A 57671-nucleotide genomic window follows, 5' to 3' on the forward strand; every position below is an offset into this window, starting at 1 on the left:
CATTTATGCCGTCATATTAGATGGGCTAAAGCCCAACCTACATAAGACAGAATACAGGTGCTTAGTTTTAGAAAAAACTAAAACGGTAATTACTGAGTAAAGACATAAAGCAAAAACCACCAGAGTCACAATAGTAGGTCGGCATTTATGCCGTCATATTAGTGGGGCAAAGCCAAACCTGTTTTAATTAAACCACTGATTAATATAATTTAGGTCACCCAATGAGTCAGCCAGTTCAACCAACTAAAGCACAGTTTTTAGCCGCAACACTTAATAGCGATCTGCAAGCGACATTGACGCTATTTGAACAAGCGGGTAACTGGCAGGAACGTTATCGTCAAATCATGTTACTGGGTAAAAGCTTAGCTAAACTTGATGATGACTTACGTGTTGATAGCGCGCAGGTACGCGGCTGTGAGAGCAATGCTTGGTTGTACCACAGTGAAATTGATGGCCTGCATTATTTTGTCGCCGATAGTGACGCCCGCATAGTAAAAGGCCTAGTCGCACTATTGCTGATTGCCTGTAACGGTAAAAACAGTGCCGAAATTAGAACCTTTGATCCTAATAGCTATTTCAGTCAATTAGGTTTGCAAGGTCAGCTGAGCCCATCGCGTACTAATGGTCTGCTAGCACTGGCTAAAGCAATAAAAGACACAGCATAAGTCTGACTAAGGTTAATGGTGCCGTCAACTCGATAACGGCACCATTTATTCGATTAGAATTTCCAATCCATTTTTAATTCAAAATTGTTCTCGCCTTGTAGCTCACCATCTAGCTGATGATTTGCCCAAAACTCGAACTCTAAACCTTGATTTGGTAGCTCGAACGTCGCCATAAACGTGGCAAGCATGACATCGTCATTTTCTGATACCCAATATCTTGTTCTGACTTATGTTCATATACCCACTCTGGACCAAGTGATAAGGTTAACGGCAACGCACTAGGTACGATATAGGTCATCAATAAGCGGGCTTCAACGCCATGTTCACGCTCACTAATTTGTAAATCATCGGCGACAGTGTCGTTATGCCATTCATCTTGGAATGCGTAAGAATAGTCGATACGTGGCTCTACAATCCACTGCAGCCAAGGTGTTGCATAAACGGCTTCGATCTTGAATTTAGCTTCATAACCGTCAAAGTTACCCGCTAAATCGCTAGCATCTTGCCCAAGATGATGGCGCTCTACATCGACATCAAACCAACGCTCAAAGCGCCAATCAAATTTAATCTGCTCTGCGCCTAGAATTTGCTTAGCTTTGTATTTTACCCCAACGCCAATAAACTGATTAACGTGCTTCTCATGGTAAGACTTATCTAAACTACCGCTTGTATGCTCGACCGTTTTATCTTCCCACTCATAACCTAAGTGGAAGTATGGGTTCAATCCATAAAAATCAGGATCAAAACTAAATAGCAGCTTTGCCTGATAAGAGGTACGTTCTTTCTTTTTAGCGCTTTGAGTTAATGAACCATCATCAGCAAAACTAGAGGAACGTACATTGACACTGTCTCTTAATTTTACTTTTTGTTTTAGTTCAATATCAACGGCTGATGCTGTCTGGCTCAATAATAGACCCGCAGCCAAAATTAAATAACGATTCACTGATAAACCTAGTTGTTAATACAAATAAAATTTGGGACACCTTTTAATACCAAGCACCAAAAAAATCAACTTATTTCAAAAGAAATAAACAAATAACAGAACAAAAACACATAATACAAACAGAAAAATCGAGATATTAATTTTACAGACACCAGTTATTTAAAATAGAAATATCTTTTACCAAATCAAATAAACGATAAAAGAACAACAAACACTCATTCATTAAAGAAATATTAACTATGAATTAACTTATAGACATTGTATATTCGCGCGAGAGTTGATTTTGATTTTGATTTTGATTTTGATTTTGATTTTTTTCACAAAGGATTTGGCATGTTGTCATTTAACAATTTATCTTTTAGAACCAAGCTAACTATACCCATTTCAATTATTGCTTGTTTATTCACCATCATGTCGGTATCAACCATTGCAATGTTAGCTGCCATCGAGGCTGACAGCGAACATATTGCCCAAGCTTACATACCAACTCAAACGGTATTGTTAAAAGCAGATACGGACTTACATCAAGCCATGCTTGCAGAAAAAAGCCTTATTGCAGTATCAGCCAGCTCTCAGACTGAATATAAAGAGCTATTTGACAACTATATAAAGAACATAGACCAAGCGGCAGAACGAGTACCAAGTTATCATAATTTAAGTAAGCTTAAATTAGCGCCTATACATGATCGCGAAGTTCGCCAATACCTAAATCTTAGTCAAAAATGGCAGCAATCAACCACCCAGTATTTTAGCAACACTAATAAGTATGATGTCGACACGCTAATTCAAGTATCCTTAAATAACGAAGTTATTTTTGAGCAGATGCGAGATATCGTTGATGTGTTACTTAATGCTACTTTAGCCGCTTCTGAAAAGTCAGTTACCAGCGCAAGTAATGAAATCAACTACAACCAAAATATTTCCTATTTTGGTTTAGTGCTCGGACTATCACTTTGTCTATTAATTATTATTTTCTTCCCAGGACTTATTACTTCAAGATTAAACCTACTATTAAGTCAGATTCAAAATATAGCTAAAGGCAATGGCGACCTAACCGCTCGTTTAGGTATCGACTCAAAAGATGAAATTGGTCAAATTGCAATTGAATTTGATCACTTCATCGAAAAGCTACAAACGTTATTAGGTAACGTCATCAAAATTGCAGAGCAATTGTCCCACGCGCAAGTGCAAATGTCTGAGCATGCTCAAGACGCTAGTCACGCAATGATAGAACAACAAAATGAAGTTACCGCCATTTCTCAATCCATTAATGAAATGGCGCAAGCAGCTAATGAAATTGCCAGCAGCGCAGAACGTGCAGCAAGCAACGCCAATGACTCCAATGAAGCCACACAGCAAGGGTTAGCGGTTGTGGATACCACAAAAGCTAGCATTCATGAGCTTTCTACACAGATGGGTCGCGCGAGTGAAGTGATTAAGACGCTACAAGAGAACTGTCTGGAAATTGGCTCTGTGGTAGATGTAATTAATAACATTGCTGAGCAAACAAACTTGTTAGCGCTTAACGCAGCAATCGAAGCTGCCAGAGCCGGCGAGCAAGGTCGCGGCTTTGCCGTTGTCGCAGATGAAGTGCGCACACTTGCCGGCCGCACTCAGCAATCAACAACAGAAATTCATGCCATGGTGCAAAGGCTACAACAGATCTCTGGCGAAGCTGTACAAGCATTTGTCGATTCTGGTCAGCAAACAGATAATGCGGTTAATCATACCGATAATACCGGCGTTGCCTTACATCAAATCGCCACATCAGTTTCGCAGATCAGTGATATCAATACCTCGGTGGCTTTTGCTTCACACCAACAAACCGATGTCACAGCTGCGCTGAGTGAAAACATGAATCGTATTAACTTACAAATTAATACGGTAGCGCACAGCACACAGTTAACAAGCCAATGCTGCCAAGATATCGATTCAATGAATCAAGCATTACAACAGCAATTAGCTAACTTTAAAGTGTAATAAGACAAGCCGTGATCGCTAAGATCACGGCGGTTTAGTTTAGTAGCAAGCGACCATAAATTCAGCAATCACTAACACTACCAACTCTAACGCCACTTTTTATCTGATAGGTTAGACTTACCTTTATTACAATCTTCGCAAAGGATTTGTAAATTAGTGAGTTCGAGTTCTAACTCTGGATATTTAGATCGAGGTTTAATGTGGTCTACATGCATTATGGCGCCTTGCGCTGGTGTAATACCACAACAAGCACAGCGAGAGCCGTACAACTCAAACGCTTGCATCCGTAACCTTAACCACTTTCCTGATTGATAAAAATCTGGCTTTGACTCATCGGTAAAAGATAACGCCTGCCAATCATCATAACGCTCAGGAGCTTGATCGGGCGCAATCAAGATCGCATGGCCTTCAATTCCTTGCTCTTCATTGGCTTTTAGCCACTTGCATATCGCTTTAAGCGCCCCCTTCTCCGTCTTATAAGGCTTACTTCGTCGACTCTCACTCTGGAATGTTACCGACCACATACTCAACTCCTTTTGCTATTTGCCACTTTCCAATTTAAAGCCTTTATCGAAAGGTATAAGGTAACATTAACTAGAGGTTAAGCCACATAAGGAAAGATTAGCGCATGAATGGATTTAGCGTTACCACCGATAAAACCCAGTTTGATTTCGATGTGATATACAACTTTATCAGCCAAAGCTATTGGGCAAGGGGGATCCCAAGGGATACCTTAGAAAAGGCAATTAATCATTCACTCTGTTTCGCGGTATTAAACAGTGAACATCAACAAGTAGGTTTTGCCCGCCTGATAACTGATAAGTCCACCTTTGCTTATTTGGCCGATGTGTTTATTCTTGAGCCATATAGAGGTCTTGGGTTAAGTAAGTTACTGATGTCGACCATTAGCGAACACTCTGAGCTACAAGGTTTACGGCGTATAATGCTAGCAACCAGAGATGCTCACGATCTTTATACTCAGTTTGGCTTTAAGCCCATAGAAAACCCGCATTCTCTAATGCAAAATTGGCAGCCTGATATTTATCAAGTACAGGATTAAGCGCTGACTTTAGCCAATGCCCAGAGATCGCATTAAGTAATAAGCACCACAAAAGGTAATTGAACCACTATGCTGACCACCTTAGCCATTCAGAATTATCGTTCTCTACGAGATGTGGTGATCCCTTTATCGCAGCTAAACTTGGTGACGGGCGCTAATGGCTCCGGCAAATCTAACCTTTATAAAGCGTTGCGATTACTTGCGCAAACCGCACAAGGCGGCGTAGTAAATTCGCTTGCTCAAGAAGGCGGGCTTGATTCAAGTTTTTGGGCTGGACCTGAAAATATTTCCAAACGTATGTTAGCGGGTGAAGTGGATATAGAGCCTACTGTGCGCCAACAAGTAAAACGCTTGAAGCTTGGTTTTGCCAGTGATGAGTTTAGTTATCTGATTGAGCTAGGTTTACCAAAGCCCGACTCCACCACCTTGTTTGGCTTAGATCCACAAATTAAACGCGAAGCGATTTGGGTCGGTAATCAATATCGCCCTGCTAGCGTACTATTAGAGCGCCGTGGCGCATTAATAAAAACCCGTGCTGAGCGTAAAGTTGAGCAAAAACTGCAAGCCGGTTGGCAAACCCTCAATGTGCAAATGCAGCATAGCGACAGTATTTTTACTGAGCTTGCCGATCCGCAGCGCACACCAGAGGTAATTCGCCTACGGGACAATATTCGCGCATGGCGCTTCTACGATCATTTCAGAAGTGACTGCGATGCACCAGCAAGAAAGTCTCACCTTGGCACCCAAACCCCAGTGTTACATCATGATGGCAGAGACTTGGCCTCTGCGATTCAAACCATCTTTGAAATTGGTGACAAACAAGCTTTTGATGATGCAGTTAGCGACGCCTTTCCCGGCGCACATGTGGTGATTAGCTATGAGTCTAATGGCAGCTTAAGTATTCAGTTTCATCAACACGGGCTACTAAGACCGTTGTCGGCATCTGAACTATCTGACGGAACTTTAAGGTATTTACTATTGGTTGCAGCACTGCTCACCCCGAGACCGCCTGAGCTAATGGTACTTAATGAACCTGAGACCAGCTTACACCCAGACTTACTGCCAGCATTATCGCGATTGATAGCCAAAGCGTCAGAGCATTGTCAGTTATGGGTTGTATCTCACGCCAATAGGTTAATTAACGCTTTAAATCAGTTTGAAGATTGTAATTTAATAGAGCTAGATAAGCAGTTAGGGCAAACTGAAATCGTTGGGCAGGATAATTTAACTAAGCCAAGCTGGCAATGGCAAAATCGCAGCTAATACATTTATCGATTAATCGCTGCGATTGGCATTTGCTTACTTTGAGAAGCTATAGCGACATGTTGGCAATGGTCTTTTGAATACCGACCACGTCAGTGCCACGCTTAAGCTCTTTCACTAGCGGATCTTTTTGACCAGAGATCCAAATCTTTAACTCGGCGTCCATGTCAAAGGTGCCGGCGGTTTCCACTTCAAAATGGGTAATCGACTTATATGGCACCGAATGGTAGCTCACCTTTTTACCGGTAACGCCCTGCTTATCAATTAAGATCAGGCGCTTGTTGGTAAACACAAACATGTCGCGAATAACCTTATAAGCCAAGGTTAACGACTCATTGTCAGCCATAATAGCTCTTAACTCTTGGGTTAACTCATCCAGGTTAACCTCAGATGCATTGCCCATCAGCGAATCTAATAATCCCATGTCTATTTTCCTTAATAGTGTGAGTAAATTGGATCCGCCGACGTGCGAGGGATCTAATCAGGTGTGCGAACTTGTCTGTTCTCGCCAACCACCATCATTTCACATTTCGGGCAGTCAAACACTAGCTTAAGCACATCTTTACCAATTTCTAAAACCATAGGATCGGCCTTGATCCCCGGCACTTCTTTTGGACAAAGGTTAAAGTTAAAACGTAGGCAATGCTTAGTGACCATAAGAGGCACATCTTCGCTAATACCATTTTTCTCATAGGTATCTTGAATTTCAATCACACCATGGCGCTGATAAAACGCTTTAGCTTGCTCGTTAGCTACGTTGCCTAAATAGCTTAAGTGCTTAACTGGATACACGGCGTCTTGATTATATTTCCACGCTTTCGGGCGCACATAATCATTGACTCGTGCTTGCTCTAACGCAGCAACCGTATCACGGCGCAGGCCGTTCAATATCGAGGTTGGAATAAACCAAGTCTCAGCAGTTTCGATTAAAATGTTATGCGCGGTAAAGTCGGTACTACCCAATTTTGCCAGCTGTTTACGTAGGCCTTGCTGGGCTTTTTCAATATCAGTTGCCGCAGTTTTGACCATGGCTAATGACTGAGTGGCACTGTGACCATAAATGTCGGTCATGGTCAGTGATACGCCGTCAGCGGTATCGGCTAATACTAGATCAACGCCAATAATACGCTTTGATGACTCTTTAGCCAGTACAGACTCAAAGGCTTGGTTGTGGTTACGATAGATCGTCATGCCCACTTTAAGCTCTTTTGGCATACGCAGTACAAATAGTTTTAAGCCTTCGGCGCGGTTAACACGCAGGCCTTTTAACTTATCATCTGACTGCTTGGCTTCTGCATAATCGCTTGGGAAAAAGCACAAACCGTCACCATTGTTAAAGGTTTCAGTTGAGGTGACTTCAATAAAGTCTTTACCAATATGCTTAACGGTTGCCACTTCTTCACCAATGTATTTTGGCGAGCGGAAGTCACTCACGCCCTGGCTACGCTCGTTAACAAAGTAATCGGTGCGGCCGCGGTTAAATGTCTTTTCAGGATCTGGGGTAAAGGTATGCTCACAGCGACCATGAGAGGAAGCGACAAACTCAGAGCGGCGCGCCATGATTTTATCTAGCTCTTGGCGATAATGAGCTGTGACGTTTTTAACGTAGCTTAAATCTTTTAGGCGGCCCTCAATCTTAAACGAGCGTACGCCCGCATCAATCAAAGCTTCTAAATTATCAGTTTGGTTATTATCTTTAAGTGATAATAAGTGCTCGTTTTGCGCCAGTACGTCACCTTGACGGGTTTTAAGCTCGCCCGGTAAACGACACATCTGCGAGCATTCACCGCGGTTAGCGCTACGATTACTAAACGAGTGGCTTAAGTTACATAGACCGCTATAAGCAACGCACAATGCACCATGAATAAAGAACTCAATTTGCATGTTGGTCTTTGCGGCAACATCGCGAATTTGGCTTAAGCCGAGTTCACGGGCAAGTACCACTTGCGAGAAACCCACCTGCTCTAAGAACGCCACTTTTTCTGGGCTACGGTTATCCATTTGCGTACTAGCGTGCAGCGCAATAGGCGGTAAATCAAGTTGTAAAATACCCATGTCTTGTACGATAAGCGCATCCGCGCCCGCTTCGTAGACTTCCCAGATGAGCTTTTGCGCCGCATCTAATTCGTCGTCCATCAAAATAGTATTGATAGCAACAAACACTTGGGCGTGATATTGATGAGCAAACGTACATAGACGAGCAATGTCTTCAACACTGTTACCCGCAGTTGCGCGAGCACCAAAAGCCGGACCACCAATGTATACAGCGTCGGCACCATGGCGAATCGCTTCGATACCATAGTCGGCATTTTTAGCCGGAGCCAACAGCTCTAAACGGTTATTTTGCATCTCCAGTGGAGTATGCACCGCGTCATTAGCCGTGTCGTCAGGCTTATCGCTAGGAGTATAGATGCCAACATTGCTCATAAAAATCACTCAAAAAGGGTTAACACAAATATTTTGGGCGAAGATTATAGCAAAAATCGCCAGCTTTGGCGTTAGCTAATATAAAATCAATTTTTGAACAATTTGCTGTTAACTTCTGCGCATAAATAACAGGATAGTTTTAGCCGCCATTAATACCAATCGGTATAAGCCAACAGCCATATCTTGTTATGTAAACAGGTCAAAGGCATTACCCAGCGCTGATGACTTGCCTTTATAAAACTCGGTGTAACTGCAATTTGAGCAGGTTACCGCGTAGTAACGCTTGTTTTGCATATCAAAAATACGTGACCAAAAACCACCTGACACGCGAATCTCACCGGTTTCAAACTCGCGTTGATTACACTTGGGGCACGCCCATTTATCATGTTGCATATTGGCTCCTATCGCTGGGTTTAAGTTAGTATTTTATATTTAGTCAGCGTTTAATAATGCACCGCTAACCAAATAGTCTCTACCTCTTCACTTGTCCAAGCAACCCGATGCTTCACATTAGCGCCAATATTAATGTGCTCCCCCGCAGTTAACTCCACTTGCTCGCCATCGACAAATTCAAGTGTGGCAGCGCCTTGCATCACCATCACCCATTCACTGTGAGCTTGATCGTACCATTGGCCTTTAGGTGTCACATGGGCTTTAGAAATGATTCTTTCAATCAACACAGTATCGGTTTTAACGATTGGCTCGAAGACTTCTTGTGATAAATCATCTGGTAAATCGCTTAAAATATTGTGCTTTTGCATCTGCGTTCCCTGTTTAATAATCAATGCGATGCTGAATATCCTCAGCTTTACTCCGGCTTAACCTCAATACGCTTGCTGACTCGAATACCTAAACGCTTAGCGAGCCGATTTAAGTTCGCGCGGTCCACCTGCAATCGTGCAGCGGTAGCAGACCAATTACCATTTTGCTCTGATAGGTATTGCAAAATAAGTTGCCGCTGAAAATCATCAGTTTGCTGTTTAAGGTTGATAGCAGTTTGCGCGGCATCCTTATATACATTATCCGCCTGCAATGGTTCACCACCGTTAAGTACTTTATCTTTCGGTAACATCAATGCCAAATGAGTCAAACCAATACGCACTATTGGCGAGTGACTGTCGCTTCTGGCTCTTAACGCCGCACGGCTAATCACATGCTCTAGTTCACGCACATTGCCAGGCCAATCGTAATCACTTAGCACCTTAATAGCATTTTTAGCCAGAGTCAGTTGCGTCATGCCCAGCTTTCGGCGGGTAGATTCAATAAAGTAGCCGCATAACAGACTAATATCGCCCTCACGCTGCCTAAGCGGCGGAACGGCAACGGGGTAAACGCTTAATCTATGGTATAGATCGGCGCGAAAACGCCCCTGTTCGACCTCGTCACGTAATTGCCTGTTAGTCGCAGCGACAATACGCACATCCACATACTCAACATCATCTTTACCGACCACTTGGATCTCTTGGTTTTGTAGTACTCTGAGCAGTTTGCTTTGCGCCGCTAGCGGTAACTCACCAATTTCATCTAAGAAAATCGTGCCGCCGCTGGCTAAATGAAACTTACCTGTACGGGTGCGTTCTGCCCCCGTAAATGCCCCTTTCACGTGCCCAAACAGTTCACTCTCTATTAAGTTTTCAGGCAAGGCTGCACAGTTAACATAAACAAGCGGCCCGTCACGCCGGCTTGATTGTCGGTGCAATGTACGGGCGACTAACTCTTTACCTACACCGGTCTCGCCTTCAATCAAAATTGAAAAGTTCGATGCCGCTACCATCTCAATTTCTTGTTTGAGTTTACGCATACTGGCGCTCTCGCCAATCAGTTCGCCGCCATCTTTAATCAGTGCTTCGTGAGTAAGCTCTGCCACCACTTGTTGATTGTGCTTTGAGTGTTGCTCTAGTTGTTGCAGCATCATGGCGGTCTTTAGCGTGGCAGCAGACATAGCGGCAATAATATCTAAGGTGCGGTTGGGGATGTCATCAAAAACATTAGGCACCATGCTGTCGAGTGTAAGCACGCCTATAAGCTTATTATCAGATAACAAAGGTAGCCCCATACAAGCATGTACCGGTAAATCACCTTCATGAGCTAATAGCAGACCGTCATAGGGATCAGCTAACGGGCTGTCGGCAGCAAATCGTAGTGGCGTGGTTGATTTGCAGATCTGCTCAAAACGGCCATGGGCAGCTATCTCAAAGCGTCGGCCCAAGGTTTCTTTGGTCAAGCCTTGTAATGCTAGCGGCTTGAGGTAGTCGCCTTGCACATGCAGTAAAACGACCGCGTCACATGGCACAGCCTGACGCACTGTACTGAGTAAGCGCTCGAACCTGTCGTTGGCTGTCAGACTATTAGTTAGATTTAATGCTAGCTCTATTAAAGCGGTAGAAGATATTTCACTCACTGACGATAACCTTATTTGTGCATGCTGAACCACTCGCTTGCTCAAGCTTAGCATGCGGCCCCTAAAAAGCACAAAACCGACCATTCAAGTCAAAAAGACTACAAAACTCAAGAGTCATTTAGACTACAAAAACAAGGTTAACGCCCTAAAAAGCCTCCATAAAGGCCTTTTTATAACTTGGCATAGTTCTCGCTATACAAGGCTTAAGACCTACGCGTTCGCACTCGGGACGTTAAATAATCAATAAAGGATATTTAGATGTTATCTGCAAAACATATCAGCACAGTCAAAAGCACTATTCCATTACTTGAGTCAGCTGGCACTGCAATTACCGAACATTTTTACCAGCGCATGTTTGCCCATAACCCAGAGCTAAAGCATATCTTTAACTTGAGCCATCAACATTCTGGCGGCCAACCCGCGGCGCTTTTTAATGCTGTCGCGGCCTATGCTAAAAATATCGATAACTTAGGCGCACTAAGCGGCGCAGTAGAGCGTATTGCCCACAAACACACTAGCTTTAATATTCAACCAGAGCATTACCCAATTGTGGGTCATCACTTATTAGAAACCTTACGCGAATTAGCGCCTGATGCCTTTACGCCAGATGTAGAAGAAGCGTGGGCAGCCGCTTATGGCGTGTTAGCGGGCATATTTATCGATAGAGAAGCCACTCTCTACCACAGAAATGAAACCGAAGCCGGCGGCTGGAAAGGGGCGCGTGAGTTTAAGGTTATCGCTAAAACCAAAGAGTCTGAGCTAGTGACTAGCTTTGTGCTTGCTCCTGTGGACGACAAAGCAGTGATTGATTTTGAATCAGGACAATATTTAGGTGTTAGCGTTGCACCAATTAACCATGACTACCAAGAAATTCGTCAGTATTCTTTGTCCGATAAACCTAACGGTAAGCAATATCGTATTTCAGTGAAAAAAGAAGCCATGGGCGTACCTGGAGTGGTATCTAACTATTTGCATGATCACGTTAATGTTGGCGACACGATTGACGTTTACCCTCCAGCGGGGGATTTTCATTACGAAGAACGCGAAGCACCAGTGGTGTTGATCTCGGCTGGCGTTGGTGTCACTCCCATGCAATCAATGCTAGAAATGCTAGCGTCTAAATCTTTTGCCAAACCTGTGTTCTACCTGCACGCCTGTGAAGGTGTTGAGCAACATTCATTTAATCAAAGAGTCGAATCACTGGGACTACAACTTAAGCTTGAACACCATACTTGGTATCGTGATATCGGTAACGCCAATGACGTAATAAATACCGCTAACATCCATCAAGGGTTTATGAACCTTGCCGCGCTTAAAGACTCGCTACCACTAACTGATGGCGATTATTACCTATGTGGACCGGTGGCCTTTATGCAGTTTGCCAAACAACAATTATTAGCGCTTGGGGTTAGCGATGATCGTATTCACTATGAAGTGTTTGGCCCTCATTCTGATCTCTAAAACCGCTAAGGGCGTTTAAACAAGTCATACAGAAGCGGACGCCTAATTGGCGTCCTTTTTTGTCATCTATCAACTATCAACTATCAACTATCGCATTTTCTCTAAAGTGTATTTAGATAAAGTCACAGATCTCAGCAAGCGACTTTTTCTGCAGTGCATGTTCTGGCACGGTGGCATCGTCACCTGGGTAACCTGCAATAATCAGCATATACGGCCGCTCATTGGCATTATCGCGACCGCAAACCTTACTTAAAAAAGACATGGGTTTGGGTGTGTGGGTCAAGGTACCTAAGCCTGCGTTATGCAGCGCCTGAATTAAAAAGCCTGTCGCAATGCCAACTGATTCATGCACGTAATAATTAGTTTTCTGCTCACCCTCTTCTTCAGAGCGTTTTTTACTAAAAATGGCGATTAACCAAGGAGCATGCTCAAGGTAAGGTTTATCGGCATTAGTGCCTAATGGTTTAAGCGCATCAAGCCACTCTTCCCCTGCTCGGCCAGCATAAAAAGCTTGCTCTAGCGCTTCAGCCTCATGGCGAATTTGCGCTTTTATTTCAGGGCTATTAATGGCAACAAAATGCCACGGCTGATGGTTAGCACCATTGGGCGCGGTGCCTGCTGCTAGAATACACTTCTCGATAATTTCTTTTGGTACTGCGCGGTCTGAAAATTTGCGGATAGAATGACGACGCTGCACCTGTTGATAGTTTTGCTCAGCGCGCTCAAGCATCTCTGCTTGCGGGTATTCAATAAAGTCATTCAGTGGATGGTGTGCTTGCGTCATATCGAATCCTTGATTATTGCATTTTGGTTATTATTGAGTCTCAACAACTGACTTAAGCTGATCTAACCCTTGGCTTAAATCTTTACCTATCATGCCTTCAAAATCCATAAACAGAAACATCAAATTCATAGGGTAATCTAAGTGCCCATCAAAACCCCAAGTAACCTGCGTTTGATTCGGTGACAAAGCTTTTGCTTCCATAAAGGCTAAATCTGTTGATTCAAAAGGCCTAAAGACCCTCAACTCATAATCAATACGTCTACCCTCATCTATACGCAAAATTTCTTGCTCACCAGCACCGACATCTTCTTTATCACTTTGCCAGCCAGCAACAAACCCTTCCATGCCATCTGTACCTCGATAACTCTTTTGCATATCAGGATCCATCTGCGCCCACACACTATAGTTATCTTGGTTTTTAAGGTACTTAATATAACCAAACACCTCTACAACGGGTTTATCTATGGTGATTTTTTCGGTTACTGAGTAATTTTTATCTACGAACAAGGCAACAATAAAAGGCAAGGCAATAATAACTAGCACCAATAGGACTAATTTCTTAAACATCGTGATTCACTCCTTAAGTCGGTATGCAATCCCCTGCTTAATGATGAGCTTACAAGGTCAATTAAGCATAAGCCCATACTTTAAATATTGACAAATAAGGCAAATGTTTTTCGTCTAGGTGGAATGAATTTAACCAACAAAAAAGACAAGCAATGCTTGTCTTTTTTCAAGTGAATAATGCTAACCAATCAAGCTAGGGAAATTACAAACCTAACTTAGCCATTAAGTTTTGATTCTCAGCTTCAATATGCTTATAGAAATCACAATCAGCTAACTTTGAGGCTGCGGCTTCGTCAATCACTAACACAGCATCTTGGTGCAGTTGCAGAGCAGATGCTGGGCAGGCAGCAGTTAACGCGCCTTCTACAGTCGCTTTAATCGCGTCAGCTTTATTTTCACCAGTTGCTAATAACACCACTTTTTTCGCATCTAAAATAGTGCCAATGCCCATAGTGATAGAAAGATGCGGTTGGTATTCGTCGACTGCAAAAAAGCGCGCATTATCATCAATGGTCGCCTTCGTTAACGTTTTAACTCGAGTGCGTGACATCAAACCAGATGAAGGCTCGTTAAAGCCAATATGACCATTACGTCCAATACCTAATAGTTGAATATCGATCCCACCAGCTGCCTTAATTTGCTCTTCGTAACCTTGGCAGGCTTCGATTGGATTTTCTGCATCGCCCGGCGGCACAAACGTTTGTGATTTATCGATATCGATATGGTCAAATAGCTGCTCATTCATAAAGTAGCGATAACTTTGTGGATGCGTACCTTCTAGACCTAGATATTCGTCTAAGTTAAAAGTCTTAACGCCAGAGAAAGAGATCTGCTTAGCCTTATTAGCTGCGATTAATCCTTGATAAAGCGATACAGGCGTTGAGCCTGTTGCTAAACCTAATACTGAATCAGCCTTTTTTTGCAGCTGCTTAATAAAAATGTTGGCGCCATATTCAGCAACCGAGGCACTGTCTTTTAATATTACGATTTGCATAGATTTGATCCAATATCAGTTGTTACCCACATTCAAAGCTCGCCAGCAAAGTCTGACTAACTGCTTTACCATAGCTAAAAATATGAATTATATTTCCCATGTCGCGCTAATTTTACGGACACATCCAATTAGTTAACATAACTATAACCTCAAATGACAACGCTGTCATCTGCTATTAATTTATACATATTCATCCCTTATCAAGATGGATTAGCTTACCACTGCAATATTAAGGTTATAATACTCGCCTGTTAACGCCACTCTTTAAGAGCCGCAGCATGTCTGAACTGCAGACCCCAGCCAAACAACATAGCCACTTTATCATTTACAAACCCTATGGCTATTTAAGTCAGTTTGTACCCGAGAAGAGGAAAAGTAAGCCTGTGCTAGCACAGCTCTGTGATTTCCCTGAAAAAACCATGGCAGTCGGTCGCTTAGATCATGACTCAGAAGGGCTATTGCTGTTAACCACAGATGGCATGCAAAGCCACCTAATCCGCTGCAAAAGCATTGAAAAAGAGTACTATGTACAGGTTGATGGCGAGATAAGCCATGATCAACTTATGCAGTTACAACAAGGTGTTGAAATCGGTGTTAGCGGTGAGAAATATCAGACCTTGCCTTGTAAAGTGAAACAATTATCACCAGAGCCAAACCTTCCAGAGAGGGGAAAAAAGATCCGAGATCCTCGCCATGGTCCAACAAGCTGGCTATCAATCACCATAACAGAAGGCAAAAACCGCCAGATAAGAAAAATGACTGCCGCAGTTGGCCTCCCCACTCTGCGATTAGTTCGCGTGCGCATTGCCAATATTCACCTTAATGCAATGCAGCCTGGTGACGTCATTGCTGTTAACCAGTTTGGCATCTGCGCCGAAACATAAAACAGCTAGATATATTAACTTAGCTGCTTAGGTTTTTCCGCTGACAAATAGTCAGTCAGCTCTTTAGCAAGTTTAGGGCGGCTGTAGAAATACCCTTGAGCTTCATCACAATCACTCGCGATTAAAAAGTCAGCTTGCTCTTGTGTTTCAACGCCTTCAGCAACCACCTTTAAATTTAATGCGTGTCCCATTGCTATAATTGCCTTAGCAATTGCGGTATTGTGAGTATCGAACGGCAGACCCGCGACAAATGACTGATCAATTTTAAGCTTGTGTATGGGGAGTTTTTTCAGATAGCTTAGCGACGAATATCCCGTGCCAAAATCATCAATCGATAATTCAATCCCCATACTCCCAAACCTTGCAAGATATTGACTCACCAACAGCGGATCTGACAACATACCACTTTCAGTCACCTCAAGCTCAAGGCTGCTCGCAGGTAAACCGGTTTGTTGTAGTATTTCAGCGACTTCATCAACAAAGCTACTACGCTGCAATTGTTGGCTAGCCACGTTCACCGCAATACGCCCAAATTCTAGCCCTTGCTGATGCCAACGCTGGCCTTGCTCACACGCCTTTTTAAGTACCCAGCGACCAATATCTTGGATTAGGCCAATGTTTTCAGCTAAAGGTATAAACACCATTGGCGAGATTCGGCCTAACAGGGGATCATCCCAACGCAGCAATGTTTCAACACCAATAACCTTACCTGTTTTAAAGCTGATTTTGGGCTGAAAAACAAGGTGAAAAGCATCCGTTTCTAAGGCATTGTGCAGTGCACTTTGTAACTTAAGATTGGCAACAGACTTTTCAGTTAAAGACTCAGTATAGAAAGCGTAATTATTACGCCCCTCACGTTTGGCTCTATGCATAGCAACTTCAGCATTCACCAGTAAGTTACTCGAATCTTGGGTGTCATCAGGGAAAATTGCCACTCCCATGCTTGCAGTTAAACGTGCTTGACCATATTCACCTAGCACAAAGGGCAAATCAAAAACCTGACGTAGCTGATTAATACTAAGTAACAGCATATCGTTACTATCAATATTAGGCAGTAACACTGCAAACTCATCACTCCCCAAGCGTGCAGCAATTGCTAAATCACCTAGACCAGAGCTAAAGCGACGACCCAGTTCAAGTAAGACTTCATCACCTATTGAATGGCCATAGCTTTCATTAATTTGCTTAAAAAGATCGACATCAATATACACCAAAGCTAAACGTTGTTGATTATGGCTCGCCTGCTTTAAGTCTTGCTCTAGACGTGTGGTTAACGCCATGCGATTAGGTAACTTAGTTAATGGGTCATGCAGAGTAACTTCAGCTAATTGGGCTTCACTTTGCTTTTGAATTGAGATGTCACTAAAGGCTGCAACAAAAAAACGAATCTTATGTTCGTCGCCATAAACAGCGCTCACATTAAGCATTAATGGGAAGATTGCGCCATCTTTACAACGATTCCAAATTTCACCATGCCACTTACCATCAGAAAGTAACGCCTGCCAAATTGCAGCAAAAAACGCATCATCATGTCGCTCAGAACTAAACATCCTAATGGTTTTGCCGACCAACTCTTGCTTATTAAAGCCTGTTATCCCCTGATAAGCGCCATGAGCATCAATAATGGTGCCTTCAACATCTGTGATCACCACTCCTTCTACCGAATTTTCGAAAACTCGGGAGGCTAATTCTAATTGCTCTAATGCCGCTTTGTGAGAAGAAATATTACGGGACATACCGATAACACCGGCTAACTCTCCACTGTCATCTAGCACTGGGATTTTGGTGGTTTCTAACCAGCTGCTTACATCGTCAACATCAAGCCCTTCACACTCTCCAGCGGAAACTTCAATACCATTAAGAATCGCCTTATTATCTGTCGCAATAAAGAAATTAGCTAAACGAGGCTCAAACAATTCATCGTCAGTACGGTTTAAGATTTGTTCACGTGGACGATTCCATGCAAGTTCGACACTATGGTTAACAAGCACATAGCGCCCTAAAGCATCTTTCATCCACACATGCTCTTTTAAACAATCAACAAACTGCTGTAAACCAACAGAAGATACTTGTTCATCCGCCTTTCTAATCTTGCTTTGTTCAAGCTTACACTCACGATAGCGATGCGCTAAATCATGCTCAATACTCTTCTTAATCGTACTTAATATATGTCGGTGATCGGTTGTCTGATTGGCTGTTTGAGGATTAGCAGCGGCTTGCCCTACCTCAGTAAGCGCATGTGTAACCCAGGCTCCTTGGTTTAAATAAAGATAACCAAAGCTTGCCCCACCCGGCCAAAAAATCGGTAGAAAGCACTGCGACTGAGCATCAATGTGTGCAGTAAAATTGGTATAGCTACCAAATAAATCTGTGCTCGTATCAAAATTATTGAGTATATCGAGCGATATGTTCGAATGAACAATGACTTCTAACGCCCCGTCCTGATTAACTTTCAATAACCCGGCCCCACACTCGGCTATTCGTGCCAGCATATCAATAGATAGCTGCCAGTCATTCCGTTGGGCTTGCGTTATTTCGATATTAATCAAGTCAATGTCCTATAAGTCATTTAAAAATTGCTTAATAAGCTTTGGTCGCCGAACTGCAGCACTTACCCAACCGCTTAAATGTGATAACAAAAGAGTTTCAAAACTGGCTACACACTAGTGTTTTTAATTACAAAAATAAAGATAAAGCATAAAAAACCTATAAATAATAAATAGATAGACTATAAATATTCCAGCTTTAGCTTAGACTTTCCAACTTCTTCTTTCTATACACGTACTATAAAGGCGACCCTGTTGAGAAAATGTGTAAATGTTTAATCAAACATTCACAAAGCCCTTACGCCTAACAAATACAAAATACACCGATACAGCTATAATTTAATTGACAAAAATCAACTAACCATAAAGATTGTTTTAAAATAAAAACAAATAGATATTGATATTTAGCATGGGTTAATAGCAATAAAAAAGAGCACCTTAGTGCTCTCCTTTATTAAAACGCTAATCAACAAGCTAGCTCTGCGTAAACTTAAATCTGCAACGTCGCCATTAAGTTAACGCTTATACAGACGTTATCACATAAGCAACTGCTTAGGCTGGCGTTGACGCTTTATCATCTGCTTCTGCTTGCTGGCGTAACAAAGCCGCAGCCTGCTCTTCTTGTTCCGTGATAGCTAACGTATCTTTAGCTTGCATAGGAATAGCTCGAGACTGTTCGTTGATCTCATGGATTTGCGAAGCATTACGTAAATCTCGCTCACTGGTAATCGCAGCAATTGATTCACGATCTTTAATAAAGCTCACTACGTCATGACGAATACTCTCTAGCGACTGTTCATCTTTATGCATCTCTAAAATATAACGTGGATGCTCTAAGTTTCTCATCCCCGTTGCAGCAAAAGTGCTTGATACAGCCTGAGTCACGACCACCCAAGGGGTAATGCTTGAACGCACTAAGGTATTTTCAGAACGGGTAGAGTCATGTATACCTGTGCCGGTTGAAATGCGAGATTCAGTAAAGGTCCCTTCTACCTTCATATAAATCAGCTGGCTGACAAACTGCATTTCAGCAAAAAACAGATGCGCACCATTGGCAAGCATATGCGCAAAGGCGCGTAGCAAAACACCAACTAAAACTAAATGAATAATCGTGCCAGACATTTCACTTAAACTATTTATTTGCTCAGGTGTAGATTGCTCAATAATCACATCTAGCGGCACACCAGCAACAAAGTTATATAAATCGACAACACCAAAAGCCAGCCAAACCGTTAGTACTGATGCACAGATAAATAAGGCATTACCCAAAATAAGACTCAACATACGCACAGAAGTGAACGCAGACCCTAAATCCATTGCTTTAAACTTAGGTTGGATCTCTTGAAGCATTTCACCGAAGAAATTACCCTTACCTTCAACTTGCTCATTAAGCTTAGGCTCAAGTTCTTGATAGACTCGATTAGGCACTTCTTTATAGCGCCTGTTTGCCATCACTAAATTATCAAGATTGATAAAAATCTCGCTAGGGTGAATTGACTCTTGCCAGTTTTCTCTAAGTTCTGACACCTCAACCTTAGCGTCAACTAACGCCATACGCTTAAAAATCATCACACTGATTAGTGCAGAGCTAATAATCGCAGCCACAACAATAGCGGCAAAATAAGCCCAAGCGTGAAAATCAGGTAAAAACTGCAACCATTGTTGTAACTCCGCGATGCTGACACTCGTCACTCGCATAAAGTAAGCAAGACCCGCAGCTAAAACCACTGGCAACACAATAGCGCTAGCAATGACCTTAGCTAATTCTTTGGTGCCCATTGATGGAATTTTACGGTCGGCACTACGAGCCAGTGCTCGTCCTGCTGAGCGCCAAACGCCGATTAAATACAAGGTGAGTAAGACTGAGTAAATAGGGAATGCAAACTCGCCTATCTCGCCAGCAAAACCGGCTAGAGATACAAATGCAGTCAACGCATAAGCCACTAAGGCTAAAACGGTTTTCACCCAAGCGCCAAATAAACGCTGCGCCATATTACGCACAGGATAAGGCATGAAAGTGAGACGTGGAAAAATAGTATGTACTAAACGCGCAAGAAAACCTTGCGGCTCAACAAATGTGGCGTTTTTACGACCGACCAGCATTTCAATTAAACGCTGCTTACTGTAAGCCACGTAACCTGACTCTTCTTTAGCAGTGGTGCTTTCAGAACGGCTGTGGTTATAAGCTAGGGATGTTGGGTGGTTACGCCCAACAAAATAACGCAACATGGCTATGATACCATTGGTGGTGATCTTAAGACCCCCTCCTAGCAGCAACAATCCAAATACCACTAAAATCCAGCCAACTACGGTGTTTTCTCTTACGGCAGCAGCAGCTTCAATTAGCAAGTAAACGCCTAAAACAGTGGTGAATAAGCCACGAATACTGGTAACTGCACCTTCCTTTTTAAATGGGTTTTTTAACCCAATATCGATCGATCCATAATCAAATGCCATCGCCTAACATACTCCTGCCTGAGTTAACAAAGTGTAATACTAAAGTTTACAGCAATGCTGTACCAACAATAAACCCTATCGCATAAGGTTTACATTAATTAGTAACATAGACATTAAAGCAAGATGACCGCAGGCAGAAGATGCTGTCTTATCACTGAAAACAAAAAACCAGCCGAGTGGCTGGTTTTTTGTTTTATTGGCGATACATTTTGGCTGTATCAGCCCTGCAAATTAGTTCGCTTGTGGGCGCATTGCAGGGAATAGGATCACGTCACGGATAGTGTGCGTGTTAGTGAATAACATCACTAGACGGTCGATACCGATACCTTGACCCGCTGTAGGTGGTAAGCCGTGCTCTAGCGCAGTAATGTAGTCGGCATCGTAGAACATTGCTTCGTCATCACCCGCGTCTTTAGCATCAACCTGCGCTTTAAAGCGGCTATCTTGATCTTCAGCATCGTTAAGCTCAGAGAAACCGTTCGCCACTTCACGGCCGCCGATGAAGAACTCGAAACGGTCAGTAATGAAGTGATTGTCGTCGTTACGACGTGCTAGTGGAGAGATATCCGCTGGGTAGCCCGTGATGAAAGTAGGTTGCATCAACTGAGTTTCAGCTGTTTCACCAAAGATCTCTTCAAGTAGTTGACCACAAGTCCAGAACTTCTCAACTGTCATGCCTAAGCTCTTAGCCAAGTCACGCATAAATTCAACGTCTTTAACTTCTTCGTAAGTCATAGACTGGATTGTCGCGTTGTCTGGGTTGTACTTCTTGATCGCATCTAACATGCTTAAACGTGCATATGGACCACCAAAGTCAACTGTGTGCTCACCATATGGAAGCTGTGGAGAACCACATAGCTCAGTAGCGATAGAGCTTAGCATCTCTTCAGTTAGATCCATTAGATCATTGAAGTCAGCGTACGCCATATAGAATTCCATCATAGTGAATTCAGGATTATGACGTGGAGACAGACCTTCGTTACGGAAGTTACGGTTGATTTCGAATACACGCTCAAAACCACCAACCACTAGACGTTTAAGGTATAGCTCAGGTGCAATACGTAGATACATAGCGATATCAAGCGCATTGTGATGCGTCTCGAATGGACGAGCTGAAGCGCCACCTGGGATGCTGTGCATCATAGGAGTTTCAACTTCCATAAACTCTTTCTTCACCATGAAGTTACGAATTGCCGAAACCACTTTAGAACGCATGATAAACGCTGCACGAGAATCTTCGTTAACGATTAAGTCAACGTAACGCTGACGGTAACGTGTTTCTTGGTCAGTTAGGCCGTGGAACTTTTCAGGTAGCGGACGCAGTGCTTTAGTTAGCAACTGGTACTGCTCCATGTTCACGTATAGGTCGCCTTTACCTGAAAGGTGCAGTTGACCCGTCACACCGATGATGTCACCGATATCTAGACCTTGGAATTTTTCTTTAAGATCTTTTTGAACATCTTTGCCAGCGTAGGCTTGGATACGACCGCTCACATCTTGGATAACCAAGAATGGACCACGCTTAGCCATTACACGACCAGCGATTGAACGCTCAATGCCCATGCCTTCAAGCTCTTCTTTGGTGTTGTTACCAAATTCAGCTTGAATGTCTGCCGCTTTGTGTTTTCGATCGAAGTTGTTCGGGTGACCGTTTGCTGGGCAGTTAGTACGGATGTGCTCTAATTTAGCACGACGTTCTGCAATTAACTTGTTCTCATCTTGGGTTTGTTCAGTCATCTTCTTCTCTCGTTAAAGGCCAGATTTCAGGCTAGCTTCAATAAACTTGTCCAGATCGCCATCTAACACGCTCTGGGTATTTCGGTTTTCAACGCCGGTACGTAGATCTTTAATACGTGCATCATCGAGCACGTAAGAACGGATCTGGCTACCCCAGCCAATATCTGACTTGGCGTCTTCGGCGGCTTGCTTATCAGCATTCTGTTTAAGCATTTCTAGCTCATACAGCTTTGCTTTTAACTGTTTCATCGCCGCATCACGGTTTTTATGCTGTGAACGGTCGTTCTGACATTGCACTACAGTATTGGTCGGTAAATGGGTAATACGAATAGCCGACTCAGTTTTGTTTACGTGCTGACCACCCGCGCCTGACGCGCGGTAGGTGTCAATTCTTAAGTCCGACGGATTGATATCAATCTCAATCGAGTCATCAATTTCTGGGTAAACGAATACCGAACAGAAAGAGGTGTGACGCTTACCTGACGAGTCAAATGGCGACTTACGTACTAAACGGTGTACACCGGTTTCGGTACGCAATGAACCAAAGGCGTATTCGCCAGTAAACTTAATTGTGGCGCCTTTAATACCGGCAACATCACCTGCAGTCACTTCAATCAGTTCTGGTTTATAGTCGTGGGCTTCGCCCCAACGTAAAAACATACGCAGTACCATGTTTGCCCAATCTTGAGCTTCAGTACCGCCTGAACCTGATTGAATATCTAAATAACAATCTGATGCATCATGCGGTTTAGAGAACATACGACGGAACTCAAGTTCCTCAAGACGTTTCTCTAAGCCTTGTAATTCAGTGCTAGCATCGTTGAAGGTTTCTTCGTCATCTTCTTCAACGGCAAGTTCGAGTAATCCCTCGATATCTTCTAGACCACTGTCCATATCGTCGATAGTTTTCACTACCGCTTCAAGTGCTGCACGCTCTTTGCCTAGGGCTTGGGCGTTTTCTGGATCGTTCCACACTTCTGAGCTTTCAAGCTCTCGGCTAACTTCTTCTAGACGCTCACTTTTGGCATCGTAGTCAAAGATACCCCCGAAGAAGGTCGGTACGGTCAGCGAGCTCCTTGATTTTGAATTTTACAGGATTTACTTCAAACATGATTTAATCAACTTTTTAATGGCTAAGCGGTCATTGCTAAGCGATAGTGGCTTAACTTCTTTCGCTTCACTCTTAACGAGTAAATAACGACAAATAGAAAACCCGCTATTTTAACCTAAGCTTGGGATGAAACCTAGCCGCAAAAGGCTACAAAATAGCAAATTTATTCAACAATATTAGTTTACCCTATAAAAACACTCGTTAATCATCCAGCGCCGCTGACTTACTCCGCTTCGCGCTAAGTTCATCTAGCAAATTAGTGCGACAGTTCAACTACTAAATCAGTCCATTTGTGACCATTACCACACTTAACCTAGCACCATTCCAATCCCAGCCTCTTTTCTCAGTGTGGCAGGGGATTAAGAAACATTTAAGGCCTACAAAAAGGATTCTGCCGCGCTTTAAGCCTAGGTCCACGGAGCTGCGATCCCGCTCTACAAGCTAGTCAACAGTCTAAAACTGTGGAAATTGATAAGCAGATCTCACATCTGACCAGATACAGTCACCCATGCGCACACTTCCTACCTTACCTGTGAGCAAACCAGCAATTTCAGTGCAAATTTAAACCGTGTTATCAGTGTAGAAAAAGGCCGCAGGTATACTCGAAATCATAACGATTTCGCCAAGTCCACTTTTTGCGAATGCTGATGGTATGCCAAGGCGCTACGCGCCGTTAACCGTGCATCCAATCAAGCTGCGACCCTATAATTAAAGGCCCATGCGATGAAACAAATAATAATTGATGGCAAGACCTTAGTAGCTAATCAACAAGACATGCTGTTAGATGTCGCGCTTAATGCCAATATTGCGATTCCTAACCTATGCAAAAGTCCGGCTAGCTCATTAGTACACGACAGCAAACAGCACTGTAATCTTTGCCATGTAGAACTTGTAGCCAGTGATAACAGCATCACTAATGTACGCGCCTGTGAAACCCTAATTGGCGACATTCCTGCGCAGAACATTGAAGTCATTACCCAATCAGCGGCATTAAGTAAGCAGCGCAAAGCCGCGTTGCACAACATTTTGTCAGATCACTTTGCTGACTGTGAAGCGCCTTGCCAAACCGCTTGCCCAGCAGGCGTTGACGTGCAGTCTTACCTGTATCACATTGCCCAAGGCGATCACAGCGAAGCGGTAAAAGTCATCAAGCAGACCTTACCTTTGCCACTGTCTATCGGCCGTGTCTGCCCCGCTTTTTGTGAAACAGAGTGTCGCCGCGGCTTAGTTGACGAGCCTGTCGCCATTCGCCAATTAAAGCGTCACGCCGCCGATTTAGATTTAGAGGGCGAAAATCCTTACGTGCCGCCAAAGGCATCAGCAACCGGTAAGAAAGTCGCGATTATCGGTAGCGGACCTGCGGGTATTTCTGCGGGCTATTACTTGTCTAACAATGGTCATAACGTCACGATTTTTGAATCCATGCCACAAGCTGGCGGCTGGTTGCGTTACGGTATTCCAGAGTATCGTTTACCAAAAGCGATTCTCGATAAAGAGATCGCACTGCTGTGTAAAAACGGCCTCAACATTCAAACCGACACCCGCCTTGGTCGTGATATTCACCTTAATGGATTAATCTCTGACTTTGATGCAGTCTGTTTAGCCATTGGCGCGCAAAAAGCCGTGCCAATGAATTACCCGGGTATCGAACTCGATGGCTGCTACTTAGGTGTGGATTACCTCAAAGATTACTGCACTGACAAACAATACAGCACAGGCAAAAAAGTCGCCGTTATTGGTGGCGGTAACACCGCAATTGACTGTGCTCGCACAGCCAAGCGCGATGGCGCAGATGTGACATTAGTTTATCGTCGTACTCGCGATGAAATGCCAGCCGAAGACTATGAAATTCATGAGGCTGAGCAAGAGGGGATAAAATTCCACTTTTTAACTAATCCAATTGAAAACCATAGTGACGATAATGGTCGCGTTGCAAAAGTGACTTTTGAGGTGATGGCGCTAGGTGAGCCAGATAGCTCTGGTCGTCGCAGCCCAACCCCAACAGGTGAGACCTTCACTGAAGCATTTGATACCGTCATTCCTGCAGTATCACAAACGCCAGATATGGACTTCTTAGATCACCCGCAGAGCCAGCTCGCTACAGGTGAAGTAGCGCTAACTCGCTGGAATACCTTTGAAGGTTGTGAACACACTATGTCAGCAGGTCAGTCTGCCGGCCTTGATAAGCTGTTTGTGATTGGTGATTCACGCACCGGCCCAGCCACAGCGGTTGCCGCCGTTGCCGATGGCCGCAAAGCTGCTGACGCCATTGAAAAACTACTGAGCCAAGGCCTAACTTGTGAGCTAGTTAAACAGCCTTTCAATTCGACTAAAGCCAAAAAAACAAGCAGCTTAAAATCGATTAAGGCCGACAACCTTTATCCAGACTCTAAAGTACAAGCCCGCAGCGTAATGCCTGAACTTGATAAGCTGCAGCGCGCATTGAACTTTAGTGAAGTTGAGCTGGGCTTTGCAGCGGATGAAGCCATGAAAGAAGCAGCGCGCTGCTTAGAGTGCGCTTGCCAAGCCAATACCGATTGTAAGCTGCGCGATTACGCCACCGAGTACAAAGTTAAAGCCAGCGAGCTAGATATTAGTCAGGCACAGCAATTTAGCGTAGATAACAGCGCACCCTTTATCACTTTCGATGCTAACCGCTGTATTAGCTGTGGCGCTTGTGTTGAAACCTGTAAAGGTGCCAGCGGTCATAATGCCATTTCATTTGCTAAAGACCATTACCAAGCATTACCCACTTCGTGTGCCGATTCAATTAGCGGTGATGAGCGCAATGCCCCGCGTGTTGGCTTTAGCGCCAGCATGAACGACAGCGACTGTGTGCAATGTGGTAACTGTGTGCAAGTATGTCCAACAGGCGCACTTGTTGACTCGCGTGACAAAACCCAAGGGTTAACGCCTGCGCAAAAAGAACCGCTTAAAACCGTATCCAGCATTTGTACCTATTGCGGTATTGGTTGTCGTATCAACCTGCATGTTGATGAGCAGAAGAACCAAATTCGCCATATCAGCGGTGATACATCATCGCCAGTGAATGAGGGAATGCTGTGTGTTAAAGGCCGCTTTGGCTTTGACTTTGTCGGCAGTGATAAACGCTTAATAACACCGCTTATTCGTAAAAACGGCGAGTTAGTGCCTGCCAGTTGGGATGAAGCAATTGCCGTAGTTGCTCAGCGTTTTGCACAAATCAAGCAAGTATACGGTAACAAATCGATTGCAGGTTTATCGTCGGCTAAAGCCACTAACGAAGATAACTACGTTTTCCAAAAGTTCTTCCGTAGCGTGCTCGGCAACAACAACGTTGACCATTGTGCACGCCTTTGCCACGCATCAACAGTTACCGCCCTGCGCGAAAGCTTAGGCAGCGGCGCCATGACTAACGATATTCCAAGCATTAAAGATAGCGACCTTATCTTTATTCTTGGCTCTGATACCGAAAGCGCGCACCCCATTATTGCCTCGCGCATCAAGCAAGCTATAAAAGAGCACGGCGCACGATTAATTGTTGCTGACCCTAAGCGGGTATCAATTGCCGATAAAGCTCAGCTTTATGTGGCTCAGCGCCCGGGCTCTGACGTGATGCTAATCAATGCGATTATGCAGCAGATCATTAAAAATGACTGGCACGATTTAGATTACATTCAGGCGCGTGTTGAAGGCTTTAGCCAGCTGTATGACGAAGTCATGAGCCCAGATTACAGCCCGAAAAACGCTGAAATCATTACTGGAGTCAGCGCCAGCGACATCATTGAAATGGCACGTTTAATCGGCACTGCAGAAAAAACTGCGGTTTACTACGCTATGGGCGTAACGCAACATACTTCAGGCCACGATAACGTTACCGCGATATCGAACCTGCAATTATTGTGTGGCAACATTGGCGTAAAAGGTGCTGGCATTAACCCGCTTCGTGGCCAGAGCAACGTACAAGGCGCTTGCGATATGGGCGCGCTACCAAACTACTTTAGCGGTTATCAACGTCTGGACGATCCACTGGTGCAGATGCGCTTCCGTGAAGCTTGGGGTAAAGAAGATCTTTGCGCTGACATTGGCTTTTCGGCCACCGAAATGATGCATGCACTGAGCCATGGCGAGCTCAAAGGCTTATATGTGATGGGTGAAAACCCAGTGCTGAGCGACCCAGACCAAAAGCATGTGTTGCAAGGCTTAGCCGCCGCAGAGTTTGTGGTAGTGCAAGATATCTTCTTAACCGAAACCGCTGAGCTCGCTGACGTGGTGTTACCTGCTGCTGCTTTTGCTGAAAAGTTAGGTCACTTTACCAATACCGAGCGCCGCGTACAGCAGTTGCTTCCTGCGGTTAATCCACCGGGAGAGGCTAAAAATGATTGGCAAATCATTCAGCTTATCGCTAGCCAAATGGGTGAAGATTGGGGTTATCAAAACGAGAAGCAAATTTGGCATGAAATCACCGATGTCACGCCGCAGTATCGCGGTATTACTTGGCGGGTAATTGATAGCGAAACAGAGAATGGTCGTCAAGGTTTGCAGTGGCCATGCCCTGCAGAAGGACACCCTGGAACACCGATTTTGCATACCAGCCAGTTTACCCACGGTAAAGGCAAGATGCGTGCAGTACATTATCGCCTGCCAGCAGAGATGCCATGTAATGAGTATCCATTAATTCTGTCTACTGGTCGCTTGCTGGAGCAGTTCCATACCGGCACTATGACCCGTAAGACAGAAGGCTTGAATCAACTTGGCTCAGCAAAAGTGATGATTTCGGTATTTGATGCTGAAAAACTTGGCGTCAACAACGGCGATATGCTCAAGCTCAGCACCCGCCGCGGCGAAATTGAGATTAAAGCTTTTGTCACTCGACGTGCGCAAGCAGGGGTATTGTTCTTGCCGTTCCACTTTGCTGAATCTGCGGCGAATAAGCTCACCAACAATGCGCTTGATCCGGTGGCTAAAATTCCGGAGTTTAAGGTGTGTGCGGTTAAAGCGGAAAAAGTGGTAGAGAAGGTAACAGAGCAACAAGAAGTCGCGCTTATCTAATAAACCACACAAGCAACATGCAAAAAGGCGCTAAGAGCATACTCTTAGCGCCTTTTTAATTTATATTACTAAGCTGAACTAGCCAGCAAACGCACCAATCAGTGCGCCCGTTACCGCAAAGCCAGCGACTAACATAAACACGTTGGGTTTAAAGATTTTAAATAAACCAAAACCTAATACCACTAATGCCATATCCAGTGGCGCTAACACTGCACTGGTAAATATAGGGTTATACAGCGCGGCTAACAAAAAGCCCACCACACAAGCATTTACCCCTGCAACAGAGCCTGTTACTTGTGGTCTAGCACTGATCGCATGCCAGCTTTTTAGCGCCACCAGCATCAGTAAAAAGCCCGGTAAGAATATTGCCAGCGTTGCCACCAGCGCACCAATCAGCGGCTGGGTAACCCAGATTTCAGCACCTAAAAAAGCTGCCAAGGCAAACATAGGCCCGGGTACCGCTTGCGCCAGCGCATAGCCCGTTAAGAACTGATCATTACTTACGGCATCGCCAACACTTTGCTGTAGCAGCGGTAGCACCACATGACCACCACCAAATACCATACTACCCACTTGGTAAAACTGGCTAAATAGATCTGTTAGGTTATTAATGCCTGTTTGACTCGACATGGCAATCACAACGAGTGAGGCCAGTAATAGCCCGACAAATAGACTGAGCCAAAAGAAGTTAAGCTTAACCGGCTGCTGAGGCTGCTGCTTTAACTCATCTGCATTGCTAGCAAGGTATTTACGCCCGACTAACGCAGCAGCAATCAATAAGCCAAACTGCATCAGCATTGATGGCTGCAGCAAAATAATCACGCAGCTTATTACCATCAATAACTTGGCTTGTTTGCGCTGGCAAAACTGCTTAAACATAATCCAAATCGCATCGGCTACCACTACAACAGCTAATAGCTTTAGACCATGAATAATGCCTTGGGTAAAGGAGTAATCTAGCCACTGACTACTAGTAACCGCCAACAAAAATAGCAAAATAAACGACGGCAGGGTAAAGCCCATAAAAGCGGCTATGCCGCCTAACAGACCACCACGGTGATAACCAATGGCAAAACCAACCTGACTGGACCCCGGTCCTGGCATAAACTGACTTAGTGCCACTAAACTGCCGTAATGTTGATTATCAAGCCACTTGAGCTCTTCCACGAAGGTTTGTCTAAAATAACCAATATGAGCAGCGGGACCGCCGAATGAAACTAATCCTAGGGAGAAAAAGCGTAGAAAAATTTGTAGCATAATTATCCATGTTTAGCGCCCGAAACAGCGCTGTTAAATTCAATAGTTGGCGCACAATATGACACTAACATTACAGTTTGATGAAACACCGTAAACGGTAACATCTTTTCACATTTTAACGCTTAGGTTTATTGCCGGGATAGGGTAATTAAATTGCATGCTCGTGCAATCATAATCGACGACAGCCTATTCGAGTAACAGCTTATCAAAATCGGCTAACGTTTGCCGCTGACCTATTGTCTGTTCCACCCAGTCCAACACCTCGGCTGCCGTTGTTCGGTAAGTGGTAAGCTTACCACCGTAAAGACTTAGTAGATTTGGGTGGCTTGCTTGGCTTTTTTGCAGGGTATCTCTTGGTCTGTCAAAAGCATTACCCGATTGCTTGGGTAATACCCTTACACCACAGAAGTTATCGACGATTCGAGTTTTCAAAGCTTCAACATCACCGAACGCACTAAAGTAATGCTGATAAATCCCCAGTAAATAATCGATTTCCTGCTGAGTTATTTGCGGTTTACCTGCAAGCTGTTCAAGCACAGTTTCAGTGGTGCCGACCAGAGTTTGTCCATTCCATGGCATGACAAAAATGACCCGCTTATCAAAGCAAGACTCAAGATAAAGGATGCCATCGTTTGCCGGTATATCTAACAATAAGTGGCTACCTTGAACCCACTCTATTGGTTCAGCTGCTATTGGCGGCGAAACCGTATCGAGCACTTCATTAACCCAAGGTCCCGCAGCATTTATCACCGCTAACGCCTCGACCTCTTGTTGTTCATCTGCGACTTGATAATGCACTTTACAGTGGCTATGAAAATGCTCAATGCTATAACACTTGGCATGTTCAACCACATGAGCACCTAGTGAACGCGCATTTTTAACCACTGCTTGAGTGAGGAGTTTGTCATCGGTTTGTGCATCCCAATACTGATACAAGGCTTTAAGCCCTTGCAGTTTAAGGCCTTTAATTTTTGACCAATGCACTGATGGCACAGACTTAAATTGCCCAAGTGCATCAAAGTCACTCAGCATGGCATATAAACTTAACCCAGCTCGAATAGCCCACGAGCTACGGCGACTGTTTTCATAGACAGGAATATAAAATGGAATTGGATTCACTAAAGAAGGGGCGAGTTCAAGTAGCGCTTTACGTTCTGCCAGCGACTTTCTAACAAGTGGTAATTGACCCGACTCAAGGTAGCGTAAACCACCATGAATTAACTTGCTTGAATTGGCCGATGTCTGCCCTGCTACCGTGCCTTTTTCAAGCAGTAACACGCTATAACCAGCAGCAGCAGCGCACTGAGCAATGCCAGCACCATTGATACCCCCACCGATAACAACCAGATCAACTGTTGCCATTTAGGCTCCTTAGAAAGACCATATTATCTATTTTGTAATCTACACCTAATACGTGACTAATCTAGAATTAGTTTTAATTAATAGCTATTTTCTTAGTAGTACTTAAGTCCCAGTACTGCCGAACAGCTATGAACTTTAAGCCTGTTATAAATGGTCCTTACATACCTCTATATCGAGGAGTAAAATTGCACTTGATGCAACGTACATCCTTTATTCATATTGAACAAAGACTTGATAAGCATATAACTCTCTATTGTTTGTCAAAACATTGACTACTAATCTCTGAAATGCAATGAACTTAAAGGATATTGCATTTCTGTTACCAATAGCTTAACTTGCAACAGGTTATTAATGAGTGCACGCTTTAATAACCGTAAAGTACTAAAGGATTTTGATGTAATTTAAGGATATGCAAGATGAAGTTTATCGCTATTATTTGCTTACTTGTTTCAGGTAGCGCCCTTGCACAATGCAATAATTCTAGCCATATATTTGATATCCCCTACCCCAAAAACAGCTCTTATTTTGCAGGGCAATATGCCGCTCAGCTCGATGCGTTAACCCATGGGACCCAAGCCACAGAGGGCTATCTATTACTCGAGTTTAAAGTTAATCCAATCTATTCAACCGAAGAATCCCATAAATATAATAAATGGTTAGCAGAAAGACGCATTGATCGGATTAAAAGCTATTTAAGTGATTCAGCTTATTCCGCTCCGGTGATTACTCGCATATTAACTGCAAGCCACAACGTCGACCGCAGTGTTTCTATCATCTGGTGCCCTGATGAATTTGAGCAAACCTTAGTACAAGTTGTTAGTAATGATGACTAAAAAGCTGCCTCTCCTTAATGCTACTAATATAGGGTGAATAATATTCAGCCAGCTGTATATAGTTACTGAACTTTTAGCCATACTCACTATCACTAATGTAATTGTTACAGCTAAGATGGCACGTAAACAGCAACATATAACCAACAACCTTCAGTAAAGCTAGTTAATCCCTTCCCTTTACTGGTTTAAGCAGCTGAAGCCTTAACTTACACGTATTTAATCAAGCCTTTATAAATATTAGAAGAAGTTTCATTTTATTTACTAAAGTTCGCCATAGTTCCCAAAAGCCAGTGATTCGAGATTTGCGTAGCAAAAAAGAAACAATTATTTATCAATCAGGAGACCTTGCAGTAGAGTAATAGACACAACAAGTCTATCAATTAATGCTCAACAGGTTTGGAGCTCGCATGGTCAAATCCACTCTGCTATTCCTTAGTCTTCTTCTCACAAGTCTTTCATTTCCAAGCTTTGCTGTTAGCCCCCAAAGTGTTGACGCTAATATGTGGCATTACACTAATGCTCAAGGCGAACTAAAAGTTAAACTCTACTTCTTTTGGTCCAAGACCTGCCCACATTGCGCTGAAGCTCATCCGTTTATTGATAGCTTGCCAGAGCGTTATCCGTGGATCGAAGTCGAAGATCATATGATCACTGCGCCAGGGACGATGGAGACTTGGCAGAAAATAGCCAAAGCGACAGCTACTGAAGCACGCTCAGTGCCTTACTTTGCTAGTGGCGAAAAGGCGGTTGTCGGTTATAGCAGTCAGGCGGTAACCGGTGAGTTTCTGCTGCAGCGCTTAAAGTCCTATTACGTTTCATTAGGCGGGAAGCTAGCACCTGAGGCAGAAGGCAATTACACGGTTGAAGTACCTGCTGCTGGCGGTTTATTTGCAACCTGTAGTGAGAGTGATAGTAAAGAAGGCGGCGACGGTACTTGTAATTTAGGCTTAGATACCAGCAGCGAGTTAGCAAGCTCTGATGTGCAGCCGGTTGAATTACCACTTGTTGGCGTTGTTCATCCAGAACAGATGTCACTACCACTATTAACCGTGGTCTTAGCCGGAGTTGATGCTTTCAACCCTTGTGCTTTCTTCGTTTTACTATTTCTGCTGTCTATTATGGTTAACGCTAAGAGTCGCACCCGCATGTTGATTGTTGGCGGCATCTTCGTGTTCTTCTCTGGCTTTATCTATTTTATTTTTATGAGCGCTTGGCTCAATATCTTCCAATTACTTGGTGCAGGTAGCGATGGTGGCTGGATTATTCTCGGCGCAGGCATGCTCGCGCTGGTTGCGGGGGCGGTAAACATTAAAGACTATTTCTTTACCAAGGGCGAAGTCACCCTGTCTATGTCTGCCGAAAATCGCACCGGGCTGATAAAGCGCATGGGTAAATTAACCAGTGCCAGCAGCATGACAGCTATGATAGCCGGCACTGTGGTGCTATCGATTTTAGCGAATGCTTATGAGCTACTGTGCACAGCAGGATTCCCAATGATCTACACCAGCGTGCTATCTATGCATGACTTAGAAACCTTTGAACGCTACATGTACCTTGTTATGTACAATGTGGTTTATGTCATTCCTCTTGCTGCCATTGTGATTGCTTTCAGCGTGTCGCTTGGTAAGCGTAAGTTGACTGAGAAAGAGGGCCAAACACTTAAACTGATGTCAGGTATTATGATGATGGGGTTAGGCGGCATGTTAGCGTTAGACCCAACAGCACTGCAAAATGTGGCGTTAGCAATAGGTCTAATCTTCAGCTCTATTATTCTTACAGTGATCATCACGTTAGTGCGTAAGAGCCTAGAAAAGGTTAAAGCGAAAAAGTCATAACCCACAAAAATAAGGCCTTAGATAACATCTCGACTAAGGCCTTACCCCCTTCTTCAAATCCTATAAATACATACCTAAATCAATCATCTATCCCGCACAACTAATACTTTACACCTCATACTGACACTGATAACTTTAAACTTGGATGCAAGGATTTATCCCAAAGTAGGGATAAAAAAGCAGGCTCATTAAGTGGTTTTCAAGGACAGAAAAAATGAAACTAGCCAAATTTATATCGATAGTATTAGTCTTTTTTACGTGTAGTCATGCAGCTGCAGTAACTCGCCCTATTGCATATCAAGCCCCAGTTATCGCAGAATCGCTAGAACAGCACCCGCTCATCGATGCTCACCTACAAGCCTATAACAGTAATAAATTTGACGAATTTAAAGCGCTATTTAATCCAGAAGTTGAAGCCTACGACTTCCCAAACAAATTACTTTTCAAAGGCATGGATGGCTTTGACAAGACCTATAAATATCTCGTCTCAAGTATCTATAAATCTTCATTTATCAGTAAAAGGATTGTTGATGGCAACTTTGTTATTGATAAAGAAACAGTGGCGATTGACACACGTGAAGACGATATTGAACTTGTGGTGATTTATGAGATTAAAGACAACTTAATTTATAGAATGATGTTTCTTAAGCAATAGCGAAAAAACCGTATCATTCAAAGCCGCATAAACCAAACCGATACACTCTGTAACACTGCCAAACTTAAGTATTTGGGGATTAAGCCGATAACTAAGTGATATTTCTAATAAGTCGAGTTGAATATGGCAGTAACAATATCTAGTGCTAACCTGCAACCTAATATGAGTCATGGTGACGTGGGTGTGAAGGTCGCCCAAATGGCGAAAGACCAACAAAAAGTTGAAGGCGATATCGCGATGCAACTGATAAGTGCAGCTGTACCCGAGGCCCCAAAAGCTCCTGTAGGCAATACAGGTCACAATATTAATACCACTGCGTAGCAAATTAATACTTCGCCAAAATTTGTCGATATAACTGCCCAGCATTCGCGGCAGTTATATCTTTAAAACCATAAAACCTACGACTCTGATACGTAGCAATTTCTACCTGTAAACTTTGCTTGATATAACATGGCATCTGCTCGCTCAAGTAAATTAGCGGATAACATCCCTTTTTGCCATAAAGCAATGCCCTGCGACACAGTCACATACTTAGAAACGCCAGAACTTGGATGCATCAGCCCAGCCTCTTCCAGCATCCACTTTACTTTGTTAGCAACATGGCTAGCACCTGTGGCATCCGTATCAGGTAATACCAAGACAAACTCTTCACCACCGTAACGAGCAGCTAAATCTCTTGGCCTATCTAGCGCACTATTTAGCACTTGAGCGACTTTCATCAAATATTCATCGCCCATTTGATGACCTAAACTGTCATTGAGTAATTTAAAATAGTCGATATCGACCAGAATAATAGATAAGGGCTGTTCACTGCGCTCTGACGACTTTATTTCTTGGCGTAATACATCATCAAAATGGCGACGATTACTAATACTGGTTAAGCCGTCAATTAGCGCAAGCAGCTTAAATTGCGCTAATAACTTCTTTTTCTCAATATTGCGTAGCACCGCTTTAGTAAACCAACCCGAAATAATTTTTTGCCCAGATAATACAATGCCTAAAAAACATAAAAATTTAGTTATTGGGTAGATTGGCGTAGCCGAGTATTGATTGAAATGGTAAAGACTACCAAAAACTAAAAACGGTAAAATCCCCAATAACATGGCAATACGGTTAGGAAATAGCGCAAAGGCGAATAAGATAACTAGCACATCAGCCAGAGATTCTATGCCCTGCATTGCACTCGATGAGAGCATCTCTAGCCCAACCAGCAGATAACACCAAGCTGCAACTAATACTCCTAAGTAAGCATAAGTTTTAGCGATACCTATTCGAGAAACTCCATAAACTTTAGTGACAGCAATACCTGTGATGAGCGCTAGAGCTAAAGGAACAAGTTTTATCGTTAGGTGTTCAGCATCAAAAAACGCTTTATCAAAATAGTAAATATTCAACATCACCACTAGCAACAGTGCTGAGCTAACATAGGTAGCCCAAACAATACCGCGTTTAATAATTGTCAGCGATTCACTTTGGAGCTGTGTTTGGTATTGATGTGACTTCAGAACTTGCTCCTTGGTGCAGAAAAGCATAATAACCCAACTCTTAAAAATGCATGGCTAAACAAGCTAAATGTAAATGACACATATTAACTAAACACAAGAAAGCCAGCATATTGCTGGCTTTATACTAACGACTAATCGCTTTAGGCTGCAACATTCTCATCACTAGACTCATCAACATCGTGACGGATTAAGTAATCGAACGCTCCCAAAGAGGCGGTTGCGCCGCTGCCCATGGCAATAATAATCTGCTTGTAAGCTGAGTTAGTTACATCGCCTGCTGCAAACACACCGGGTAATGAAGTTTCACCTTTAGCATCGACAACTATCTCACCGCGTGCAGTCATATCAATGGTGTCTTTTAGCCACTCAGAATTTGGCACTAAACCAATTTGAACAAAGATACCTGCTAACTCAACGTGATGGCTGTCACCTGTTGCGCGGTCAGTGTAGTTAAGACCATTTACACGCTTGCCATCACCCGTTACTTCTGTGGTCATCGCCTGGGTAATAATCTCAATGTTACCCATAGATTTTGCTTTTCGCTGTAAAACTTCATCAGCGCGCAGTGACTTGTCAAACTCAAGTACGGTAACGTGCTCAACGATGTTGGCTAAATCGATTGCCGCTTCAATACCCGAGTTACCACCACCGATAACCGCGACACGCTTACCTTTAAATAGTGGGCCGTCACAATGTGGGCAATATGCCACACCACTACCACGGTACTCTTGCTCACCCGGAACATTCATTTCACGCCAGCGAGCGCCAGTTGCTAACAACACGGTTTTACTGCGTAATACTGCACCGCTTTCAAGCTCTAATTCAAATAGCTCGCCAGATTTTAAACTTAATGCACGTTGGTTATCCATAATGTCGACGTCATATTCATGTACGTGAGCTTCAAGGTTTGCCACCAGCTTAGGTCCTTCTGTGGCTTTTACTGAGATAAAGTTTTCAATGCCAACGGTTTCAGCGACTTGACCACCAAACTTGTCAGCCACAATACCGGTGCGCAAACCTTTTCGTGCCGCGTAAATGGCTGCCGATGCCCCAGCAGGACCACCACCAACAACTAATACATCAAATGCCTCTTTTTGATTTAACTGCTCAGCTTTTCTGCCTGCGGCATTCACATCTAACTTATTTAAGATCTCTACCGTGCTGATAGCGCCCATTGAGAATTGTTCACCATTTAAGTAAACAGAAGGCACTGCCATAATGTTGCGCTCATTAACTTCGTCTTGGAACAAAGAACCATCAATCATTACGTTAGTAATGTTTGGATTGATTGCCGCCATCATATTCAGCGCCTGCACGACTTCCGGGCATGTTTGGCAGCTTAGCGATACATAAGTCTCAAAGCGGTATTCACCCGGTAGTTGGCGGATCTGCTCGATCACATCGGCTTCCAACTTAATTGGATGACCACCACTATGCAGCAGTGCTAGCACCAGCGATGTAAACTCATGGCCCATTGGCAAGCCAGCAAAAGTAATTTGCGAGCCTAAAGATGGGTTTATCACTGCCATAGAAGGTGTACGTTCGCCCACTTGATCTGTTACTGAGATAAGTGAAGACAGGCTATCAATATCAGCCGCTAGTGATTTAAGCTCTTGCGCTTTTTGACTGTCATCAGCTGATACAACCAGCTCAACTGGGTGCTTAAGGTTTTGCAAATATGTGTTCAGTTGATTCTTTACGTTTGCATCTAACATGATGACTCCTAAATATAAAAGCTTATCTGGTATCGGTGAGCTGCAGGCAGCATTAGCCACAAGCAAGTCTCTACTCACTAAAAAATAAAAAGTGGTTATAAAAAATAAAAGTGTATTGCGACTAGCGTTTTGCTTGTTAACACGTTCTATAAAAATGTGTTCAGCTTAGATTTCAGGGGGGACACTAAGCTGAACAACTGATGACTTGGGACTATCCTCAAGTCATGGAGATAGGCTGGTGTCGATATTTGTCTCGCTAACCGGTTTGGGGCTGGCTAGCGAGCCATTTATCTAACAAACCTTCAATTGAGTCTTAGATTTTACCAACTAGGTCAATTGATGGAGCTAGTGTTGCTTCACCTGGCTGCCATGCTGCTGGACATACTTCGCCGTCGTGAGTAGCAACATATTGAGCCGCTTGAATTTTACGAACAAGTTCAGCTGCGCTGCGACCAATACCTAGGTCGTGTACTTCAGCAACTTTGATTTCACCTTCTGGGTTAATTACAAATGTGCCACGTAGTGCTAGACCGTCTTCTTCAATCATCACACCGAAGTTGCGTGTGATAGTACCTGTTGGATCACCAATCATTGGGTATTGGATTTTGCCGATTGTGTCTGAACTTGCGTGCCATGCTTTGTGAGTGAAGTGAGTATCAGTAGATACTGAGTAAACTTCAACGCCCATAGACTGTAGCTTTTCGTAGTGGTCAGCCATGTCGCCCAATTCTGTTGGACATACAAAGGTAAAGTCAGCTGGGTAGAAGAAAACGACTGACCACTTACCTAAAAGGTCTTGCTCTGTCACTGGGTGAAAATCACCGTTGTGGAAAGCAGTTGCAGAAAATGGCTTGATTGTAGAGTTGATGATTGACTGATGCATGTGATGCTCCGTTTTAATAATTAAATTTGAAAATACTATTTCTTAAAATTCAACAAACTGCTTGAGTGATGATGAGTCTCTATAAAGCCAGTTCGTTTGCGATGGAAGCATAGTAGTCGAGAAAAACGATTTATCATAACGAGTAAAAGCTATCATCCTAATCTAATTTTCCGAATAGGATTAACAACTCAAGCAAACAAGGGCTAAAACAATACCGCTGATATGAAAACCATGATGTTGGTTTAGGAACCGGGCAATGATATGGCCAATGTAGAAGTGGCTCACCAATAAAAGGCTTATTGGTGAGCAAGGCTGCGTTACTGCCAAAGATCAAAGCGAGTTAATGAACGCGCCAATTGGAAATCAAGCTGTTGTGATAACGATTGCGCCTTAGCTTTTAGCGCACTAGCACTAATATCGCGCTTTGCCTTACCGGCAAACACCACCCAGTTACCACTGCCTGTTAAACAGGCACGCACTTCAACAAAGTGCATATTTAAGTAAGCTAATAGCTCACGGTTTTGGCTATGCTCTTTCCAACAATTAAGCACCAAGTAGCCATCAGCTTTAACTAAAGCAGCGCATTGGGCAATAAACACTTCAGAAACCTGCGCAGCATCAACACCTTCAGCGCTGTAGATATCAGCAAACACCACATCGACCTTCTTATGATCTGCAGCTGCTAAAAACTGTTTCGCATCTTGGTGAACAACTTTCAGCTTTTTGCTCAATGGTAATTGAAAGTAGCGCTTAGCCAGTTCAATTACGTCGGCACGCAACTCTACCGCCGTCAGCTTAATGCCAGCATCGAAATGGCGTAGCGCATGGATCAGCCCGCCACCACCTAGGCCTAATACTATAGCGCTCTTAGGTTGGCTATATAACAAGACCAATAGCATGGCTTGCACATAAGTATGCTGCGGAATATGTGGCGTAGCTTTTAGCAACTTACTTTGCTCATCGTTTTCACCAAACGCGAGGATCCGCGTTTCTTTGTCTTCTAAAACAATAAGCGGACCATACTCATCTTGGGTTTGGTGTAAAACTTGATAATCTGACATACGCTCTCCGGTAATTGGGGCGTTATTATGCGTCAATTTATTCATGAGTAAAATGCCAAGTGGTCGTTGAAGCATAAAACATCAGCCACAACAACTACCTCCAATTTACCCAGCAAACCACACAGTAGCTCAGACTTAAAAACAATCTCCACAACAAGCAAACAACCACTCCAACGCACACCACAAAAACAACAAATATCCAACCCAGAGTTGCGATCGCTATCACATTTCATTTTCCACTGATACATACAATCAGCGCCATTCTCAATTGAACAAAATAGACTAATGAAAAAGACAATTTCAGCTATCGCGCTAACTGCAATTTTAAGCACTCAATTAACTGGCTGTATGGGCCAAATGGGCTTAAGTGGCTTAGTGACTAAAGCTAACTTGAGCGCGGTAGATAACCGTTACGGTCGTGCAGGCCTATTTATGCTAATGAGCCCAATTTACGGCTTTGCAGCAACAGGTGATCTGTTCATTATTAACAGCATTGAATTCTGGACAGGTACTAACCCAATCACAGGTCGTTCACCTGCGGTTGTTGATATGCCAGTTGAAGCTATCTTCAAAGTTAACAAGCATATTGATGGCGATCTAACCACTGCTCCACTAAAGAACGTTAAGTTGACCAGCGCCTCTATGGTAGCAACTGACGAAAACACCTTAGCAATGACTTTAGTTTATGAAGATGGTAGCCAGCAGGTTATGTCTGGCGTTAAGCAAGGCGAACACGTTGACTTCTACCTAGACAATAGCTTTATTGCTCGTGTAAGCACTACAGAACTTGCCGCTTACCAGCAAGGTTAATACCTAGTTGCTAGCAATAACAAAAGGGGCGAGTCAGTAATGACTCGCCCCTTTTGTTTCAGAACCCAGTAGAAACTACTTTAAGGTTCGCTGAAAAAACGCTACCGCCTGCAGATACATTTGCAAGGCTAACGCCGCATCATATCTATCACCCTCATCACGCATAAAGGCATGCTGCGCATTCACTTCAAGCCAATTAAATTTACGATCCGTTGCTTCAAGTTTGTTATAAATAGCTTTACGCCCTTCGCTTGATACATGAGGGTCTTGCTTACCAAACACCATCACTAATTCAGCAGCTATCTCGCCAGTACGAGTCAATGAATCATTGCCCTCGGCACAAGGCAAAGTATTTGAGTGAATATCTGTCGGATATAAGCAAAATGCACCTTGAATATCAGGGTTTAACGCCGCGCGATAAGCCAAATGACCACCAATACAAACGCCTATACTGCCCACACTACTGGTACAAAAGCTTAAGCTACGCGCAAAATTAACTAAAGCTTCTGTATCGCTATCATGTTGCTCAAGTGGCTTAGTAAACTTATCAGCATTACCTTTATCCTTACCGATATCATCATACTCAAGCACTGTGCCAATGGGATTAAGCTCATGAAAAACCTCAGGCACCAAAACAACAAAGCCGTGCCCAGCCAAAATAGCTGCCGCTCTGGCAATCGGTGCAGTTTGCTGAAAAATTTCTGAATAAAAGATAATAGTCGCAAACTGGCCATCACAATCAGGGCGATATAAATAGGTTCGCATTGGTCCAGTTGCGGTCGAAATATCATGCACTTCTTGAGTAATGATCATCGGCTTTCCTTAGATAAGTCTGATAAATAAATACGATTCTTTGCTATAGACTAAAGTAGCTGGTAAGTATTTGCGATAAAAAAAGCAGTAGCACTTAAGTGTTTAACACTAAAGAGACTACTGCCTATTTATAACCATTAACGCGATATAAAGTTAATATAGCTCGTTAGGGCAATGCTCTCCGGCAAGCAACTGCTGCACATTACTCAGTGTCGTGTGCGCGATTGCGCCAAGGGCTTCTTCGGTTAAGAAGGCTTGATGACCGGTAAAAATCACGTTGTGACAAGCCGATAGGCGCCTAAACACATCATCTTGAATGATTTCGCTCGACTTATCTTCAAAGAAAAGCTCTTTTTCATTCTCGTAAACATCTAAACCTAACGAGCCTAACTGCCCAGTTTTTAAGGCTTCCATTGCGTCGAGTGCGTTAAGCAAACCACCACGACTGGTGTTTATTACCATTACGCCCGGTTTCATTTGAGCAAAACTATTCTCACTCAGTAGATGATGGTTTTCTTGGGTTAATGGGCAATGTAAGCTAATCACATCACAAATTGGATAAAGCTGTTCCAGTGGCAAATATTCAATGCCTAAGTCAAGCACAGCTTGGTTTGGATAAGGATCGTGAGCGACAACTTTACAGCCAAAGCCTTGTAAAACTTTAATCGTGGCTAAACCGATTTTACCCGTACCAATCACACCAACCGTGCGACCGTGCATATTAAAACCGACTAAACCTTCAAGAGAGAAATTAGCGTCGCGAGTACGTTGATAAGCCTTATGAATTTTACGGTTTAATGTCAGCATTAATGCAACAGTGTGCTCTGCCACTGACTCAGGGGAGTAAGCAGGAACGTTGACCACTTTCATGCCTAAACGTTCTGCAGCAGCCAAATCAACGTTATTAAAGCCAGCACAGCGCATAGCGATAACCTTAGTACCACCCTTAGCCAGCTCAACCAGCACTTCTTCACACAAAGAATCGTTTACAAAGGCGCAAATAACCTCAAAGCCTTCCGCCAACTTGACTGACTGCATGCAAAGACGGTAATCGAAATACTCAATAGAAGCACCGAACGCAGAATTGGTACGATCAAAATGCTGCATATCGTAGTGTTTGGCGCTAAAAAAACCTATTTTCATAGTCTAAACCTTAGCTAAATGAAGGGGAAAACTTGCACAGTGTATGTGATATAGGAAGCTTTGTCTTGGCAGCAATAAAAGGAATGCGATGGGAGAGGTCGAGTTAACCAAAATAAAAAGCGAGCCCTGACAGCTCGCTTTTCAGCTTAATGTTGAATAAATTCACTATCGAGAAAGGATACGTTCTCAGCGTTATTCGAGTCACTGCCACAATTGGTTGAGCATGAAAATACCAATTATAGCAAGGAGTAAGCATCTATTTATTAGCATACCAGTAACTATAAAGAGGTACAGATAACTGCTTCACAAAATTAGCCTAAACTCAGCAAGCCTGCTCGCTAATAGCGAATTTTTACTGCGATTGATAACTTATCGTGTCAGCATGTGATCACTCAGCTCTTTTTAATTAGTGAATACCTGATAAAATTTCCTCAAATGTAAGCTCAGAAGACCCTGTTAATATGGCAAGAAAAGAACTCACTGAAAAACAATTTATGGTGCAACGCTTTTCAAAGACCGCTCTGCGAGCGTTGCATATTTTAGGCATCACAGGTGCTGGTGGTGGCATTTTACTCGGCGTGCCCCAAGAACAATGGCTCACCTATTGGATTATGGCGATGGCAACGGGCTCAGCCCTAATGCTATGGGAAGTTGTGCGCGACTGGCGTTGGTTAATCCAACTAAAAGGCGTACTAACGCTTGTAAAAATCGGTTTACTTGCACTCTTTATCCCTTTGGCAAACTATAAACCTGAGCTACTTATTAGCATAGTGTTACTATCAGTCATCGTATCTCATGGGCCTTCAGGGCTACGTCATTACTCCATCGTACATAGACGTAGGATTGGTGGTAAAAAGGAAGTCAAAGGCTAAATAAATGAACTGTGCAGACCTAATTACTCAATTCACCGATTTACCTGATTATCTCAGCGCTAACGCTAAGGTTTTAGATCTTGCCTGCGGTAGTGGCCGCAATGGTCAGTGGTTCAGCCAAAAAGGCTACCAAGTCACTTACCTTGATAGAAATCTATCAGGGTTACTATTACAGACAAAAGACAATATTGAGTTACTTGAGTGGGATCTTGAAGACGGCAGTGCGCCAACGCTGCCGCGACATCAATACGATCTGGTTCTCGTGTTCAATTACCTGCACCGTCCACTGTTCTCACAGATAATCAACAGCGTTAAGCCCGGCGGGCTTATCATCTATGAAACATTCACCGAACAACAAGCTGAAATTGGTCGACCGCGGAACCCGGACTTTTTGCTAAAATCGAATGAATTAAAAGCATTATTTGCTAACTGGCGCTGTCTACATTACTCTGAAGATCTATTCGGAGAATTACCTAACGCTAGCTATAAGGCGCAATTAATAGCACAAAAGCCCTTAGGGTAAACAGGACCAAAATATAGAGGCAAAGTATGTTCCCATACCCTGAGCAGTATCGTGTTGCAATGCCACCGATAGTCACTGGCTTTATGGTTGTGTGGGCCCTGCTCAGCAGACTTGTTTTTGGCGATGCCAGCATACTGAGCCTTTATCCTTTGCTTGCGTTATTCCCCATTGTTATTTTACTGCACGGCCTGCTTATCTGGGACGCTCGAAGCATGGGGCGTCTAGACCAATCTTTTTACGCGTTAATCCACTGCACGCTTGCTTTTGTGGTGTGGACCTTTGCGATCATGCATGTCAATGGTAATAGTTTTTCCTAACCTTCCACTTAGCTAACAATAATCTCAAATCTACTTGCATGGATAAGCGCCTAAGAGGTATCTTTGCCGCGCATTTTTAATAAGGTTCCATCATGACTGATTTCGTCTATTCTCCTCCTACGACACCTTGGCTTGAGATACTCCATCAAGATAAAGACATCATGGTTGTTAATAAACCATCAGGTTTATTATCTGTCCCTGGGCGAGACCCTGCTCACGCTGACAGTACTTATACTCGAGTATTAGCGGAGTTTCCTCACGCAAAAATCGTTCACCGTTTAGATATGGCGACATCTGGCGTGATTGTTGTCGCACTGATCCGCAGTGCGGAGTCGGAGCTAAAGCGCCAATTTAGAGATAGAGAGACCCAGAAGACCTATTACGCCCGCGTTGCAGGACATGTAAAACAGCCTAATGGCACGGTTAATCTACCGCTGATATGTGATTGGCCGAATAGACCAAAGCAAAAGGTCGACCATAAAATAGGTAAAGCCTCACAGACTCATTATGAAGTGATTAGCTACGGTAAGCGCTCAACTCTGGTAAAACTGACGCCTATCACTGGCCGATCTCATCAGCTACGGGTACATATGATGGCATTAGGTCACCCTATTCTTGGTGATAATTTTTATGCTGATCCGTTAGCCAAGCGACTCGCCCCAAGACTATTACTGCATGCTCAATCGCTAACGATTACCCACCCATATACTAAAGAGCCGATGACCTTTAGTTGTGACGCGCCTTTTATGCAGGCTGAAGCAGAGCAATAGCTCCGTACATATCGATGCAAAATCAACAAAAGCACGAGTAGCAATATTCAGTGCTTTTTTTATAATGCTCAGCTGCAGTGATAAGCACTCCGATGAAAATAACTTAGACAAACTCACTTAGCGCTAAGTTATTTGATAAATCAGTAGAATATTGTGCATAAAATACGTAAATTACTTACCTAACCAATAAGCAAACAGCGTATTTATTATGGAAGCCCCATTTCAAAGAGACTCACTCGATAACCAAATCTTATCTGCCTTAATGAAAGAGGCAAGAACGCCGTTCGCTGAGCTTGCTAAACGCTTCGGCGTCAGTGCTGGCACCATTCATGTGCGTGTAGAAAAAATGAAGCAAGCCGGCATCATCACTGGGGCACAAATTACCGTCAACCCGAAAGCTTTAGGCTATGACGTGTGTTGTTTTATTGGGATTAACTTAAAAAGTGCAGGCGATTACCCTGCCGCAATATCTAAGCTAAATGCATTAGAAGAAGTGGTTGAAGCCTATTACACCACAGGCAACTACAGTGTATTTGTAAAAGTAATGTGCCAGTCTATTGATGGGCTGCAGCATGTGCTGATTAACCGCATTCAGTCTATTGATGAAATCCAATCGACAGAAACCTTAATTAGCCTGCAAAACCCGATTGTACGGGCGGTTAAGCCTTAACTATCCAAACATTAGAGCTAACGGTGATAAGAGATTAGAATTGTCACTCACTCGAAATAAAAAAGGCTAACAATTGTTAGCCTTTTTATTGTGCTTCTGAATATTACGCTTTCAACTTACGGCGCATCCATACAACAGGTAAAAGCAGTAAACCTACCCAACCTATAGAACCACCTTTATCAAGTTCTTTAGCTTCTGAAACAGAAACAACTGTGGTCGCTTTATCTGAATTACCATTCGAGTCTGAAACGGTTAATTCAAATGATAAGATATCACCTTGCCTGCCTACTTCTGGAGCTGCAAAGCTAAATGACTCAGCTTTATTATCAAACAGAATCGGTACACCGCCTGTTTGAACCCATTCATAGGTAAGCTTGTCGTCATTACCGTCATACGAACCTGCGCCACTGACATTAACTGTTAGACCTTCAACAACCCATTCAGGTGCATCAGCCATAGCTACGGGTGCTACTTCACTAACACCAAACTTAACAGTTTCCTCTACCATGTCATCACCAAACTCATTGGTGAGCTTCATAGCATAAGCTGAACCCGCTTTTGTTGGTATAAAGTCAAAGCCTACCGACATCGCTTCTCCAGAAGATGCTTCCTGTACCACAGTCCAACTAATGATGTTACCTTCCTGTGTACCATCATTTGAGATGTTAGCCACTTTATGTCCAGCGGACATTTGAGCAGAGAAAGAATATTCTTTGTCTTCATCACTAAAGTTAGGTGCAACATTAAAGCTAACGCGGCTCGGAACACCCGCTGTCATAGCATCAGATAAACTGTGGACATGAGAAACATCATTTTTACGAGTGATGCTTACAGGTACTTGCACTTCACTGCTTTGATCGCCTGATGTAAGAATCAAAATACCAGAAGAGTTGCTATCAGTATTCCAGTCAAATGTCAGACTAAACTCACCTGCAGACTCATCAACGGCAACTGATACATCTGTACTCTTTGACTCGTCGTTTGCCAGTACAGAAGTAACATTAATGGTTACCTCATCGGTACCACCAGGTGTTGATGCGGTATAACCATCAACCACTAGATAATAAACACCGGCTGGCAAATTAGTAAATGCAACTGATTCATTAGAATCAGGACCTGCACTGCTACCGATATTGGCAAAGTTCTCATCAAGAATACGTAAATCAACATCAGGTGCAGTATCAGAGGAAGTAGAGATAATCACATTAGCAAGTGCAGGGAATTCCAAACCAACATAATTGAAACCATCTTCTGGTACATTTAGAGTAATTGGAGCAATTAACGCGGTAGCTTTATCGTAAACACCTGCAGTTATATCCGTCAGCTCACTCGATACAAAACCAGTGTATGTCATACTGCCTTGCGAGCGACCAGCAATAATATCTAAGCTAGCAGGAAGGTTATCAGTGCCCGCTTTAACGGCGACAGGTAACTTAACATCAGGCATACCTTCAGACTGAAGCTGAATGTTAGCAAAATTCCAACCAACGCTTGCAGCGCTCACATCAGCAGTTACGGTCAACTCTTGAGTCTCACCGGCCTTTAACTCAAATTCAGCTGGTGTAACAGACAAGATTAAACCATCTGTAGCACCGAGAGAATCCGCAGTCCAAGTGCCATCTTTAGTCGCTTTAACTGTTCGAGTCCAAGTACACTCGCCCACACATTTAGCATTGGCAATTGTTGGTAAGTTAATTTGTGAAGGCTGACCGCCTAAGGCAGGATCTGCTTTTACATAATCAACATAGCTTTCATCCATTACCAGACCGGTTTTGGCCGCGGCCTCAACATTGGCATAACCCGCGCCCATATCGAAGAAATCTGAAGGAGTTACACCATCTTCTTTAAAGGTTTCTTGATTTGCCGTTAGCATTAATGCTGATTGCACCTCTGCAGGCGTCCAATCTGGGTGGATACTAGCAAGCAATGTTAGCGCACCCGCAACATGTGGGCTTGCCATAGACGTACCACTCAAGAAACCGTAATCACTCGGATCTGGGTTTTGCTTAAATCCATCAGATTGCTGATCAGCATAGGCTGCAAAAATACTCACACCAGGTGCTGCAATTGATGGCGCAATGACATCTGGCACAGACTTATTAGGGCCACGTGAAGTAAAGCCAGCAGCAATACGTGCAAGGTCTTCATCTTGAACAACTTCTGTACCAGTAATAGTAGCCATATGCTCAGCGCCACTTGCTAGCCAAGTTTTAAGGGCATCACCTTTATCTGCATCGATATGAATAGCAGGTAATACATGCGCATCAGCAACAACGCTGTCAGCGCCACCTTGTAGGTTTGCCAATACTAAACCTGAAGCGCCACCAGCAAGAACGTTACGCCCTTTATCAACACGAGCAATTGCGCCGCGATCACAAACTACAATCGTATTATCGGCAAAAGTCTCAGCAGGGAAAGGTTCTAAACATTGCGCAGGGTCATTGTCTGGATCATTACTATTTTCAAAGTTGCCTGCGTAAACAACCGAACCAGTAAACTCGCCCGTCATTGCTTTACCCGTCAACGCCTCAGGTACTGCAGTATCACCGCCACTGAACTCACCGATATTCTTTTCAGAAAAATCACGGTCATGCGTATATGCAGCCACCGTAGTTAGCCAAGGTGCGTCACCTGGTGAACCGACGGTTTCAGGACCAGGGCCTGAGTTACCCGCAGAAGTCGCTACGTGGATACCGGCTTTACGCGCAGATAAGAAAGCAAGCGCATCAGCATCGTTCCATGGGTTACTTGAACCACCACCAATTGAGTAGTTAAGTGCATCAACGCCATTTTCTATCGCGTGCTCAACAGCAAGAACAGTTAATGATGGTAAACATCCAGCAAAGCCGATTTCATCATTTTCGCCAGGCAGACAAACCTGATACGAAACGATGTTTGCGTGTGGAGCAACGCCAGACATAGACTCGAATACCACTCCAGTATCTTCACCGTCAACGTTTGGAACATTGGTATTTTTCAGCACGTTACCGGCTGTAGTGCCTGCAGTATGCGAGCCATGACCATTATAATCTTCACCATTTGCAGGTACATCAATATCATAATCTAAGTATCGGTCCGTAACAGCAGGCCAGCTATGTACACCAATCAGCTTATCGTTACAAAGTTCAGGGTAATCTCCCGCACAGTCACCAGAGAATACTCCCGGCCCCCATGGGTTTGAGTGATCGTAGCCATCGCCACCTATATCAGCAAAAGACGGGTGGTCAGTATTAATACCGGTATCGATAATACCGACAATCATCCCTGCACCTTTACTTTCGGTACCCGTAGCTTCACCGCTCCACACTGAAGGGGCTTTAATAATCGCGGGGCCAGAATCTGTCGTAGGTTTACGTAAAATTTCACGTTGAATATTGGCAATACCAGCAACATTAGCCAATGTTGCTGCTTGCTCTTGGGTCATTTCAACGACTAGGCCGTTATAAGCAAGCGTCGTTCTTTGTTTGATATCTAACTGACCAATTGCAGCTCTCGCCTTTTGAATAACATCATCTTGGCGTGAGCTCAGAAAAGAGCGATAAGACTTTACGCTTGCGCTTGTCACGTCAAGCTTGCCATTTTTACCGCTAACTTTCTCAAGAGAAGTAGCTTTAAAACCTTCAATACCACCTTGATAAAGTGCTACAGGGCTTTCAGTTAAGCGTACAAAATAACGATAAACGCCATCGGCTAAATCCGCTTCAGGAGTAAAAATGGCATTACTTCTTACGACTTGGGTTTCTGAATAAGAGTCTGATTTAGAATCGACAACCGCAATATTTGCTCTTGCAGCGTCAGAATTTAAAAGAGTGATTTGTTGATTAAGATCATGCTGCACAGCCATTGCGCTTGCAGACATAGTGACCAGTGCAGTAGAGACTGCTATTGCTATTTTTGTTTTCACTTGTCTATTCCTTATTACTACAAGTTTTATTGTTATATCCTGCGTTGTTGCAACCTAGGCCTTGGTACTAAACCTATTTATCCGAACAAAACAGGTAGTACGTTTAACTTAGGAAACGACATTATTAACACAGAGGCAAACAACGACAAACAAAAAACTAACAATGCGATTTATTTGATTAGGCTATCAAGCCTAATTTACGTAAACGCTAGCTTACGTTTTAGAGCTTAAACAGGTTAGTCATCACCTTATAAAGCTCGGTACCTTGATAAACAGAGGCCGAGGCAAAATGCAGAATAGGTACACAATTTTGCTGCAATGTGAGCTCAATAAACTCTTCGTCCGTACCATAGCGGTCTAGCCTTAGAACATTTGCTAGCGGTTTTCCAGAATAAAGCATATGACCGAGCTCAGCTTTATACTCAACCATTCCCGCTGCGGGCGCATGAAACTTCTTATAATCTTTAAGATAGCAAGCGGATCTTGGCATTTCAGCTGCAGTCACCTTTTCAGCCACCACACCGCGATGACTCAAATACGCAAGGATCCCTTGTGCATCATTAAGCGCATCATCCATATCAATACGTTCTTGGCTACCGAGTTCTAAAGTAAAGGCGGAGACCGCTACAGCTAAATCATGACCTTGTGAGCGCGCATACTCAGACAATTGCCACCATGGACAAAACGCAGCCTCATCCATCGCGCCGCCAAAGTCATTAGGGATCACTAGCGTAAAGGGAATCGAAAAGAATGATGCCGACTCAACATCATACTCTGGACAATACATGTGCTTACAAGACTTAGGTCCGGTATGCAGATCAATCACAATATCAGCAGCATGTGCCATTGATTGTAACGTTACCGCTAAACGCTTGCCCGTGGTCACCCCCCACTCACTATTGAGGTGTGCATGACATGATTCAATAAGCTGGATGCGATATGCGTCGATTAGCGCTTGGTCACTTAAATGATGATGCTGTTGATACCAACTAGCGATATCAATGTTGTGTTCCAAGTACTCACGGTTCCAGTTAACCCCGGTTATCGGATCAAAGCGGCCTAGAGTAAACTCGCCGCTTTTTTGATTAATCCCCAAAGGATTAGCTAAAGGAAGCAAGGTCACTTCCCCTTGCACATCCATTTGCTCTAGCTGTTTCATCAACTGAAAAATAACGGCATTACCTTGCACTTCAGCGCCATGAACATTGGCTTGAATAAAGACTTTTGCTGCAGCGCTATCTTTAGCAGGCATATGAAACACCGGCACACTTAGCGCTTGTCCTGTTGCTAGCTCTCCAACAACAAGACTAGACTGAGTAAACTTCATCAAGAATAAGCTCCATCACTTAACACTAAATCATGCCTCAAACAGGTTTTCATGTAAGGCGCGGATCACATTACCCGCCTCTAGCTCGTCAACCAAGATACACAGATTATGTGGGCTAGCCCCTTGGCAAATCATGCGCACGTTATAGCTTTCAAGTACTTCAAATACCCGGCGACAAACACCTGCAGTAGAGGCAATATTGTTACCAATCACCGCCACCAGCGCTAAGCCGTCTTCAACTCGCACCCGACAATGCTGCGATAACTCTTGCAGTAATGCTTCACTAAGTAAACCTTGACCACTTGAATCTGAACCGGTTTTATCTAGGGTTAGTGCAACGTTCACCTCTGAGGTAGTGATCAAATCAACACTGATCTTATGCCTTGCGAGCGTCGCAAATGTCTCAGCTAAAAAGCCTTGAGCGTGTAACATTTGCAGACTGTGTAAATTAAGTAATGTTTGATCTCTGCGTAGTGCTACTGCGCGATATACAGGCTCACTCGATACCTTGTGACGAATCCAAGTACCACCTTGCTCCGGCGCCCAACTCGAGCCAACAAATACCTGAATCTTTTGCCTAACCGCAGGCAATATCGTTGCAGGGTGTAAAACCTTAGCGCCAAAAGTCGCCATTTCAGCGGCTTCGTTAAAACTAATCTCAGCAATCGGGCTAGCGTTAGGTGCAAGTCTCGGGTCAGTGGTATAAATTCCAGCAACATCGGTCCAAATCTCAACCGCGTTAGCTTGCAATGCCTCAGCTAATAGCGCCGCAGAGTAATCACTACCACCACGGCCTAAAGTCGTGGTATTGCCATCGCTATCCGCGCCGATAAAGCCTTGAGTCACAATCACCTGCTCTGCTAACAGCGGTTGTAAATGGGCTTGGGTCAGCTCAGCAATTTGCTCAATTTGCGGCTCAGCTTTGCCGTGATGACTATCAGTGCGAAGGACTTGGCGTACATCAAATGCGCTTGCACTCGCGCCCTTTTCACGCAGCACCGCGGCAAAAAATACCGAAGAGCATGCTTCACCTTGAGAAAGTAATTCATCAATAACCGCTTTACTACGCGTTAACTTGAGGCGCTCACTTAAGGTGGCAATATGACTTAAGACCCTATCAATCTTAGCCGCCACATCACTTGGGTTATTCAGTTGATCTAGAATTTGATACTGAATAGAGGCTATTTTCTTTATCAACTCTTTCGACTGCTCAGTCGTTGTTGATTCTTGTGTTAAGGCGACCAATTGATTTGTCACGCCACTTGAAGCGCTTACCACCACCACACGAGTTTGTGGGTTAGCAATAATGATATCTGCGCAGCGCTGCATGGCTGCGTGATCAGCAACTGACGTTCCACCAAACTTGGCAACGGTCAACTCAGACGGGGTTAATGCTACAGACATAATCCTGCCTCCTGACAAACAGCAAGCGATAGAGAAGGGTTTTGACTAAAAATAAGATTTAAAACAAACATGAATAAGCTCCGAACTAACTTCGTTCGAAGAGCCTGGTGCTATGATATGCACCCCAAAAGATGGGAAACAGCGATCGTCACCAGAAGCTCTCCACCATAATAAATATCGGTGACAATCGTCAGGATTCAGCCTGTACGACCAACATTCAAGCGCAACCAAATTGCATTGAATATCTCGGCGCTAATCTCCATCATAAGTTATCAACGGGTTTGGTCCCTCAAACTTACTACCTAGTTAGCGCTCCTCTTCTGCACTCGTTTTTCACACAAACAATGTTTACTTTGCATACAAAAACAAGAGACTGAAAAATATCAAAATTTAATCAATCAAGTCAACGGAAATCTAAACTGATTTAGTTTTACTCAATATCAGGCAGTTCTAACACCCGATTGACGCGTGGCGAAAATGCACCTAAAAGCGTCTCCTCTTGTGCCATCAAGCATGGCACCAATTGCAAGTTATCGGCTTCAACATAATAAATAGCGTTCTGATTAAACAGACAACCTAACTTAATAGCAGAGGCCTTATCGGTGGCTATCGCCCAACTTTTTTCCATATGAGAGCGGTCTTGTGATGCGCCAACCATAGAGCGATAAGGGAGCCCTAATCTGTTTATTTCATGTTGTAATTTACGATCTAACAGACCGTTTTGCGGCGCTGATAGCACTTCGCCTTTAGGGTTGTATGCGGTGATAATCGCAAACGATAATTGCGTGGATAGGATTTGAGTAAATAGGAATTCTGTTTGTTGATAGTAATGCCAGAGGCTGTCGACCGAGTTATTCATTGCTAACAAATTCTCCAATTTAGGTGCAATTATTATAGCAAACTCGTTAGCGCTTCCCAGTAGCGTGACATTAATCACAATTAACCTTTTATCCAATATAAATAAAATCAATTAGATAGAAATCAAATAGTGATCTAAATCATATCATCGAGGAATTTTGTTAACATTTCATTTGTTAACAAATGCCTAAAACGAGTACAATAGTACCTGTTGATTAGCTCACCCTGATACATGTAACGAAAACATTTTGTTACACATACTCGAAACAGACAGAAGCGTAATCCACACAGCAGTATCAAATGTGAACTATGTTTGATTTAACATTTAAACTTCATATAAAACGGTAGCTAAGGAACTTTTCCCTACTATTGTTAATCAAAGTTTAAGCAGTTCATGTTTTTCCATTATGTGAGATACCCATACTTTGCTAGCGCATGCAGTGTGTTGCTGTTTCAAACCAGATTTGAAAGCACCTACGTGTATCAGTGAATTATCAGCATGGCTAGATGGAGCATAAAAGTTTTTATGCTCATGGTTATAATTGACAGAAATTAGGTAATTAATATGCAAAACCCGCACATTCTGATTGTTGAAGATGAAGCAGTAACAAGAAACACACTTAGAAGTATTTTTGAAGCAGAAGGATATGTGGTAACTGAAGCCAATGACGGCGCTGAAATGCATAAGGCTATGCAAGACAACAAAGTTAACTTGGTCGTTATGGATATTAACTTACCAGGTAAAAACGGTCTTTTATTAGCTCGTGAGCTTCGTGAAATTAATAATATCGGTCTAATCTTCCTAACGGGCCGTGATAACGAAGTTGATAAGATCTTGGGTCTTGAAATTGGTGCTGATGATTATATCACTAAGCCATTCAACCCACGTGAATTAACTATCCGTGCTCGTAACCTATTAACTCGCGTTAATAGCACTGGTACTGATTCAGAAGAGAAAAGTGCAGTTGAGTTCTACCGTTTCAACGGTTGGAGCCTTGAAATCAACAGCCGTTCTCTAGTTAGCCCACAAGGTGAGTCTTACAAGCTACCACGCAGTGAATTCCGCGCGATGCTTCACTTTGTTGAGAACCCAGGTAAGATCTTAAGCCGTGCAGACCTTCTAATGAAGATGACTGGCCGTGAGCTTAAGCCACATGACCGTACAGTTGACGTGACTATCCGTCGCATCCGTAAGCACTTCGAAAGCTTGCCAGATACGCCAGAAATCATCGCAACTATCCACGGCGAAGGTTACCGTTTCTGTGGTAGCTTGGAAGATTAATTCCGAGCTTCTATACCGGTAACATTACCGATATTACACAGCTGAAAAAGCCAGTCATATGACTGGCTTTTTTTATATCCGCTTTTCTCAAGCCACTTATTATTGACCTGTTAGGCTGAATTACGTTTACCGGAACACATACGGTAAGATCCTATCCATAATTCAATTACGCTTTATACATTGCCTATATTGATGCAGTTAACCAACAACTAAAGCAATAATAATCATTGTAATAAAAGTATTCTTTAAGCGAATAAATACGGATTATAGCGCTCAATTCTGGACTATATCCCAATATAGTAATCTACCTATTAAGTAGTATTTAGGACTTATTTACTGAGAGTTGAAGCCATTAAAATAACTTAATATAAATATTACCAAACAAAATATTAGCCAATTACATATGAGTTTTATTTAACTATATCAGCAATATAAATACTCAACCCTCAACATATTTACTATTGATTGCAGCAATAAAAAGCACTTACCATTAACCTTAGCTAATGAATAAGTGCCTTTAATTTGATAGTAAGCTTTATCTTAAGCTAACTAATAATGCTGCTAAGACAATTAATTACCCTTGAGCTCTCGATCTAAAAAGTCCGCCAGTGAGCGATACAAATGCACTCGTACCTTCTCCCCGCGCATAGAGTGCTTAGAGCCTGGATAATCGATCATCTGGAACAACTTGCCTTCATCCTGCAGCGCCTTGTAAACCCGAGTACTGTTTTCAAATAATACGTTATCGTCAGCCATGCCATGGTACATCAGCAATCCTGACTCATAGCCACCAACGTACGGCAACACACTGCTCGCTTCATAACCTTCGGCATTGGTTGTAGGGTTGCCCATATAACGCTCTGTGTAATGCGTATCATACAAAGACCAGTCAGACACAGGTGCACCCGAGATCGCCGCTTTAAAGTAGTCTGGTGCTTTAAAGATGCTCATCAATGCCATATAGCCACCATAGCTATGACCATAGATAGCAATGTTGCCGCTATCGACATATGGCAGAGTGCGCAGGTGATCCACGCCCACCTTTTGATCGTTCACTTCTACTTCACCAAGCTGCTTGTAAATCACATATTCAAACTTGGTACCGCGATGAGCTGAGCCGCGGTTATCGAGCTGATAAACAATATAGCCTTGCTGCAATAAGTGTTGAGTAAAGTAGTCTTGATGACTCCAGCTATTGACTACCAGCTGTGCATGAGGGCCACCATATACACGCACTACAACCGGATACTGCTTGTTAGCATCAAAGTTAGTGGGTTTGAACAGACGATACTGCAGCATTTGGCCGTCTTCAGCTTTTAGCTCGCCAAACTCTGGTACTTGCCACAAACCAAAGTAATCATAAAGAGGATGCCCCTTCTTCACCTCATTTTGCTCTACCCAAGCGAGACGCTTGCCGCTTTGATCATGCAAGCTCACCTGTGGTGGCTGTGACAAACTACTGAAGTAATCAAGGTATACTGGTTTGTTGTCGGCAAATACTGTTGAATGCATGCCGCTACGCTGGCTAATGCTTTCAACCTTGCCACCAGCGAGAGCGACGCGGTATAGCTGCTTCTCAGTAACTTTGGTTTTACGGCCAGTAAAGTAAACTTCACCGGCTTTTTCATCGATATACTCAACGGCATCAACCGCCCAATCACCGGAGGTGAGCTGACGGATAACTTTGCCATCTAAGCCAATCAAATACAGATGGTTAAAACCATCACGTTCAGACGCCCAGATAAACGCCTTTTGCTGCTTCAAAAAGTGCAAGTCGTCATTAAGGTTTACCCAAGCCTCGCTGCGCTCTTTAACTAAGTCTTTATCATTTTTTATATCATCAATTGCTACAACGCGCAGATCGAGCGCTTGCTGATCGCGGCTCTGCCATTGATACGACAAATGTTTGCTGTCAGGCAACCATTTAACCCGTGGCAAGTAGATATCAGTGTCTTTACCTAAATCCACCCAAGCGACTTGTTTATCTTTAAGCGTCACTACGCCGAGCTCAACTTTGACGTTATTCTCGCCAGCATAGGGATAACGCTGCTCGGTCAGCTTAATTCCGTCGGCATAAATTTCATTGCGGGTAACCAATTCCACGCCCGACTCATCGATGCGAGTATAGGCAATCGCCGACTCATCCGGCGCCCACCAGTAGCCAGTCATTCTACCCATCTCTTCTTGGGCAACAAACTCAGCCATAGCGTTTTTAATCGCGCCGCCACCATCAGTGGTTAATGCAGTAATGTCCTGAGTTTTTAAGTCCAACACATACAAGTTTTGCTCACGCACAAATGACACGAAGTGCCCTTTAGGTGACAATCTCGCATCAGTAGCAAAGCCTTCGCCGGTTGCCAGCAACTTAACCTTGTTATCTGCCACCGAGTAGTAATACAACTGACCCGCAGCAGGGATTAAAATCGCCTCGCCATCTTTAGACCAAAAGTATTCCATGATCCCTTGACCATAAATACGCTGACGCTCACGGCGCGCCTTTTCTTCGTCCGACAGTTCACCGGCTTCCAGCTTATCGGCATCAATTAGCAGGCTTTGCTTACCAGTTGCGACATCCATCTGCCACAAGTCATACAAATGCTGATTGTCTTTACGACCTGCAAGGTAAGTAACACGCTTGCCATCCGGTGATAGCTTGAGCCCTCTAGGGCTGCTGCCAGCAAGCGCAGGAGAAGCGTACATACGCTCGATAGTGAGTGGCTCAGTGCCACCGGGGAGTGATGATGCTTGAGCTGCTGTAGAGCTAAGCACCAAAGGCAAAGAGGCTAACAGTAAACTCATCCAATTTTTTTTCATTATTATTCCCTGGATTAAACCCGAAGTCGTCTTTAGTTAAATTAGAATCAGTTAACTGACTGTTCGGCTGAAAATTCGCCTACATTGTGCCTTAATCAGTAGCAAAACAAAAATTGCTCAAATGACATCACTCTTAGCAGTTGAAAAGCCAATCTTTACAGCTGAAAAAACTAGCGTTCTCAGGTATCATCGCGTCAATAATAAAGAATACACTTTTGTCCTGACCTCAAACTCAATTTACTCACGTAAAATTGTATAGGAAACAAGATGCAAACTCTGGCTGAAAACCTGACATCACAAGCAATTTCCCCTACTCTTGAAAAACTTATTCTGACCTTAGCTAATACTTCTAAAGAGATTAGCCACGCGGTTCGTCACGGCGCACTAGCCGGCGTATTAGGCGCAACAGAGCAAGAAAACGTTCAAGGTGAGACTCAGAAGAAACTCGATATCATCACCAATGATATGCTTAAAGATGCCCTAAAGGCTGACGGTAAAGTACGTGGTATCGCCTCTGAAGAAGAAGACTATGTAGTTGAAGCCGATGCAAACGGCGAGTTCCTAGTGTGTTTTGACCCACTAGATGGCTCTTCAAACATCGATATCAACTCACTTGTGGGTACTATCTTTTCAGTATTGCCAGCGCCTGCAGGCGAGCTAACTGAAAACAGTTTCTTACAAGCAGGTCGCAACCAAGTTGCCGCAGGTTATGTGCTATACGGCCCATCAACCATGCTTGCACTGACT

The 57671-nt window shown here is 43.5% G+C and carries 45 protein-coding genes, 1 pseudogene and 1 riboswitch (1 of these 47 running past the window's edge); of the genes and pseudogenes, 19 read left to right on the top strand and 27 right to left on the bottom strand.

Annotated elements, in window-relative coordinates; genetic code table 11:
• Window positions 1–221: 221 nt before the first annotated feature.
• Window positions 222–665, top strand: a complete 444-nt coding sequence (locus L2748_RS03635) for a SufE family protein (RefSeq protein WP_220780325.1) — start codon at window positions 222–224, stop codon at window positions 663–665.
• Between the two features lie 139 nt (window positions 666–804).
• Here L2748_RS03635 and L2748_RS03640 read toward each other — a convergent pair whose 3' ends face one another.
• Window positions 805–1608, bottom strand: coding sequence for an autotransporter outer membrane beta-barrel domain-containing protein (locus L2748_RS03640; RefSeq protein ID WP_220780324.1), 804 nt, complete (start codon window positions 1606–1608; stop codon window positions 805–807).
• Between the two features lie 996 nt (window positions 1609–2604).
• On the opposite strand from L2748_RS03640, the pseudogene L2748_RS24610 reads away from it, so the two are divergent.
• Window positions 2605–3588: pseudogene (locus L2748_RS24610) on the top strand (methyl-accepting chemotaxis protein); the annotation flags it as partial.
• 86 nt (window positions 3589–3674) lie between these two features.
• Here the strand turns inward: L2748_RS24610 and L2748_RS03650 are convergent.
• Window positions 3675–4112: an HNH endonuclease gene (locus L2748_RS03650; RefSeq protein ID WP_220780322.1), complete on the bottom strand. Its 438-nt coding sequence runs from the start codon at window positions 4110–4112 to the stop codon at window positions 3675–3677.
• Between the two features lie 104 nt (window positions 4113–4216).
• Between L2748_RS03650 and L2748_RS03655 the strand changes: the two genes are divergently transcribed.
• Both L2748_RS03655 and L2748_RS03660 read left to right on the top strand, forming a co-directional pair.
• Window positions 4217–4648, top strand: coding sequence for a GNAT family N-acetyltransferase (locus L2748_RS03655; protein WP_220780321.1), 432 nt, complete (start codon window positions 4217–4219; stop codon window positions 4646–4648).
• A 69-nt stretch (window positions 4649–4717) separates the two neighbouring features.
• Window positions 4718–5911, top strand: coding sequence for an AAA family ATPase (locus tag L2748_RS03660; RefSeq protein ID WP_220780320.1), 1194 nt, complete (start codon window positions 4718–4720; stop codon window positions 5909–5911).
• 49 nt (window positions 5912–5960) lie between these two features.
• Here the strand turns inward: L2748_RS03660 and L2748_RS03665 are convergent, their stop codons facing one another.
• The 5 genes from L2748_RS03665 to norR form a co-directional block, all read right to left on the bottom strand.
• Entirely contained in the window at window positions 5961–6335 is a 375-nt protein-coding gene (locus tag L2748_RS03665; RefSeq protein WP_220780319.1) for a PH domain-containing protein, read from the bottom strand.
• 53 nt (window positions 6336–6388) lie between these two features.
• Window positions 6389–8260 carry a peptidase U32 family protein gene (locus L2748_RS03670; protein WP_373317189.1) on the bottom strand — a complete coding sequence of 624 codons (1872 nt, stop codon included), beginning with the start codon at window positions 8258–8260 and terminating at the stop codon, window positions 6389–6391.
• Window positions 8261–8524: 264 nt separating this feature from the next.
• Window positions 8525–8731, bottom strand: a complete 207-nt coding sequence (locus tag L2748_RS03675) for a zinc ribbon domain-containing protein (protein WP_220780317.1) — start codon at window positions 8729–8731, stop codon at window positions 8525–8527.
• 50 nt (window positions 8732–8781) lie between these two features.
• Window positions 8782–9099: a cupin domain-containing protein gene (locus L2748_RS03680; RefSeq protein WP_220780316.1), complete on the bottom strand. Its 318-nt coding sequence runs from the start codon at window positions 9097–9099 to the stop codon at window positions 8782–8784.
• Between the two features lie 47 nt (window positions 9100–9146).
• A complete protein-coding gene (gene norR / locus L2748_RS03685; RefSeq protein WP_220780315.1) occupies window positions 9147–10739 on the bottom strand; it encodes a nitric oxide reductase transcriptional regulator NorR in 1593 nt (530 codons plus the stop codon).
• Between the two features lie 258 nt (window positions 10740–10997).
• Between norR and hmpA the strand changes: the two genes are divergently transcribed.
• Window positions 10998–12200, top strand: a complete 1203-nt coding sequence (gene hmpA, locus L2748_RS03690; RefSeq protein ID WP_220780314.1) for an NO-inducible flavohemoprotein — start codon at window positions 10998–11000, stop codon at window positions 12198–12200.
• Between the two features lie 112 nt (window positions 12201–12312).
• Here hmpA and L2748_RS03695 read toward each other — a convergent pair whose 3' ends face one another.
• From L2748_RS03695 to nagB, 3 genes are all read right to left on the bottom strand, one after another.
• The gene (locus L2748_RS03695; RefSeq protein WP_220780313.1) at window positions 12313–12984 is read right to left on the bottom strand and encodes a nitroreductase family protein; all 672 of its coding nucleotides are present in this window, start codon (window positions 12982–12984) and stop codon (window positions 12313–12315) included.
• Between the two features lie 30 nt (window positions 12985–13014).
• Window positions 13015–13551, bottom strand: coding sequence for an SRPBCC family protein (locus tag L2748_RS03700; RefSeq protein ID WP_220780312.1), 537 nt, complete (start codon window positions 13549–13551; stop codon window positions 13015–13017).
• 202 nt (window positions 13552–13753) lie between these two features.
• On the bottom strand, window positions 13754–14545 hold the full coding sequence (gene nagB / locus L2748_RS03705; protein WP_220780311.1) for a glucosamine-6-phosphate deaminase: 792 nt from the start codon (window positions 14543–14545) through the stop codon (window positions 13754–13756).
• A 278-nt stretch (window positions 14546–14823) separates the two neighbouring features.
• Here nagB and L2748_RS03710 point away from each other — a divergent pair, with 278 nt between their 5' ends.
• Window positions 14824–15429: a pseudouridine synthase gene (locus tag L2748_RS03710; protein WP_220780310.1), complete on the top strand. Its 606-nt coding sequence runs from the start codon at window positions 14824–14826 to the stop codon at window positions 15427–15429.
• Between the two features lie 14 nt (window positions 15430–15443).
• On the opposite strand, the gene L2748_RS03715 is transcribed toward L2748_RS03710, so the two are convergent.
• From L2748_RS03715 to prfB, 4 genes are all read right to left on the bottom strand, one after another.
• Window positions 15444–17978, bottom strand: a complete 2535-nt coding sequence (locus tag L2748_RS03715; RefSeq protein WP_246616113.1) for a putative bifunctional diguanylate cyclase/phosphodiesterase — start codon at window positions 17976–17978, stop codon at window positions 15444–15446.
• A gap of 549 nt (window positions 17979–18527) precedes the next feature.
• Window positions 18528–20432 (bottom strand): hypothetical protein, encoded by a 1905-nt coding sequence (locus tag L2748_RS03720; protein ID WP_220780309.1) that lies wholly within the window; start codon window positions 20430–20432, stop codon window positions 18528–18530.
• A 231-nt stretch (window positions 20433–20663) separates the two neighbouring features.
• Complete coding sequence (gene lysS, locus L2748_RS03725) at window positions 20664–22169, bottom strand: lysine--tRNA ligase (RefSeq protein ID WP_220780308.1); 1506 nt, start codon at window positions 22167–22169, stop codon at window positions 20664–20666.
• A gap of 12 nt (window positions 22170–22181) precedes the next feature.
• Window positions 22182–23280, bottom strand: a protein-coding gene (gene prfB, locus L2748_RS03730) for a peptide chain release factor 2 (protein WP_220780307.1) whose coding sequence is annotated in 2 segments (ribosomal slippage) — window positions 22182–23204 and window positions 23206–23280 — 1098 coding nt in all. Because the reading frame shifts where the segments join, the coding sequence is not laid out codon by codon here.
• 723 nt (window positions 23281–24003) lie between these two features.
• Here prfB and fdhF point away from each other — a divergent pair.
• Complete coding sequence (fdhF, locus tag L2748_RS03735; RefSeq protein WP_220780306.1) at window positions 24004–28311, top strand: formate dehydrogenase subunit alpha; 4308 nt, start codon at window positions 24004–24006, stop codon at window positions 28309–28311.
• Window positions 28312–28389: 78 nt separating this feature from the next.
• Here the strand turns inward: fdhF and chrA are convergent, their stop codons facing one another.
• The gene (gene chrA / locus L2748_RS03740) at window positions 28390–29568 is read right to left on the bottom strand and encodes a chromate efflux transporter (protein ID WP_220780305.1); all 1179 of its coding nucleotides are present in this window, start codon (window positions 29566–29568) and stop codon (window positions 28390–28392) included.
• 186 nt (window positions 29569–29754) lie between these two features.
• A complete protein-coding gene (locus L2748_RS03745; RefSeq protein ID WP_220780304.1) occupies window positions 29755–30930 on the bottom strand; it encodes a glycerol-3-phosphate dehydrogenase/oxidase in 1176 nt (391 codons plus the stop codon).
• Window positions 30931–31346: 416 nt separating this feature from the next.
• Here L2748_RS03745 and L2748_RS03750 point away from each other — a divergent pair, with 416 nt between their 5' ends.
• From L2748_RS03750 to L2748_RS03765, 4 genes are all read left to right on the top strand, one after another.
• A complete protein-coding gene (locus L2748_RS03750) occupies window positions 31347–31763 on the top strand; it encodes a hypothetical protein (protein ID WP_220780303.1) in 417 nt (138 codons plus the stop codon).
• A gap of 407 nt (window positions 31764–32170) precedes the next feature.
• Window positions 32171–33598, top strand: a complete 1428-nt coding sequence (locus tag L2748_RS03755; protein ID WP_220780302.1) for a thioredoxin family protein — start codon at window positions 32171–32173, stop codon at window positions 33596–33598.
• Window positions 33599–33812: 214 nt separating this feature from the next.
• Window positions 33813–34253 carry a nuclear transport factor 2 family protein gene (locus tag L2748_RS03760; RefSeq protein ID WP_220780301.1) on the top strand — a complete coding sequence of 147 codons (441 nt, stop codon included), beginning with the start codon at window positions 33813–33815 and terminating at the stop codon, window positions 34251–34253.
• A 123-nt stretch (window positions 34254–34376) separates the two neighbouring features.
• Entirely contained in the window at window positions 34377–34574 is a 198-nt protein-coding gene (locus tag L2748_RS03765; RefSeq protein WP_220780300.1) for a cytoplasmic protein, read from the top strand.
• 77 nt (window positions 34575–34651) lie between these two features.
• Here the strand turns inward: L2748_RS03765 and L2748_RS03770 are convergent, their stop codons facing one another.
• From L2748_RS03770 to L2748_RS03785, 4 genes are all read right to left on the bottom strand, one after another.
• A complete protein-coding gene (locus L2748_RS03770) occupies window positions 34652–35785 on the bottom strand; it encodes a GGDEF domain-containing protein (RefSeq protein ID WP_220780299.1) in 1134 nt (377 codons plus the stop codon).
• A 113-nt stretch (window positions 35786–35898) separates the two neighbouring features.
• Window positions 35899–37473, bottom strand: a complete 1575-nt coding sequence (ahpF, locus tag L2748_RS03775) for an alkyl hydroperoxide reductase subunit F (protein ID WP_220780298.1) — start codon at window positions 37471–37473, stop codon at window positions 35899–35901.
• Window positions 37474–37786: 313 nt separating this feature from the next.
• Complete coding sequence (gene ahpC / locus L2748_RS03780; RefSeq protein WP_220759113.1) at window positions 37787–38356, bottom strand: alkyl hydroperoxide reductase subunit C; 570 nt, start codon at window positions 38354–38356, stop codon at window positions 37787–37789.
• A 317-nt stretch (window positions 38357–38673) separates the two neighbouring features.
• On the bottom strand, window positions 38674–39417 hold the full coding sequence (locus tag L2748_RS03785; protein ID WP_220780328.1) for a spermidine synthase: 744 nt from the start codon (window positions 39415–39417) through the stop codon (window positions 38674–38676).
• A 285-nt stretch (window positions 39418–39702) separates the two neighbouring features.
• Here L2748_RS03785 and L2748_RS03790 point away from each other — a divergent pair, with 285 nt between their 5' ends.
• Entirely contained in the window at window positions 39703–40227 is a 525-nt protein-coding gene (locus tag L2748_RS03790; protein WP_220780297.1) for a DUF3332 domain-containing protein, read from the top strand.
• A gap of 75 nt (window positions 40228–40302) precedes the next feature.
• Here the strand turns inward: L2748_RS03790 and L2748_RS03795 are convergent, their stop codons facing one another.
• Together L2748_RS03795 and L2748_RS03800 are read right to left on the bottom strand one after the other, a co-directional pair.
• Window positions 40303–41040 carry a dienelactone hydrolase family protein gene (locus L2748_RS03795; protein ID WP_220780296.1) on the bottom strand — a complete coding sequence of 246 codons (738 nt, stop codon included), beginning with the start codon at window positions 41038–41040 and terminating at the stop codon, window positions 40303–40305.
• A 153-nt stretch (window positions 41041–41193) separates the two neighbouring features.
• Entirely contained in the window at window positions 41194–42183 is a 990-nt protein-coding gene (locus L2748_RS03800) for a 2-hydroxyacid dehydrogenase (RefSeq protein ID WP_220780295.1), read from the bottom strand.
• 461 nt (window positions 42184–42644) lie between these two features.
• On the opposite strand from L2748_RS03800, the gene L2748_RS03805 reads away from it, so the two are divergent.
• The 5 genes from L2748_RS03805 (at window position 42645) to asnC (ending at window position 45335) form a co-directional block, all read left to right on the top strand.
• Window positions 42645–43055, top strand: a complete 411-nt coding sequence (locus L2748_RS03805) for a hypothetical protein (RefSeq protein WP_220780294.1) — start codon at window positions 42645–42647, stop codon at window positions 43053–43055.
• Between the two features lie 4 nt (window positions 43056–43059).
• Entirely contained in the window at window positions 43060–43578 is a 519-nt protein-coding gene (locus L2748_RS03810) for a class I SAM-dependent methyltransferase (protein WP_220780293.1), read from the top strand.
• A gap of 26 nt (window positions 43579–43604) precedes the next feature.
• Window positions 43605–43895, top strand: coding sequence for a hypothetical protein (locus L2748_RS03815; protein ID WP_220780292.1), 291 nt, complete (start codon window positions 43605–43607; stop codon window positions 43893–43895).
• Window positions 43896–43987: 92 nt separating this feature from the next.
• Entirely contained in the window at window positions 43988–44665 is a 678-nt protein-coding gene (rluA, locus tag L2748_RS03820; RefSeq protein WP_220780291.1) for a bifunctional tRNA pseudouridine(32) synthase/23S rRNA pseudouridine(746) synthase RluA, read from the top strand.
• A gap of 208 nt (window positions 44666–44873) precedes the next feature.
• Window positions 44874–45335 carry a transcriptional regulator AsnC gene (gene asnC, locus L2748_RS03825; RefSeq protein ID WP_012275918.1) on the top strand — a complete coding sequence of 154 codons (462 nt, stop codon included), beginning with the start codon at window positions 44874–44876 and terminating at the stop codon, window positions 45333–45335.
• 103 nt (window positions 45336–45438) lie between these two features.
• On the opposite strand, the gene L2748_RS24415 is transcribed toward asnC, so the two are convergent.
• From L2748_RS24415 to L2748_RS03850, 4 genes are all read right to left on the bottom strand, one after another.
• Window positions 45439–49239 carry a S8 family serine peptidase gene (locus L2748_RS24415; protein WP_276516279.1) on the bottom strand — a complete coding sequence of 1267 codons (3801 nt, stop codon included), beginning with the start codon at window positions 49237–49239 and terminating at the stop codon, window positions 45439–45441.
• Window positions 49240–49459: 220 nt separating this feature from the next.
• Complete coding sequence (locus L2748_RS03840; RefSeq protein ID WP_220780290.1) at window positions 49460–50566, bottom strand: succinylglutamate desuccinylase/aspartoacylase family protein; 1107 nt, start codon at window positions 50564–50566, stop codon at window positions 49460–49462.
• A gap of 30 nt (window positions 50567–50596) precedes the next feature.
• A complete protein-coding gene (lysC, locus tag L2748_RS03845; protein ID WP_220780289.1) occupies window positions 50597–51970 on the bottom strand; it encodes a lysine-sensitive aspartokinase 3 in 1374 nt (457 codons plus the stop codon).
• A 147-nt stretch (window positions 51971–52117) separates the two neighbouring features.
• Window positions 52118–52298, bottom strand: a riboswitch (Lysine riboswitch).
• Between the two features lie 102 nt (window positions 52299–52400).
• A complete protein-coding gene (locus L2748_RS03850) occupies window positions 52401–52829 on the bottom strand; it encodes a DUF3293 domain-containing protein (protein WP_220780288.1) in 429 nt (142 codons plus the stop codon).
• A gap of 564 nt (window positions 52830–53393) precedes the next feature.
• Between L2748_RS03850 and arcA the strand changes: the two genes are divergently transcribed.
• Window positions 53394–54110 (top strand): two-component system response regulator ArcA, encoded by a 717-nt coding sequence (gene arcA / locus L2748_RS03855; protein WP_012153996.1) that lies wholly within the window; start codon window positions 53394–53396, stop codon window positions 54108–54110.
• A gap of 570 nt (window positions 54111–54680) precedes the next feature.
• On the opposite strand, the gene L2748_RS03860 is transcribed toward arcA, so the two are convergent.
• Complete coding sequence (locus L2748_RS03860; RefSeq protein WP_220780287.1) at window positions 54681–56924, bottom strand: S9 family peptidase; 2244 nt, start codon at window positions 56922–56924, stop codon at window positions 54681–54683.
• Between the two features lie 267 nt (window positions 56925–57191).
• On the opposite strand from L2748_RS03860, the gene L2748_RS03865 reads away from it, so the two are divergent.
• Window positions 57192–57671, top strand: partial view of a class 1 fructose-bisphosphatase gene (locus L2748_RS03865; protein ID WP_220780286.1) — the 5' portion only. 510 nt of this gene lie beyond the right edge of the window; only the first 480 of its 990 coding nucleotides appear in the window; the start codon lies at window positions 57192–57194; its stop codon lies off the right edge, out of view.

This window comes from Shewanella sairae (assembly GCF_023283535.1).
Classification (GTDB): Bacteria; Pseudomonadota; Gammaproteobacteria; order Enterobacterales; family Shewanellaceae; genus Shewanella; species Shewanella sairae.

Bases quoted from the DNA above. Each gene is read 5' to 3' on its own strand.
- L2748_RS03635 (WP_220780325.1), top strand. From the start codon at position 222: ATGAGTCAGCCAGTTCAACCAACTAAAGCACAGTTTTTAGCCGCAACA.
- L2748_RS03650 (WP_220780322.1), bottom strand. From the start codon at position 4,112: ATGTGGTCGGTAACATTCCAGAGTGAGAGTCGACGAAGTAAGCCTTAT.
- L2748_RS03655 (WP_220780321.1), top strand. From the start codon at position 4,217: ATGAATGGATTTAGCGTTACCACCGATAAAACCCAGTTTGATTTCGAT.
- L2748_RS03660 (WP_220780320.1), top strand. From the start codon at position 4,718: ATGCTGACCACCTTAGCCATTCAGAATTATCGTTCTCTACGAGATGTG.
- L2748_RS03665 (WP_220780319.1), bottom strand. From the start codon at position 6,335: ATGGGATTATTAGATTCGCTGATGGGCAATGCATCTGAGGTTAACCTG.
- L2748_RS03670 (WP_373317189.1), bottom strand. From the start codon at position 8,260: ATGCAAAATAACCGTTTAGAGCTGTTGGCTCCGGCTAAAAATGCCGAC.
- L2748_RS03675 (WP_220780317.1), bottom strand. From the start codon at position 8,731: ATGCAACATGATAAATGGGCGTGCCCCAAGTGTAATCAACGCGAGTTT.
- L2748_RS03680 (WP_220780316.1), bottom strand. From the start codon at position 9,099: ATGCAAAAGCACAATATTTTAAGCGATTTACCAGATGATTTATCACAA.
- hmpA (WP_220780314.1), top strand. From the start codon at position 10,998: ATGTTATCTGCAAAACATATCAGCACAGTCAAAAGCACTATTCCATTA.
- L2748_RS03695 (WP_220780313.1), bottom strand. From the start codon at position 12,984: ATGACGCAAGCACACCATCCACTGAATGACTTTATTGAATACCCGCAA.
- L2748_RS03700 (WP_220780312.1), bottom strand. From the start codon at position 13,551: ATGTTTAAGAAATTAGTCCTATTGGTGCTAGTTATTATTGCCTTGCCT.
- nagB (WP_220780311.1), bottom strand. From the start codon at position 14,545: ATGCAAATCGTAATATTAAAAGACAGTGCCTCGGTTGCTGAATATGGC.
- L2748_RS03710 (WP_220780310.1), top strand. From the start codon at position 14,824: ATGTCTGAACTGCAGACCCCAGCCAAACAACATAGCCACTTTATCATT.
- L2748_RS03720 (WP_220780309.1), bottom strand. From the start codon at position 20,432: ATGGCATTTGATTATGGATCGATCGATATTGGGTTAAAAAACCCATTT.
- lysS (WP_220780308.1), bottom strand. From the start codon at position 22,169: ATGACTGAACAAACCCAAGATGAGAACAAGTTAATTGCAGAACGTCGT.
- fdhF (WP_220780306.1), top strand. From the start codon at position 24,004: ATGAAACAAATAATAATTGATGGCAAGACCTTAGTAGCTAATCAACAA.
- chrA (WP_220780305.1), bottom strand. From the start codon at position 29,568: ATGCTACAAATTTTTCTACGCTTTTTCTCCCTAGGATTAGTTTCATTC.
- L2748_RS03745 (WP_220780304.1), bottom strand. From the start codon at position 30,930: ATGGCAACAGTTGATCTGGTTGTTATCGGTGGGGGTATCAATGGTGCT.
- L2748_RS03750 (WP_220780303.1), top strand. From the start codon at position 31,347: ATGAAGTTTATCGCTATTATTTGCTTACTTGTTTCAGGTAGCGCCCTT.
- L2748_RS03755 (WP_220780302.1), top strand. From the start codon at position 32,171: ATGGTCAAATCCACTCTGCTATTCCTTAGTCTTCTTCTCACAAGTCTT.
- L2748_RS03760 (WP_220780301.1), top strand. From the start codon at position 33,813: ATGAAACTAGCCAAATTTATATCGATAGTATTAGTCTTTTTTACGTGT.
- L2748_RS03765 (WP_220780300.1), top strand. From the start codon at position 34,377: ATGGCAGTAACAATATCTAGTGCTAACCTGCAACCTAATATGAGTCAT.
- L2748_RS03770 (WP_220780299.1), bottom strand. From the start codon at position 35,785: ATGCTTTTCTGCACCAAGGAGCAAGTTCTGAAGTCACATCAATACCAA.
- ahpF (WP_220780298.1), bottom strand. From the start codon at position 37,473: ATGTTAGATGCAAACGTAAAGAATCAACTGAACACATATTTGCAAAAC.
- ahpC (WP_220759113.1), bottom strand. From the start codon at position 38,356: ATGCATCAGTCAATCATCAACTCTACAATCAAGCCATTTTCTGCAACT.
- L2748_RS03785 (WP_220780328.1), bottom strand. From the start codon at position 39,417: ATGTCAGATTATCAAGTTTTACACCAAACCCAAGATGAGTATGGTCCG.
- L2748_RS03790 (WP_220780297.1), top strand. From the start codon at position 39,703: ATGAAAAAGACAATTTCAGCTATCGCGCTAACTGCAATTTTAAGCACT.
- L2748_RS03795 (WP_220780296.1), bottom strand. From the start codon at position 41,040: ATGATCATTACTCAAGAAGTGCATGATATTTCGACCGCAACTGGACCA.
- L2748_RS03800 (WP_220780295.1), bottom strand. From the start codon at position 42,183: ATGAAAATAGGTTTTTTTAGCGCCAAACACTACGATATGCAGCATTTT.
- L2748_RS03805 (WP_220780294.1), top strand. From the start codon at position 42,645: ATGGCAAGAAAAGAACTCACTGAAAAACAATTTATGGTGCAACGCTTT.
- L2748_RS03810 (WP_220780293.1), top strand. From the start codon at position 43,060: ATGAACTGTGCAGACCTAATTACTCAATTCACCGATTTACCTGATTAT.
- L2748_RS03815 (WP_220780292.1), top strand. From the start codon at position 43,605: ATGTTCCCATACCCTGAGCAGTATCGTGTTGCAATGCCACCGATAGTC.
- rluA (WP_220780291.1), top strand. From the start codon at position 43,988: ATGACTGATTTCGTCTATTCTCCTCCTACGACACCTTGGCTTGAGATA.
- asnC (WP_012275918.1), top strand. From the start codon at position 44,874: ATGGAAGCCCCATTTCAAAGAGACTCACTCGATAACCAAATCTTATCT.
- L2748_RS03840 (WP_220780290.1), bottom strand. From the start codon at position 50,566: ATGAAGTTTACTCAGTCTAGTCTTGTTGTTGGAGAGCTAGCAACAGGA.
- lysC (WP_220780289.1), bottom strand. From the start codon at position 51,970: ATGTCTGTAGCATTAACCCCGTCTGAGTTGACCGTTGCCAAGTTTGGT.
- L2748_RS03850 (WP_220780288.1), bottom strand. From the start codon at position 52,829: ATGAATAACTCGGTCGACAGCCTCTGGCATTACTATCAACAAACAGAA.
- arcA (WP_012153996.1), top strand. From the start codon at position 53,394: ATGCAAAACCCGCACATTCTGATTGTTGAAGATGAAGCAGTAACAAGA.
- L2748_RS03860 (WP_220780287.1), bottom strand. From the start codon at position 56,924: ATGAAAAAAAATTGGATGAGTTTACTGTTAGCCTCTTTGCCTTTGGTG.